Source organism: Arthrobacter sp. AG258, from assembly GCF_004364695.1.
Classification (GTDB): domain Bacteria; phylum Actinomycetota; class Actinomycetes; order Actinomycetales; family Micrococcaceae; genus Arthrobacter.
This window is the reverse complement of record NZ_SOBI01000011.1, coordinates 57,235-114,780: the sequence shown is the minus strand read 5'-3', so window position 1 is coordinate 114,780 and position 57,546 is coordinate 57,235. Positions and strand designations below refer to the sequence as shown.

Annotated in this window: 49 protein-coding genes and 3 tRNA genes (2 of these 52 cut by a window edge); 25 read left to right on the top strand and 27 right to left on the bottom strand. The window is 67.3% G+C overall.

Annotated elements, in window-relative coordinates; genetic code table 11:
- A protein-coding gene (glgP, locus tag DFO47_RS19710) for an alpha-glucan family phosphorylase (RefSeq protein WP_208294438.1) crosses the window boundary here: on the top strand, positions 1 to 1,664 show its 3' portion. The gene continues 955 nt to the left of window position 1, outside the view; 1,664 of the gene's 2,619 nt are visible here — the last part of the coding sequence; its start codon lies off the left edge, out of view; its stop codon occupies positions 1,662 to 1,664.
- A 72-nt stretch (positions 1,665 to 1,736) separates the two neighbouring features.
- Here glgP and DFO47_RS19705 read toward each other — a convergent pair whose 3' ends face one another.
- The 8 genes from DFO47_RS19705 to DFO47_RS19670 all read right to left on the bottom strand — a co-directional run bounded on the left by DFO47_RS19705 (position 1,737) and on the right by DFO47_RS19670 (position 9,271).
- Entirely contained in the window at positions 1,737 to 2,093 is a 357-nt protein-coding gene (locus DFO47_RS19705; protein ID WP_018762304.1) for a barstar family protein, read from the bottom strand.
- Positions 2,094 to 2,100: 7 nt separating this feature from the next.
- Complete coding sequence (locus DFO47_RS19700; protein WP_133832717.1) at positions 2,101 to 2,589, bottom strand: ribonuclease domain-containing protein; 489 nt, start codon at positions 2,587 to 2,589, stop codon at positions 2,101 to 2,103.
- Between the two features lie 32 nt (positions 2,590 to 2,621).
- Entirely contained in the window at positions 2,622 to 4,730 is a 2,109-nt protein-coding gene (glgX, locus tag DFO47_RS19695; protein ID WP_133832716.1) for a glycogen debranching protein GlgX, read from the bottom strand.
- 92 nt (positions 4,731 to 4,822) lie between these two features.
- Positions 4,823 to 5,812, bottom strand: coding sequence for a 23S rRNA (guanosine(2251)-2'-O)-methyltransferase RlmB (gene rlmB, locus DFO47_RS19690; protein WP_109044715.1), 990 nt, complete (start codon positions 5,810 to 5,812; stop codon positions 4,823 to 4,825).
- Positions 5,813 to 5,916: 104 nt separating this feature from the next.
- Positions 5,917 to 7,383, bottom strand: a complete 1,467-nt coding sequence (cysS, locus tag DFO47_RS19685) for a cysteine--tRNA ligase (RefSeq protein ID WP_133832715.1) — start codon at positions 7,381 to 7,383, stop codon at positions 5,917 to 5,919.
- 9 nt (positions 7,384 to 7,392) lie between these two features.
- Complete coding sequence (gene ispF, locus DFO47_RS19680) at positions 7,393 to 7,893, bottom strand: 2-C-methyl-D-erythritol 2,4-cyclodiphosphate synthase (protein WP_026264734.1); 501 nt, start codon at positions 7,891 to 7,893, stop codon at positions 7,393 to 7,395.
- A gap of 8 nt (positions 7,894 to 7,901) precedes the next feature.
- Entirely contained in the window at positions 7,902 to 8,681 is a 780-nt protein-coding gene (gene ispD, locus DFO47_RS19675; RefSeq protein WP_018762310.1) for a 2-C-methyl-D-erythritol 4-phosphate cytidylyltransferase, read from the bottom strand.
- Positions 8,682 to 8,788: 107 nt separating this feature from the next.
- Complete coding sequence (locus tag DFO47_RS19670) at positions 8,789 to 9,271, bottom strand: CarD family transcriptional regulator (RefSeq protein WP_011690592.1); 483 nt, start codon at positions 9,269 to 9,271, stop codon at positions 8,789 to 8,791.
- A gap of 271 nt (positions 9,272 to 9,542) precedes the next feature.
- On the opposite strand from DFO47_RS19670, the gene DFO47_RS19665 reads away from it, so the two are divergent.
- Entirely contained in the window at positions 9,543 to 10,106 is a 564-nt protein-coding gene (locus tag DFO47_RS19665) for a hypothetical protein (protein WP_133832724.1), read from the top strand.
- A 105-nt stretch (positions 10,107 to 10,211) separates the two neighbouring features.
- Here DFO47_RS19665 and DFO47_RS19660 read toward each other — a convergent pair whose 3' ends face one another.
- Together DFO47_RS19660 and DFO47_RS19655 are read right to left on the bottom strand one after the other, a co-directional pair.
- Positions 10,212 to 10,892, bottom strand: a complete 681-nt coding sequence (locus DFO47_RS19660) for a response regulator transcription factor (protein ID WP_026264738.1) — start codon at positions 10,890 to 10,892, stop codon at positions 10,212 to 10,214.
- The gene (locus DFO47_RS19655; RefSeq protein WP_133832723.1) at positions 10,889 to 12,130 is read right to left on the bottom strand and encodes an ATP-binding protein; all 1,242 of its coding nucleotides are present in this window, start codon (positions 12,128 to 12,130) and stop codon (positions 10,889 to 10,891) included. Before DFO47_RS19655 ends, DFO47_RS19660 begins: the two co-directional genes overlap by 4 nt.
- Before the next feature lie 205 nt (positions 12,131 to 12,335).
- Here DFO47_RS19655 and phoU point away from each other — a divergent pair, with 205 nt between their 5' ends.
- Entirely contained in the window at positions 12,336 to 12,998 is a 663-nt protein-coding gene (gene phoU / locus DFO47_RS19650) for a phosphate signaling complex protein PhoU (RefSeq protein WP_026264739.1), read from the top strand.
- 139 nt (positions 12,999 to 13,137) lie between these two features.
- On the opposite strand, the gene DFO47_RS19645 is transcribed toward phoU, so the two are convergent.
- On the bottom strand, positions 13,138 to 13,884 hold the full coding sequence (locus DFO47_RS19645) for a phosphoglyceromutase (RefSeq protein ID WP_018762316.1): 747 nt from the start codon (positions 13,882 to 13,884) through the stop codon (positions 13,138 to 13,140).
- 122 nt (positions 13,885 to 14,006) lie between these two features.
- Between DFO47_RS19645 and DFO47_RS19640 the strand changes: the two genes are divergently transcribed.
- The gene (locus DFO47_RS19640; RefSeq protein ID WP_243835558.1) at positions 14,007 to 14,840 is read left to right on the top strand and encodes a class I SAM-dependent methyltransferase; all 834 of its coding nucleotides are present in this window, start codon (positions 14,007 to 14,009) and stop codon (positions 14,838 to 14,840) included.
- Here the strand turns inward: DFO47_RS19640 and DFO47_RS19635 are convergent.
- Entirely contained in the window at positions 14,825 to 15,178 is a 354-nt protein-coding gene (locus DFO47_RS19635) for a DUF2516 family protein (protein WP_018762318.1), read from the bottom strand. The genes DFO47_RS19640 and DFO47_RS19635 overlap by 16 nt on opposite strands.
- 9 nt (positions 15,179 to 15,187) lie before the next feature.
- Positions 15,188 to 16,378: a PLP-dependent transferase gene (locus DFO47_RS19630; protein WP_018762319.1), complete on the bottom strand. Its 1,191-nt coding sequence runs from the start codon at positions 16,376 to 16,378 to the stop codon at positions 15,188 to 15,190.
- Positions 16,379 to 16,513: 135 nt separating this feature from the next.
- Between DFO47_RS19630 and tmk the strand changes: the two genes are divergently transcribed.
- The 4 genes from tmk to DFO47_RS19610 all read left to right on the top strand — a co-directional run bounded on the left by tmk (position 16,514) and on the right by DFO47_RS19610 (position 20,109).
- Positions 16,514 to 17,206: a dTMP kinase gene (gene tmk, locus DFO47_RS19625; protein WP_133832713.1), complete on the top strand. Its 693-nt coding sequence runs from the start codon at positions 16,514 to 16,516 to the stop codon at positions 17,204 to 17,206.
- Positions 17,203 to 18,366, top strand: a complete 1,164-nt coding sequence (locus tag DFO47_RS19620; RefSeq protein ID WP_133832712.1) for a DNA polymerase III subunit delta' — start codon at positions 17,203 to 17,205, stop codon at positions 18,364 to 18,366. Before tmk ends, DFO47_RS19620 begins: the two co-directional genes overlap by 4 nt.
- The gene (locus tag DFO47_RS19615; protein ID WP_133832711.1) at positions 18,363 to 19,931 is read left to right on the top strand and encodes an alpha/beta hydrolase; all 1,569 of its coding nucleotides are present in this window, start codon (positions 18,363 to 18,365) and stop codon (positions 19,929 to 19,931) included. Before DFO47_RS19620 ends, DFO47_RS19615 begins: the two co-directional genes overlap by 4 nt.
- Before the next feature lie 105 nt (positions 19,932 to 20,036).
- A tRNA-Thr gene (locus DFO47_RS19610) sits at positions 20,037 to 20,109 on the top strand.
- A gap of 479 nt (positions 20,110 to 20,588) precedes the next feature.
- Here the strand turns inward: DFO47_RS19610 and DFO47_RS19605 are convergent.
- Both DFO47_RS19605 and DFO47_RS19600 read right to left on the bottom strand, forming a co-directional pair.
- Entirely contained in the window at positions 20,589 to 21,053 is a 465-nt protein-coding gene (locus DFO47_RS19605) for a hypothetical protein (protein WP_133832710.1), read from the bottom strand.
- A 170-nt stretch (positions 21,054 to 21,223) separates the two neighbouring features.
- Positions 21,224 to 21,952 (bottom strand): PspA/IM30 family protein, encoded by a 729-nt coding sequence (locus tag DFO47_RS19600; RefSeq protein ID WP_133832709.1) that lies wholly within the window; start codon positions 21,950 to 21,952, stop codon positions 21,224 to 21,226.
- Between the two features lie 114 nt (positions 21,953 to 22,066).
- On the opposite strand from DFO47_RS19600, the gene DFO47_RS19595 reads away from it, so the two are divergent.
- The 3 genes from DFO47_RS19595 (at position 22,067) to DFO47_RS19585 (ending at position 24,769) form a co-directional block, all read left to right on the top strand.
- Positions 22,067 to 22,813: a DUF4241 domain-containing protein gene (locus DFO47_RS19595; RefSeq protein ID WP_133832708.1), complete on the top strand. Its 747-nt coding sequence runs from the start codon at positions 22,067 to 22,069 to the stop codon at positions 22,811 to 22,813.
- A gap of 279 nt (positions 22,814 to 23,092) precedes the next feature.
- Entirely contained in the window at positions 23,093 to 24,007 is a 915-nt protein-coding gene (locus tag DFO47_RS19590; RefSeq protein ID WP_109044727.1) for a polysaccharide deacetylase family protein, read from the top strand.
- Positions 24,008 to 24,130: 123 nt separating this feature from the next.
- A complete protein-coding gene (locus DFO47_RS19585; protein ID WP_133832707.1) occupies positions 24,131 to 24,769 on the top strand; it encodes a hypothetical protein in 639 nt (212 codons plus the stop codon).
- Positions 24,770 to 24,785: 16 nt separating this feature from the next.
- Here the strand turns inward: DFO47_RS19585 and DFO47_RS19580 are convergent, their stop codons facing one another.
- Positions 24,786 to 26,027: an NAD(P)/FAD-dependent oxidoreductase gene (locus tag DFO47_RS19580; protein WP_133832706.1), complete on the bottom strand. Its 1,242-nt coding sequence runs from the start codon at positions 26,025 to 26,027 to the stop codon at positions 24,786 to 24,788.
- A gap of 128 nt (positions 26,028 to 26,155) precedes the next feature.
- On the opposite strand from DFO47_RS19580, the gene DFO47_RS19575 reads away from it, so the two are divergent.
- From DFO47_RS19575 to DFO47_RS19560, 4 genes are all read left to right on the top strand, one after another.
- The gene (locus tag DFO47_RS19575) at positions 26,156 to 27,130 is read left to right on the top strand and encodes a hypothetical protein (RefSeq protein WP_133832705.1); all 975 of its coding nucleotides are present in this window, start codon (positions 26,156 to 26,158) and stop codon (positions 27,128 to 27,130) included.
- Between the two features lie 181 nt (positions 27,131 to 27,311).
- The gene (locus tag DFO47_RS19570) at positions 27,312 to 28,712 is read left to right on the top strand and encodes a glutamate decarboxylase (protein ID WP_109044731.1); all 1,401 of its coding nucleotides are present in this window, start codon (positions 27,312 to 27,314) and stop codon (positions 28,710 to 28,712) included.
- Positions 28,713 to 28,730: 18 nt separating this feature from the next.
- A complete protein-coding gene (locus DFO47_RS19565) occupies positions 28,731 to 29,600 on the top strand; it encodes a class II glutamine amidotransferase (RefSeq protein ID WP_133832704.1) in 870 nt (289 codons plus the stop codon).
- A gap of 105 nt (positions 29,601 to 29,705) precedes the next feature.
- Positions 29,706 to 29,891 carry a hypothetical protein gene (locus DFO47_RS19560; RefSeq protein ID WP_133832703.1) on the top strand — a complete coding sequence of 62 codons (186 nt, stop codon included), beginning with the start codon at positions 29,706 to 29,708 and terminating at the stop codon, positions 29,889 to 29,891.
- A 180-nt stretch (positions 29,892 to 30,071) separates the two neighbouring features.
- Here DFO47_RS19560 and DFO47_RS19555 read toward each other — a convergent pair whose 3' ends face one another.
- The 9 genes from DFO47_RS19555 to DFO47_RS19515 form a co-directional block, all read right to left on the bottom strand.
- Complete coding sequence (locus tag DFO47_RS19555; RefSeq protein WP_109044733.1) at positions 30,072 to 30,917, bottom strand: aldo/keto reductase; 846 nt, start codon at positions 30,915 to 30,917, stop codon at positions 30,072 to 30,074.
- Positions 30,918 to 31,037: 120 nt separating this feature from the next.
- Positions 31,038 to 31,478 carry a hypothetical protein gene (locus tag DFO47_RS19550; RefSeq protein ID WP_133832702.1) on the bottom strand — a complete coding sequence of 147 codons (441 nt, stop codon included), beginning with the start codon at positions 31,476 to 31,478 and terminating at the stop codon, positions 31,038 to 31,040.
- Between the two features lie 7 nt (positions 31,479 to 31,485).
- Positions 31,486 to 32,112, bottom strand: a complete 627-nt coding sequence (locus DFO47_RS19545; protein ID WP_133832701.1) for a bacterial proteasome activator family protein — start codon at positions 32,110 to 32,112, stop codon at positions 31,486 to 31,488.
- 78 nt (positions 32,113 to 32,190) lie between these two features.
- Entirely contained in the window at positions 32,191 to 32,394 is a 204-nt protein-coding gene (locus DFO47_RS19540) for a YbdD/YjiX family protein (protein WP_018762371.1), read from the bottom strand.
- The gene (locus DFO47_RS19535) at positions 32,394 to 34,691 is read right to left on the bottom strand and encodes a carbon starvation CstA family protein (RefSeq protein ID WP_133832700.1); all 2,298 of its coding nucleotides are present in this window, start codon (positions 34,689 to 34,691) and stop codon (positions 32,394 to 32,396) included. The genes DFO47_RS19540 and DFO47_RS19535 overlap by 1 nt, the downstream gene beginning before the upstream one ends.
- Before the next feature lie 177 nt (positions 34,692 to 34,868).
- A complete protein-coding gene (locus tag DFO47_RS19530) occupies positions 34,869 to 37,724 on the bottom strand; it encodes an FtsX-like permease family protein (protein WP_133832699.1) in 2,856 nt (951 codons plus the stop codon).
- On the bottom strand, positions 37,724 to 38,461 hold the full coding sequence (locus DFO47_RS19525; protein WP_018762374.1) for an ABC transporter ATP-binding protein: 738 nt from the start codon (positions 38,459 to 38,461) through the stop codon (positions 37,724 to 37,726). Before DFO47_RS19525 ends, DFO47_RS19530 begins: the two co-directional genes overlap by 1 nt.
- Entirely contained in the window at positions 38,458 to 39,063 is a 606-nt protein-coding gene (locus tag DFO47_RS19520) for a PadR family transcriptional regulator (RefSeq protein WP_018762375.1), read from the bottom strand. The genes DFO47_RS19525 and DFO47_RS19520 overlap by 4 nt, the downstream gene beginning before the upstream one ends.
- Positions 39,064 to 39,181: 118 nt before the next feature.
- Positions 39,182 to 40,165: an NAD(P)H-quinone oxidoreductase gene (locus tag DFO47_RS19515; protein ID WP_133832698.1), complete on the bottom strand. Its 984-nt coding sequence runs from the start codon at positions 40,163 to 40,165 to the stop codon at positions 39,182 to 39,184.
- A 109-nt stretch (positions 40,166 to 40,274) separates the two neighbouring features.
- On the opposite strand from DFO47_RS19515, the gene DFO47_RS19510 reads away from it, so the two are divergent.
- Positions 40,275 to 40,362 (top strand) — tRNA-Ser (locus DFO47_RS19510).
- A gap of 421 nt (positions 40,363 to 40,783) precedes the next feature.
- Positions 40,784 to 45,301 carry an ExeM/NucH family extracellular endonuclease gene (locus DFO47_RS19505; RefSeq protein WP_133832697.1) on the top strand — a complete coding sequence of 1,506 codons (4,518 nt, stop codon included), beginning with the start codon at positions 40,784 to 40,786 and terminating at the stop codon, positions 45,299 to 45,301.
- Positions 45,302 to 45,388: 87 nt separating this feature from the next.
- Here DFO47_RS19505 and DFO47_RS19500 read toward each other — a convergent pair whose 3' ends face one another.
- Complete coding sequence (locus tag DFO47_RS19500; protein ID WP_133832696.1) at positions 45,389 to 47,320, bottom strand: FAD/NAD(P)-binding protein; 1,932 nt, start codon at positions 47,318 to 47,320, stop codon at positions 45,389 to 45,391.
- An 84-nt stretch (positions 47,321 to 47,404) separates the two neighbouring features.
- Between DFO47_RS19500 and DFO47_RS19495 the strand changes: the two genes are divergently transcribed.
- From DFO47_RS19495 to DFO47_RS19480, 4 genes are all read left to right on the top strand, one after another.
- The gene (locus tag DFO47_RS19495) at positions 47,405 to 49,654 is read left to right on the top strand and encodes a prolyl oligopeptidase family serine peptidase (RefSeq protein WP_133832695.1); all 2,250 of its coding nucleotides are present in this window, start codon (positions 47,405 to 47,407) and stop codon (positions 49,652 to 49,654) included.
- Entirely contained in the window at positions 49,655 to 50,185 is a 531-nt protein-coding gene (locus DFO47_RS19490; protein WP_133832694.1) for a GNAT family N-acetyltransferase, read from the top strand. It abuts the gene before it with no gap.
- Between the two features lie 135 nt (positions 50,186 to 50,320).
- Positions 50,321 to 50,409 (top strand) — tRNA-Ser (locus DFO47_RS19485).
- A gap of 224 nt (positions 50,410 to 50,633) precedes the next feature.
- On the top strand, positions 50,634 to 52,115 hold the full coding sequence (locus DFO47_RS19480) for an MFS transporter (RefSeq protein WP_133832693.1): 1,482 nt from the start codon (positions 50,634 to 50,636) through the stop codon (positions 52,113 to 52,115).
- On the opposite strand, the gene DFO47_RS19475 is transcribed toward DFO47_RS19480, so the two are convergent.
- The gene (locus DFO47_RS19475) at positions 52,039 to 54,192 is read right to left on the bottom strand and encodes a RecQ family ATP-dependent DNA helicase (protein ID WP_208294439.1); all 2,154 of its coding nucleotides are present in this window, start codon (positions 54,190 to 54,192) and stop codon (positions 52,039 to 52,041) included. The genes DFO47_RS19480 and DFO47_RS19475 overlap by 77 nt on opposite strands.
- 203 nt (positions 54,193 to 54,395) lie before the next feature.
- On the opposite strand from DFO47_RS19475, the gene DFO47_RS19470 reads away from it, so the two are divergent.
- The 4 genes from DFO47_RS19470 to DFO47_RS19455 form a co-directional block, all read left to right on the top strand.
- On the top strand, positions 54,396 to 55,814 hold the full coding sequence (locus DFO47_RS19470; RefSeq protein ID WP_133832691.1) for a phosphomannomutase/phosphoglucomutase: 1,419 nt from the start codon (positions 54,396 to 54,398) through the stop codon (positions 55,812 to 55,814).
- A gap of 6 nt (positions 55,815 to 55,820) precedes the next feature.
- A complete protein-coding gene (locus tag DFO47_RS19465; protein WP_133832690.1) occupies positions 55,821 to 56,318 on the top strand; it encodes a hypothetical protein in 498 nt (165 codons plus the stop codon).
- A 13-nt stretch (positions 56,319 to 56,331) separates the two neighbouring features.
- Positions 56,332 to 56,781, top strand: coding sequence for an Rrf2 family transcriptional regulator (locus DFO47_RS19460; protein WP_018762385.1), 450 nt, complete (start codon positions 56,332 to 56,334; stop codon positions 56,779 to 56,781).
- Between the two features lie 139 nt (positions 56,782 to 56,920).
- Positions 56,921 to 57,546 carry the 5' portion of a globin domain-containing protein gene (locus DFO47_RS19455; protein ID WP_133832689.1) on the top strand. It continues 535 nt past the right edge of the window, so only the first 626 of its 1,161 coding nucleotides appear in the window; the start codon lies at positions 56,921 to 56,923; its stop codon lies beyond the right edge, outside the window.

Here is a 57,546-nt window from a genome sequence, read left to right as displayed (position 1 = left end):
CGGTGTTCACCACCCACACCCCGGTCCCGGCGGGCATTGACAGGTTCGAGATCGCCCAAATCAGCCACTTCTTCCAGGCCGGCCTGGCACCCGCCGTCCCGCTGGACAGGATCCTGGAACTGGGCCGCGAAAACTACGCCGACGGAAACCCCGCCGTCTTCAATATGGCCGTCATGGGCCTCCGCCTTGCCCAGCGCGCCAATGGCGTGGCCAAACTGCACGGCGAAGTGTCCCGCGGGATGTTCTCCGCCCTGTGGCCGGGATTCGACCACTCGGAGGTCCCCATCACCTCCGTCACCAACGGCGTCCACGTCCCCACGTGGGTGGACAGCCGGATCTCCAAGCTGGCACGGGACCAGTTCGGCAGCGAAGCGGAAGCACTGGGCAAATGGGACCTGGCCTACAACGTCAGCGACGCCGACGTATGGGCACTTCGCCGCGAAATGCGGGCGGCACTGGTGGAGGATGTGCGCCGTCGGCTCCGTGCTGCATGGAAGAAGCGCGGCGCGGCCGACGCCGAACTGGGCTGGACGGACAACGTCCTGGACCCGGACATACTCACCATCGGGTTTGCCCGCCGCGTGCCCACGTACAAACGCCTGACCCTGATGCTGCGGGAACCTGCGCGGCTCAAGGCACTCCTGCTGCACAAGGACCACCCCATCCAGTTGGTCATCGCCGGAAAGTCCCACCCGGCCGATGACGCCGGCAAGAAGATGATCCAGGACCTGGTGCGGTTCACTGACGACCCCGAGGTCCGTCACCGCATCGCGTTCCTGCCCAACTACGACATCGCGATGGCCAGGACGCTGTTCCCTGGCTGCGACGTGTGGCTGAACAACCCGCTGCGGCCGTTGGAGGCCTGCGGTACATCGGGCATGAAGGCCGCCCTGAACGGGTCGCTGAACCTGTCCGTCCTGGACGGCTGGTGGGACGAGATGTACGACGGCGAGAACGGCTGGGCAATCCCGACGGCCAACAACGACGCATCCCCGGAAGAGCGGGACGACATCGAGGCCGCTGCCCTGTACGAACTGCTGGAAACCCAGGTGGCGCCGCGCTTCTACGGGAGCACGGTGTCCGATGGTGCGGGGGCGGCCGGCCCCTCCACGACCCGGAGCGAGACAGTTCCCACGCACTGGGTATCCATGATCAAGCACACGCTCTCGCATCTGGGACCCGCGGTCTCCGCCGAGCGGATGCTCCGGGACTACGTCAACATCCTTTACCGCCCGGCGGCTGACGCCGGGCGCAGCGCCACCGCGAATTCATATGCGCAGGCCCGGGCGCTGGCAGCCTGGTCTGCCAAGGTTCGCGGCACCTGGCCGCAGGTCCACGTGGAGCATGTTGATTCGGTGGGCGTTTCGGAGGATCCGCAGATCGGCGACACCCTCCAGGTCAATGCGTACGTGGCGTTGAACGCACTGACTCCGGAAGATGTCTGCGTCGAGGTGGCCTACGGAAGGGCCGAGGAGAATGACACCCTTGCGGACATCACCATGATGGAACTGCAGGTGAAGGAAGACCTGGGCAGCGGCCGCCACCTGTTCAGCGGCTCACTGCTGATCGACCGCTCCGGACCGTTCGGCTACACGGTCCGGGTGCTGCCCCGGCACGAGGCGCTGGCCTCGAAAGCGGAGCTCGGCCTGATCGTCAACGCCTGACCTGGTGTCCGGCCTGCCCCGGCCGGCCGGACACCAGGTGCTTGCGAAGCCCTCGGCTTGGAGCCAGGAGCCTCAGAGCAGGACAGCTGTGACGGCCAGGTCCTTGCCCGCGTACCGTTCTGCGTCCTGCAGGATCTCGCAGATGATCCCGAACGACCGGTCAGCGCGGAACGGGGCCGCAACCTGCCACAGGACTGTCACCGGCGGATTGCCGTTGTCCGTGATGTTGTCCGCGAAGTCGTGCAGCGAATCGTTCAGCGCATCCAGGTTCACACCGTAGTGCTCAGGAAAGTCCAGGACCTCGCCGAAGGTTTCCAGGACGGCGCGTTTGCTGTCGGCCGGCGGGACCACAAGGCTGCGGCGCCCGGCGTCCGCTACCTGCGCCTCCAGCTCTTCGAGGGTCCAGGTGTCGCCGGAAAGAATTTTCATGGGTGCGCTAGCTGCCTTCCGCTATGTACTTGAATGTCGCGTAGTGGTCTCCGGTGTAATACTTCTCCCCGCCGTTGCCTGCCACGATCCGGCGCGCGCCCCGGTCCGGTTCGCCGGGTGTTCGAACCGTGTACTCGCGGTAGTAACCCCGGTCCCGTGCAGGCAGGACGCGCTCAAAGTTGCCGAACACCTGGTCGTCCTGGCTGAACTGGTACGGGCCGCCGGCCCGGATCAGCGCCAGGACGCGGCGTCCTTCCACCGGGAGCGCGGACTCCCGGATTTCCGGCAGGCTGGACGGGTTGGCTCCCCGGTGTGGCGCCGCGCTCTTTCCCGGCGCCGGCGTACCCGGGCCGCCGGGAGCCGTACTCGCTCCGGAGGCCGCGCCCGGCGTCGTGCCTTCCCCTTGGCCGCCCATCAGCCCGGCCCCGCCGAATGCCACCAGCGCCAGCACCACCAGGGCGGTAAGGAGCAAGGGAAGCATGGAGCGGTTGCGCATTGGGGTGTACCTGCCGGCCGGTTGTACTGGGTCTAGGTTCGGTAGATGCTGATGGAGTTGGCCTCGGCAACATCGGTCTCGCCCGAGGCAACCTGGATGCCCTGCCGCTGCTCATGGAGCGGCGATGTGGTCAGGCGCAACTCGAAAAGGCTCGGCGCCGCCCGCCCGAGGTCCGGCAACGTGATTTGTACATCCGTGGCACCGCCGTTCACCACCACCAGCCCGGCGAGGGCGCCGCCGTCATCGCCCAGCAGGAGTTGCAGGACCCGGTGGTGCGGATCGTTCCAGCGTTCAGCGGACATCGGCTGCCCGAATTGGTCGAACCAGTAAAGGTAGGACTGCTCGTCCCGGACGGGGAAATCATGGGGCTGGGCGGCCAGGAATTCCTTGCGCAGCCGGATGTAGCGCTTGGTGCTGCGCAGCATTTCGTGCGCCTCCGGGGTCAAGGTCCAGTCAAGCCAGGTCATGGCGTTGTCCTGGCAGTAGGCGTTGTTGTTGCCCAGTTGCGTCCGGGCCAGCTCGTCACCGGCAGTGATCATGGGGACTCCGAGCGAGACCATCAGCGACGCCATCAGGTTGCGCCGGGACTGCGCGCGCCTGGCCAGGATCAGGCCGTTCTCGGTGGGCCCCTCCACGCCGTGGTTGTAGCTGCGGTTGTCGCCGTGCCCGTCCCTGTTCTCTTCACCGTTGTCCTCGTTGTGCTTCCTGTCGAAGGAGACGAGGTCGTTCATGGTGAAGCCGTCGTGGGCGGTAACGAAATTGACGGATGCCAGCCGTGAGCGGCCGGATGCCTGGAAGAGGCCGGCCGAACCAGAGAGCGAATCGGCGAGTTTGGCCATGGTTCCGCCGTGGCCGCCCGCATCCATGGCTGCCCGGTCCGCCAGCCAGAACGTCCGGACGGCGTCCCGGAAGTGGTCGTTCCAGTCCACCCAGCCTGGCGGGAACCGCCCGGTTTGCCAGCCGCCGTAGCCAATGTCCCACGGCTCGGCAATCAGTTTGACGCCGGAGAGGACGGGATCCGCGGCGATGGCGGTGAGGAACGGGTGGTTGGGGTCGAACTCGTTCCCGGCGTTCCGGCAGAGGGTGACGGCAAGGTCGAACCGGAAACCGTCAACGTGGAACTCGTCCACCCAGTACCGCAGTGAATCGACCGCCAGTTGGACCACATGCGGTTCGCCGAAATTCAAGGTGTTGCCGCACCCGGTGGTGTCCACGTACTTTCCGTGGCTGTCCATCCGGTAGTACGCCTGCTCCCCCAGTCCGCGGAAGCTGATGACCGGACCGTCCTGGGTTCCCTCCGCTGTGTGGTTGTAGACGACGTCGAGGATGACTTCGAGTCCGGCGGCGTGCAGGGCCTTGACCATGCCCTTGAACTCGTCCTGGACAGCCTGCGGGCCCGCTTCCCGGGCGGCACGGGTGGCGTAGCCGGGGTGCAGGGCGAAAAACGCGGCGGTGTTGTAGCCCCAGTAATTGGTGAGCCCCAGGTCCTGCAGGTGCAGCTCGTCGAGGTGGAAGTGCACAGGCAGGAGCTGCACGGCAGTGATGCCCAGGCCGGTGAGGTGCTCCACCACGGCTGGGTGGCCCATGCCGGCGTAGGTGCCCCGTAGGTCCTCAGGCACGTCGGGGTGGAGCTTGCTCTGGCCCTTGACATGGGCTTCATAGAGAATTGTGTTGCGCCACGGCAGGGCCGGACGCTCGTCCGATCCCCAATCGAAATCGGGTGCGGTCCGGACGCTGGCCAGCAGTCCGTCCTGCTCGTCCACCCCCCGGCCGTACGGGTCCAGCAGCAACGGCGGGTTGCCGGCGTCGTCCCCGTTTCCCGAGGCGGAGGCGTGCGGCGGCAGGGGCCGGCGGTCTGAGGACGGGCGGAACCCGTACCGCGAACCAAAGGGCAGGTCCTCGACGATGCCGTGATGGACGCCGCGCGCCACGTTCGGCAGGGTCCGGGACCGCCACTGGCCGCCCGGAGGGCAGTACACGATGTCCAGGCTGGGCACGGCTGGCGCGAAACAGGCAACATTGGCGCGGCCGCCGGCGTGGTGGCGTGTACCGCCGGAATCAACGCGCGGGACACTGACACCGAGGGGAACAGCCGAGGAGGCGTCCATGGTGGATGCGGTGTCGAAAAGCGGCATGACCATCACCTAAATGATAGCCGCCCGGGGCGGTTGACCTGCCCCGTCACCCCGGCACTGCAAGGCAATCGTGCCCCCGCACCGGGGGCGGTGGGCCACTACCCCGCCGCGCGCTGGCGGGAGACCTCGTACAGCGAGATGCCCACGGCCATGGAGGCGTTCAAGGACTCCATGGCGGAGTCGATCGGGATGGAGACAATCTGGTCGCAGTTCTCCCGGACCAGGCGGCTCAGGCCCTTGCCTTCCGAGCCCACCACGATGCACACCGGCTCGGTGGCCAAAGTGAGGTCGGGCAGCGAGACGTCGCCGTCGCCGTCGAGCCCCAGCACGAAGATGCCCATGCCCTTGAACTGCTTCAGGGCGTTGTTCAGGTTGGAGGCGCGGGCAACGGGGACGCGGACCGCCGCACCGGCGCTGGTCTTCCAGGCCGAGGCCGTGACACCGACGGAGCGGCGCTCCGGAACAATGACGCCGTGGCCGCTGAACGCGGAGACGGAACGGATGATCGCTCCGAGGTTCCGGGGGTCGGTGATGCCGTCAAGGGCGACGAAGAGCGGCGCGTTGCTGACGTGCCCCTTCTTCCACTTCTCCACCGTCTCCTCGGCCAGTTCGTACGCGTCCTGGTACTCATACGGCGGAATCTGGAGCACCAGGCCCTGGTGGACGGCGTCGTCGGTCATCCGGTCCAGTTCGGGCTTGCCGGTTTCGAGCAGCGGGATGCCGCGTTCGGCGGCGAGCTTCAGGGACTCCTTGACGCGGTCGTCCATCTCGATGCGGATGGCCACGTGCAGGGCCTTTGCCGGGATGCCCGCGCGGAGCGCTTCGACCACGGAGTTGCGGCCGGTGACCACTTCTTCGGTGGCGCGTCCCTTGGGGCCTGACTTGGCGGCACCGGCGCTTCGTGCACCCGGGCTGCGCTTGGCTGCGGACCGTTCGGCCAGCTGCTTGGCCTTGTGCGCCTTGTGGTACGGACGGTCCTCGGCCTTGGGCGTCGGGCCCTTGCCTTCGAGGGCCTTGCGGCCATGGCCACCGGTTCCGATGGTTGGGCCCTTCTTCGCTTTAACCGATCGGCGACCATTGTTGGCCATGATGTTCCACCCTTGATTGTGCTGACTGAGTCTGCCTACCAGTCTACTGACCGAAGAAAAATCGACGCGCGGGGGCTGCGCGCGTGCTCAGGGGCAGTGGCTGATCAGTCCCGCTTGAGGCTCCAGGTGGCACCGTCCGGGCCATCTTCCACCACGACGCCGGCCTGGTTGAGGGTGTCCCGGATGGCGTCGGAAGCAGCCCAGTCCTTGGCGGCACGGGCAGCGGCACGGGCCGCCAGCTGCGCCTCCACCAGGACGCCCAAGGCGTCGGCCTCCCGGCTGCCCGCCTGCCCGGAACCGGCGACGGCGTTGAGGCCCAGGACGTCGGTCATGGTGACGACGGCGTACATCGCTTTCCGGGCAGCGTCGTCGTCCCCGTCCGCCAGGGCCGTGTTCCCGGCCCGCACGGCCTCGTGCAGCGCCGCCAGGGCACGGGGAACATTCAGGTCGTCGTCCATCGCAGTTGAAAACGCGTCCAGGGCCTCAGCCGGGTCAGCGGAGGCGCCGGCCACAAACCCGAAATCGGCGCCGAAGCGCGCCACGGCCTTCGCCAGGAACCCGTCGATTCGTTCGACGGCGGCAGCGGCTTCCTGGAGGGACGTGGGCCGGTAGTCCAGGATGGAGCGGTAGTGGGCCTGGCCAAGGTAGTAGCGGACAACCCGGGGGGAAGCGAGTTCCAGCATTTCGGTGGGGCTGATGGTGTTCCCAACGGATTTGGACATCTTTTCGCCCTGGTAGGTCACCATGCCGTTGTGCATCCAGAAGTTGGCGAAGCCATGTCCCGCAGCCTGCGACTGGGCCATCTCGTTTTCGTGGTGCGGGAAACGCAGGTCCAGTCCGCCGCCGTGGATGTCGAAGGCAGTTCCCAGGTACTTGGTGACCATGGCGGAGCATTCCAGGTGCCAGCCCGGACGCCCCGCACCCCACGGCGAGGCCCAGCTGGCGGTGGCCGGCTCGCCTTCTTTGGAACCCTTCCACAACGCAAAGTCGCGGGGATCCTTCTTCCCGCGGGGATCGGCGTCGGGCGCTGCCTGCATGTCGTCGATGTTTTGCCGGGTGAGTGCCCCGTAGTTGCCCCAGGAACGGACGTCAAAGTACACGTCGCCTGATTCGTCCAGCGCGGGGTAGGCGTGGCCGCGGTCGATGAGCTGTTGGATCAGGGCGTGCATCTCGGGGATGTGCCCGGTGGCCCGGGGCTCGTACGTGGGGCGGGAGACGCCGAGGGTGTCGTAGGCCGCCAGGAATTCCCGCTCGTAACGGTATGCCAGCGCCCACCACTCCTCCCGCGGCACTTCTCCCGGCTCGGGGATGAAGTCCGGCGCGAATGATGCCTCGGATTTGGCGAGGATCTTGTCGTCAATGTCCGTGACGTTGCGGACCACAGTGACGCGAAGGCCCCGGTATTGCAACCAGCGGGTCAGCTGGTCGAAGGCGATGGCGGAACGGATGTGCCCCACGTGGGGCATTCCCTGCACCGTGGCCCCGCAGTAATAGAGGCTGACCTTGCCCTCAACGATCGGGGTGAAGTTCCGGACTTCGGCGGAGGCGGTGTCATAGAAGCGCAGGGTCACCGCTCCAGACTAGCCGATGGTGCCGCTGGTCCGTGGGTAGACCAAGGCGGTAGCCACCGCGGAGATGCCCTCGCCACGGCCGGTGAATCCCAGGCCGTCGCTGGTGGTGGCAGTGACGCTCACCGGTGCACCGGCGGCCTCTGAGAGGACGTGCTGAGCTTCTTCCCGGCGGGGACCGAACTTCGGCCGGTTGGCCACGAACTGGACGGCGATATTGCCGATCTCGAAACCCGCAGCGCGGACGATGCGCGCCGCTTCGGCGAGCAGCGTCACACCGGACGCGCCGGCGAATTCCGGGCGGTCGGTGCCGAAGTGGGTGCCTAGGTCGCCGATGCCGGCCGCGGAGAACAGCGCATCCGCTGCGGCGTGGGCCACCGGGTCGCCGTCCGAATGGCCGGCCAGTCCGCGTTCGCCGGGCCAGAAGAGTCCGCCGAGCCACAACGGGCGGTCCTTGCCGTGGGCGGCGTATGCATGGACGTCGATACCCACACCGGTCCGCGGCAGGATCATGTCCGCGCTCACCCTTCCACCCACCGGGCGCCAAGGGGACCCTCAAGGAGCCCTTCGGCGAAGATCAGGTCAAGCGGCGTGGTGATCTTCAGCGACTGGGTTGAGCCGCGGACAGCGTAGACCGGCGTCCCCAGCATCTCCACGAGCATGGCGTCATCGGTGACGGCCGCCGACTCCCGCCGGTCCAGGCCCTCGGCGGACCGGTGCGCCTGCACCAGCGTGTCGAGGGTGAATCCCTGGGGTGTCTGAACGGCCCGCAGTTCCTCGCGGCGGGCCGTTCCCGTGACCACCTCCGGTGCGAAAACGCTGTCCCCTCCGGACGTGGCTGCAACGGTCTTGATGGTGTCCACGACGGGGAGAACGGGAATGACGGCAGCAGCGCCGGCGGCAAGGGCTTCCGTTACGCGGTGGAAGACGGACTCGGGCGTCAGCGCCCTGGCGGCATCATGGACCAGGACCGCTTCCGTGCCGTCCATCAGGGCAGCCATACCGGCGCGGACGGAGTCAGCCCGGGTGGCGCCGCCGTCCACAAGGGTGAGGAGGGGGCCGCCGTCGGCCAGTTCGTCCCGGAAACTGCCGCAGAGACGGCGCAGGCCTTCGTCCCCTGCGGGCAGCACCACGCAGACCTGGCTCGCAACACCGGAGGCGACGATGCCCCGCAAGGCATGCATCAGGATCGGTTCGCCTCCGAGCGGGACAGCCGCCTTGGGCATCCCGTAGCCGAGCCGCTGCCCGGAACCGGCGGCCACCACGATGACTCCCGTGACAAGGGGCGTTGATTCACTCATGCGGACTAGCCTACGACGCCGTGGCGGCTGCGCCGTGCCCGGGACGCAGCCCGGTTTCGGGCAAAAAGAAGCCCCGGCGGCACGTTAGTGCTGCCGGGGCTAAATTCTTAGGAAGCCAGGACCTCGTCGAGAACGCTTGCGGCCTTCTCCTCGTCGGTCTTTTCAGCCAGCGCCAACTCTGAAATGAGAATTTGGCGGGCCTTGGCCAGCATTCGCTTTTCGCCTGCGGAAAGGCCCCGGTCGTGATCCCGGCGCCACAGGTCGCGAACGACCTCTGCCACCTTGATGACGTCACCGGAAGCAAGCTTCTCCAGATTTGCCTTGTACCTGCGTGACCAGTTGGTGGGTTCTTCGGTGAACTCGGCACGAAGCACATCAAACACGTGCTCCAGGCCTTCCTTGCCCACTACGTCCCGAACCCCAACAAGGTCCACGTTTTCTGCTGGAACTTCAATGGTCAGATCACCCTGAGCCACCTTGAGCTTGAGATACATCTTCTCTTCGCCCTTGATGGTGCGCATCTTGATTTCTTCAATTTTCGCAGCACCGTGGTGAGGGTAAACTACTGTCTCGCCGACCTCAAATACCATGTGGACATTTCCCCTTTCCCGCAGACCAGTTTATCACGATTCAGGCATATGACCGGCCGGAGAAAGGGCTCCCAACCCCGAAAATACGCGGAAAAACGGCCCAATCGACCTCCTCGACCCCCTTGACGGATGAGGATATTAGTGCATCAGGTGAGCGTTCCCACAGTCGATGTGACGGCCTCGAATCCTCGTTTGACCCCGTTTGCGGATAGGCTATGGCTGCAAAAGACTTCAAATTTCTCGAGGAGTACGTGACGTGCGTTCCACTGCGATGAACCGGGCCCAGCGCGGCAAACTGGCACTGACGGCTGCTGCCCTTGGCGTCAGCCTGCTGACTGCGGGCTGCGGTTACATCACGCCCCAGCAGACCAGCCACCAGTACTCCGCCTCGGACGGCATCCGCGCAGACCTCGGCCCGCTGCAGCTGCGGAACATCCTCATCGTTTCCAGCGGCGAAGACGGACCCGGCCGCCTGATCGGCGCGGTCTACAACTCCTCTTCCAAGGACGTGAAGCTCACGGTCAACGGCGCCAAGGGCTCACAGACCGAAGTTCCGGTGAAGGCGAACTCCTACACGCTGCTGAACGAAAACACCGACCCTGCCATCCTGAGCACCACCGGCGGAAAGCCGGGTTCTCTGGTGGACGTCAAGATCAGCGAGAACGGCACCAACGTCACCAGCACGGTCAAGGTGCCGGTCCTGGATGCCACCTTGAAGGAATACAAGGACTACCTGCCCACCGCGAGCCCGTCGGCTTCGCCGTCGGCGTCCGCCGGCGCCAGCGCAACGGCAACCGCCACGCCAAGCGCAACGGCAACCGCCACCAGCCGCTAGCGGGGAGCCCGCCAAGGCGGGCGCCCGAGACGTACAGCAAAGGGAGGGCCGGTTGGCCCTCCCTTTGCTGTTGCGCTGGCCTGGACAGCCTTGGCCGCCCGGGGCCTAGGGTTCGAACTTGTAACCGAGGCCCCGCACGGTGACCAGGAACCGGGGTGCGGAGGGATCCGGCTCGATCTTGCCGCGGAGGCGTTTGACGTGGACGTCAAGGGTCTTGGTGTCGCCGACGTAGTCCGACCCCCAGACCCGGTCAATCAGCTGCCCCCGGGTGAGGACCCGGCCGGAGTTGCGCAGGAGCATCTCCAGGAGCTCAAACTCCTTCAATGGCAGCAGGACCTGCTCGCCGTCCACGCTCACGACGTGGCGTTCGATGTCCATCCGGACCGGGCCGGCCTGGACCGTTGAAGAAATCAGTTCCTCCGGCTCGCCCTGGCGCCGCAGGACCGCCCTGACCCGGGCCACCAGTTCGCGGGAGGAATAGGGCTTGGTGACGTAGTCGTCCGCGCCGAGCTCCAGGCCCACGACTTTGTCGATCTCCGAGTCCTTGGCCGTCAGCATGATCACTGGAACGCTGGAACGCTGCCTGAGCTGGCGGCATACCTCGGTGCCGGACAGGCCGGGCAGCTGCAGGTCCAGCAGGACAAGGTCGGCGCCGTTGCGGTCGAATTCCGTGATCGCGTCGAGGCCGTTGTCCACCACCTCAACCTCGAATCCTTCCTTGCCCAGCAAATAGGACAAGGGATCGCTGAACGACTCCTCGTCCTCCACTATCAAAATCCTGCTCAAGCGCTAGCTCCTCGTTCTGTTGCGCCGGCGGCGCGGGGTACTTGGGTGGGTGCAGGCCGGCCGGCCGGCTGCCGCGCCGGCGACGGTGCCGGAGCGTCAGGGACCGGACGGTCGCTGTCCTGTCCTTCCATCTCGGGAAGCCGCAGCGTGAAGGTCGATCCTTGGCCCGGCTGGGACCAGAGCGTCACCTCGCCGCCATGGTTTGAGGCCACATGTTTGACGATGCTCAGGCCCAGGCCGGTGCCGCCGGTCTGTCGCGAACGGGCGGCATCGACGCGGTAGAAGCGTTCGAAGACGCGTTCCTGGTCCTCGGGCGTGAGCCCCTCCCCCTGGTCGGTCACGGAGATGGACACCAGGCCCTCCCTGGAACGTACGCCGATTCCCACCCTGGTGTTGGCCGGTGAATAGCGGATGGCGTTGTCGATCAGGTTGCGCAGCGCGGTGACCAAAAGGTCCTGGTCGCCGAAGACCTTGCCCTCGGTGCGGCCGCCCACCACGATGCTGATGTTCTTGCTCTCGGCGGGCAGCTGCGACCGGTCCACGGCCTCGGCGATGACCGCGTTGATGTCCACGGGGCCGCCTTGCTGCGTCACGCTGGCGCCCTGCAGCCGGGACAGCTCGATGATGTCCTGGACCAGTGCGGCGAGGCGGGCTGACTCCTTGTGCATCCGCTTGGCGAACCGGCGGACCGCTTCTTCGTCGTCCGCGGACGACTCGAGGGCCTCGGCCAGCAGGGAGATGGCGCCGACGGGCGTCTTCAGTTCATGCGAGACGTTGGCGACGAAGTCGTTGCGGATCTCTTCCGTGCGGGTGATCTCGGTCCGGTCATCGGCCAGGAGCAGGATGTATTCCTCACCCAGCATGGCGGCCCGGACCTGGACGATGATGGTCCCCTGCCCCAGCGGTCCGCGCGGGAGCTCCAGCTGCTTCTCCAGGATGACGCCATCGCGACGCACACCCGCGGTCATGTCCAGGAGTTCTTTGTGGACCACGGTATGGCCGCGGACCAGGCCGTAGGCGTAGGCTGCCGGGCTGGCACGGACAACGCCATCGACGTCATCCAGGACCACGAAGGCACGTCCGACGACGGCCAGCACCTCCGCCGCCCCGTCCGGCAGCGCAGGTTCCCCGGCGTCGACCTCCAGCAGCTCGCGCTGCTTCTCGCTGACCCGGAACGCCAGCACGCCGAACGTGCCAAGCGCCAGGCCGACGAGGCCTGCAACCAGACCAATGAGCATAGGATCCACAGCTCCACTTTATGCTCTTGCCCGGAGGCCACCGGCGCTTCGAAGCCCTTACCGCGAACGGTTCAACTAACGTTCACCTCCATGGGCATAATCGTTTACCGGGCGATGACAGAGTTAATGGTTAGAGCGCCCCATGGCGACACGATTCCTGCTGCCCTGGAGCGGCCGGCAGGAGTTCCAAGGAAAGGACGCCTACGTGCGTAAGGTTTTTCAGGAAGAGCTCACCCAGGTCGGTGACCAGCTGGTGGAGATCTCCCGGCTGGTCAGCGAAGCCATAGACAAGGCCACCACTTCATTCCAGGTCGCGGACGTGGACCTCGCCCAGGACGTCATCGCGGCGGATGCGCGCATCGACTTCCTGCAGAACAGCCTCGATGAGCGGGCCATCGACATCCTGGCTTTGCAGGGTCCCGTGGCGAGCGACCTGCGCATGATCGTGGGCTCGCTGCGGATGAGTGCCTCACTGGAGCGGATGGGCGACCTCGCGCGCCACATCGCCCAGCTGGCCCGCCTCCGGTACCCGTCCACGGTCATTCCGGAGTCCATGACCGGGACCTTCAACCGCATGGCCGAACTGGACCAGGAGATCGCCGACAAATTGACGGTGCTGCTGGAGAGCCGCGACCTCGAGGTGGCCAGGGACATCCTGAAGGCGAACACCGCCATCAATGACCTGCACCTGAGCGTCTTCAAGGCCATCGCCTCACCCGAGTGGACCGAGTCGCCGGCGACCACCGTGGACGTGGCCCTCGCCAGCCGCTACTTCGAGCGTTTCGCGGACCACGGCGTCTCCGTCGCCCAGAAAGTGACCTACCTGGTCACCGGCGCGTGGCAGCCCAACGCGACTGAACACAGCTAACCAAGCGGATAACGACGGCGGGCTGGTCACCCCAGGTGACCAGCCCGCCGTCGTCGTTTCACATTTGACGCAGCGGTTCTTCGGCCGGAGTGCGTCTAAGGGAGGAACGACCGAGCACCCGGCGAAGAACCGCGAAGTCTTACTTCTTGCCCTGGTTGGCTACGGCCAGGATGGCCTGCTCAGCGGCCTCTGGGTCCAGGTAGGTTCCACCGGGCTTGACCGGCTTGAAGTCATCGTCGAGGTCGTACACCAGCGGAATGCCGGTGGGGATGTTCAGCCCGGCGATGGCCTCGTCACTGATGCCGTCCAGGTGCTTGACCAGCGCACGAAGCGAGTTGCCGTGGGCTGTGACCAGGACGGTCTTGCCTGCCTTGAGGTCTTCCTTGATGTCCGATTCCCAGTAGGGCAGCAGGCGTACCAGGACGTCCTTGAGGCACTCGGTGCGCGGGAGGGCGTCGCCGAGGCCGGCGTAGCGGGGGTCGTGGGCCTGGGAGAACTCGGAGTCGTCATCCAGGGGCGGCGGCGGAGTGTCGTAGGACCGGCGCCATTCCATGAACTGCGCTTCACCGTATTCGGCCAGGGTCTGGGCCTTGTCCTTGCCCTGCAGCGCGCCGTAATGGCGTTCGTTCAGGCGCCAGTCACGCTTGACCGGGATCCAGCCGCGGTCGGCTTTGTCCAGCGCGATGTTGGCGGTGTTAATGGCCCGCTTCAGCAGGGAGGTGTACAGCACATCCGGGAGGATGTTGTTCTCCACCAGCAGCTCACCGCCCCGCGCTGCTTCCGCGCGGCCCTGGTCGTTCAGGTCAACGTCCACCCAGCCGGTGAACAGGTTCTTGGCGTTCCATTCGCTGTGGCCGTGGCGCAGCAGAATCAGCTTGTAAGTCATGATTTTCATCCTAGCCGAGCAGTGTTGCCGGCCGCCCAGCGTTACATGGCCGGGCAGGCTTTTGGACCCGCCTCCACCCCCGCGGGGATAGTGTTGGGGCCGTGGTTCAAAAGGCTGAACGGGTGAATACCCCACAACTTTCCGGCAGGACATCTGCCGGCCGGCAGGGCCGGCCGGTAGGCAACGTCACCCGGGGAACCACCAACCCCAACCGGATGCGGCGGGTGGACCGCTGGCTGACGGGACCGCAGGCGTGGCGGCTGCGGTCCGCGGCCGACCCCCTCGTGGTTGACCTGGGCTACGGCGCCACCCCGGCCACCGCCGTCGAACTCTTTGAGCGCCTTGCCACAGTGCGGGCGGACGTCCGCGTGTCCGGCATCGAAATCGAGCCCGGGCGCGTGCAGGCGGCGATCCCGCTCCAGCGTCCGGGCTTGACCTTCCATGTGGGCGGCTTCGAGCTTCCCGTTCCCGGCCGTCCGGTCCTGGTCCGGGCCTTCAACGTGCTGCGCCAGTACGAGGAAGCGGATGTGCCGGGCATCTGGCGCCTGGTTCAGGACCGGTTGGCACCGGGCGGCCTGTTTATCGACGGCACGTGCGACGAAGTGGGGCGCCGGGTGACGTGGGTTGCGCTTGACCGTGAGCGGCCGCTGTCCTTGAGCATTTCGGTCCGCTTCGGCAGCTTCGACCTGCCCTCGGAGGTGGCCGAGCGCCTGCCGAAGGCCCTCATTCACCGCAATATTCCCGGTGAACGGGTCCACGACTTCCTGCTGGCGCTGGACCGGGCCTGGCTGGAATGCGCCCCCCTTGCCTCGTTCGGGAACAGGCAGCGCTGGGTGGGCATGTGCCGGAGCCTGCGCGACGCCGGGTGGCCGGTCCAGGACGGCCCGGCCAGATGGCGGCTGGGCGAACTAACCGTGGGCTGGGACGCCGTGGAACCTGGCTACCAGGGGCCGTAGGGCCCCGTGTTGCGGCTGCCGCCGCGGCCGGCGTCCTTCACGGCGGGGCGGACATCGGCGAGGTAGACGGAGGCGGCCACGACCGCGGCGAGCCCAAACAGGCCAAGGGTGCTGACGATGCCGCCGCCGGCGCCGAACAGCGAAATCACGCCCACCAGTGTGGCGCCGCCGGTCAGCGCGAGCCAGAAGGCCTTGGTCCGCTTGCCAGTCGCCTCGAACGCGTTGGCGCGGTGCCGGGCACAGTCCACCAGCGCCCACAATTCCAGTCCCAGGGCCACCAGGCCAAGGATAAAGAACACTGCCTGTTCTACAGGCCGAATAATCAGTTCACCGTCCACGAACCCAGCCTAGCCGCCCAGCGTGTCCAGCGCCTGCTTCAGGTCCGCCCAGAGATCCTCCACGTTCTCGACCCCCACGCTGAGGCGAACCAGGTTGTCCGGCACGCTGGCAGGTTCTGCTGCGTGCCTGCGACGGCGTTCGATCAGGGACTCGACGCCGCCCAGTGACGTGGCGGGGAGCCATAATGCGAGGGCCTCCACCACCTTGTCCGCAGCGTCGGCACCGCCCAGGCCGGCGGCCGGCGCCACCTGCACGCAGATGATGGAGCCGAAGCCCTTCATCTGGGCCTGGGCCCGCTCATGGCCGGGGTCCGACGGGAGGCCCGGGAAGCGGACGGATTCAATGGCGGGGTGGGCCGCGAGGCGCTCAGCCAGCAGCATCGCGGAGCTTTGGGACCGCTCCACCCGCAGTGCAAGGGTCCGCAGTCCGCGCAGCGCCAGCCATGCTTCGAAAGGTCCGGCGATGGCGCCGTGGATGATGCGGTGGTGCAGCAAGGCGGACCGGATGTCCGGGTTGGAGGTGACCAGCGCCCCAAGGACGACGTCGGAGTGCCCGGCGAGGTATTTGGTCACCGAGTGGAGCACGACGTCGGACCCGAGCCGGAGGGGCTGCTGCACCAAAGGGGTGGAAAAGGTGTTGTCCGTGACGACGATGGCTCCTGCGGCGTGGGCGGCCTCGGCGACGGCCGCCATGTCAGCGATCCCCAACATCGGGTTGGTGGGACTTTCCAGCCAGAGCATAGCCGCGGCCCGGGCCCCGGGACCGGTGGGCGCCAGGGCAGCTTTGACAGCATCGGTATCAGCGATGTCCACGGTGCGGAGCTCTATGAAGCCCTTCTGGGCAAGTTCGGAGGCCATGACCAGCGAGCCCGAATAGCTGTGGTCCGGCATCACCAGCACTCCCCCGGCCGGGATCAGGGACAACGCCGAGCTGACGGCCGCCAGCCCTGATGCGTACAGCAGGCCCGGCAGCGCGGAGCCTTCCAGCTGGCCCAGCGCCTCTTCGAAGGGATCCCACGTGGGGTTCGAATACCGGCCATAACCCCGGTCCCCGTCGCCCAGCGGACCGGTGCCGAAGTAGGTGGAGGACAAGGTGATGGGAGGGTTGACCGGCTGGTCCCTTTCCCGGGGCGGACGTCCGGCCGCGACCACGACGGTCTCGGGGGAAAGGGACGCGGCCTGGTGCTCGGAAAGACTCATGTTCAACAGCGTACTGTCCGGCCAGGATCCGCCTGAAAGGGGTGCCGCCGTATGGACGCCTTGCGTTCACCGGCCGTCCACACAGGGTGCGGCGGCAGGTCATGAAATGTCGGTCCGGCTCGGTAGGCTTGGGAGGTGAGCAAACAAATGGCGGGCGTGTTCATCGCATTCGAAGGTGGCGATGGCGCCGGCAAGTCGACGCAGGCGGCCCGGCTTGCGGCTGAACTGGAATCACGGGGGTACACCGTGCGCCGCACCCGTGAACCCGGCGGCACCCCCGTCGGCGAAAAGCTGCGTTCGCTGGTCCTGGACCATGGCAACGGCGAGATCGATGCCCATACCGAGGCCCTGATTTTTGCGGCGTCCCGGGCAGCCCACGCCGCCCAGGTCATCCGGCCGGCACTCGGCCGCGGCGAAATCGTGCTGACCGACCGCTACATTGACTCGTCAGTGGCCTACCAGGGGGCGGGCCGCGACCTCGGCCAGGACGCCGTCAAGTCCCTCAACGACTGGGCCACCTCGGGCCTGCAGCCCCACCTCACAGTCCTCCTGGACGTCGACCCGCTGCTTGGCCGCAGCCGCCGCACGGCCGGCCAGGCGGCCGAGGACCGTCTGGAGTCCGAGGCTGATGACTTCCACACCAGGATTCGGAAGGCTTTCCTCGACCTCGCCGCCGGCCGCCCCGGGTCCTACCTGGTCCTGCCCGCGGAACTGCCGGCGGACGAACTCGCGGCGCAAATCCGCGACCGGGTCGACGCACTGCTGGCCGGCCCGGTTACTTCCAATGGGTTGCCTTCCCGGCAGGGGACGGACGGTGGCGGCTCGTGACGGTGTGGGATGACCTCCAGGGCCAAACCGCCGTCGTCGAACAACTGCGCCAGGCGGCAAGCGGCGAAGGCCTGACGCACGCCTGGCTGTTTACCGGGCCGCCGGGCTCCGGTCGCTCCAACGCAGCCAAGGCCTTCGCTGCCGCGCTGAACTGCGCCCAGGAAGACGTGGGCCTGCGGGGCTGCGGCCAGTGCCAGGCCTGCCGCACCATCCTCGGGGAAACCCACTCGGACGTCACCTTCGTCCGCACGGAAAAGGTCACCATCACCATTGATGAGGCCCGCGAACTCGTGGCAACAGCGGGGAACCGGCCGTCCGCGGGGCGTTGGCGGATCATCGTGGTGGAGGATGCCGACCGGATGGCTGAGCGGACCACCAACGTGCTGCTGAAGGCCATCGAGGAACCCACCCCGCGCACCGTATGGATGCTCTGCGCACCGTCCCCGGCCGACGTCCTGGTGACCATTCGGTCCCGCTGCCGCAGTGTTGCCTTGCGGCTGCCGCCTGCCGCGGAAGTTGCAGCCCTGCTGGTACGGCGGGACGGCGTTGATCCTGAGCTCGCCGAACGCGCGGCGCGGGCAGCGCAAAGCCACGTGGGGATCGCCCGCCGGCTGGCCCGGGACCCCGCCGCCCGGGAACGCCGCCTGGAGACGGTGCGGTTCCCGCTCGGGCTCCGTGGCGTCACAGCCGCGGTGATGATGGCGGACAAGCTGGTGAAGATCGCAACCGCAGAGGCCACCAGCTCCAACGAGGAGCGCGACGCCGCGGAAAAAGCAGCCCTCCTGGCAACACTTGGCGCGCCCGAGTCCGGCACGCTCCCCCCGGCGATGCGCAGCCAGGTGAAACAGCTTGAGGACGACCAGAAGCGGCGGGCCAAGCGCTCCATCACGGACTCCTTGGACCGGACCCTCACGGACCTCCTGTCCTTCTACCGGGACGTGTTGATCATCCAGCTGGGGAACGCGGTGGAGCTGGTCAACGTTGAGCTCAGGAGTGAGCTGGAGGAGTTCGCCGCCCGCAGCACTCCGGAAGGCACGCTTGCCCGGATGGATGCCATCAACAAAGCCCGCGAACGCATCACCACCACAAACGTCGCCCCGCTGCTGACCCTCGAGTCCATGGCGGCCAGCCTGATCCAGCCCTCCAAGGAGACCCGATGACTGCCCGCCCCCTGCCCGCACGCCACAGGTCCTTGCTGGCCGCCGTCCGCGCCGCGGGCGCCATGGCCCTGGTCATGGTCCTTGCCTCGTGCAGCCTCCTCAACGGCGGGGACAAGAACCCGCCGGAGGCGGCCACCGCCAAGGCCGACCCCTCGATCGTGGCGTCCGCGCCCGCCGGGCTGGAGAAGTTTTACTCGCAGGAAGTCGTCTGGCAGCCCTGCGAAGGCGAATTCCAGTGCGCCAAGGTGACCGTCCCGATGGACTACGCCAACCCGGCCGGCGACACCATCCAAATCGCTGCCCTGCGGGCCCCCAGCAGCGGCAAGAAAACGGGCAGCCTGCTGGTCAATCCGGGCGGCCCGGGCGCTTCCGGCTATGACTTCGTGAAGGACGCCGCTGCGACACACTTCTCGGCGGCCGTCCGCAATGCGTACGACCTCGTGGGCTTCGATCCCCGCGGCGTCAAGCGTTCCGCTCCCGTGACCTGCATGACCGACGCGGAGCGTGACGCGGCACGCGCCAAGACCTACGCCCTCGAAACCGACACCGGGCTGGCGGCGGCACTGGCGGACAACAAGGCAATCGCTGCCCAGTGCGCGGCGCAAACCGGCCCGGTCCTGGCGCATATCGACACCGTTAGCGCCGCCAAGGACCTGGACGTGCTGCGTGCGGTGGTCAATGACACCAAACTGAATTATCTCGGATACTCGTACGGGACCTTCTTGGGCTCCACCTACGCTTCATTGTTTCCGGACAACGTGGGCCGGATGGTCCTTGACGGCGCCCTCGACCCGTCCATCAGCAATGAGGACCTGACCAGCGGCCAGGCCCGCGCGTTCGAGAAGGCCATCCACACCTACGTCGCCAGCTGCCAGCGGCAGGGCAAGTGCCCGCTGACCGGCGACGTAGACTCCGGCGTGCAACAGATCCGGGACCTCATCGACGCCGTCCAACAGACACCCCGCACCGCCAAGGACGGCCGCCTGGTCAATGCGACGACGTTCGTCAGCGGCCTGATCACCCCGCTCTACAACGACCAGAGCTGGCCTGCCCTCACCCAGGCGCTGGAGGCCGCCATGAACGGGGATGTGAGCCTGGTGCTGCGCCTCGCCGACATCAGCGCCGACCGTGCGACCGACGGCTCGTACACCTCCAATTCCACGTTCGCGTTCAACGCGATCAACTGCCTTGACTACCCCATGGTCTCGGACACCGCCGGCATGCGGGCGGAGGAGAAGCGCCTGGAACAAGACTCCCCCACCTTTGGCTACTTCTTCGCCTACGGCGGGACCAGCTGCGCTGACTGGCCGTACAAGAACGTCCGGACGCCGCAGGCGGTCGAATACTCGGGGAACTCCCCGATCGTGGTCATCGGAACCACGGGCGACCCCGCCACCCCGGTTGATTGGGCTGCCTCCCTGCGCAAACAGCTGGGGAACGCCTCGCTGCTGACGTGGAAGGGCGAGGGGCACACAGCCTACGGCCGGGCCAACAGTTGCCTCGAAGATTCGGTGGACAACTACCTGGTCGGGGGCAAAGTTCCGGCCGACAACACCGTGTGCTGAACGCCTCAGCGGCCTGCACCTGCTCCATTTTGACCGCGGCGCAGAGACTCTATTACAGTTGACTCTTGCATGAAGGGCCCGGTTCAGTCCGGGATTTTGTGCGGTGCTTCCTTAGCTCAGTCGGTAGAGCGTTTCACTCGTAATGAAAAGGTCATCAGTTCGATTCTGATAGGAAGCTCGGGATAAACCCCGGACAGCCCCTGGATTCAGGGGTTTCCGGGGTTTTTCGCTGGTTAACGGGTGACTGTGCCGCACGGGCAGGGCACACCTTTAGCCCACAAGGAGCGCACGGGTGAAGCCATGAGCGAGAACCATGTCTGGCTCTCGCTTAGGCGCAGGGAAAAACGTGCCTCGGAAGGAATCGTCGAAGCCGTCAAGGACCCGGGGCGAGCGGCCACTCCTGTCCGGGGAGTCGGCGCTGCAGCCAGAGTTGATTCCGACATCGAACGTGCCCCCCGTCAGTATCGAACTGACTGCTGGCGTGAGCCATGATGGCATTTCTCCCCCTCTCTTCTCTGTGCAACAGAGAACCAGCGAAAAGTCGTAACTACGAACGACCCGGCGTCGCTATCCTGTCCCTCTGAGCCAGCCGATAGGCATCCGCGGAGACATAGTGCTCGAGGGAAGGATCCTCATCCGACAGCTGGAAGGCCAGTGTCAGGAGAACACCAGGCTTAAGGTGAGCAACAGCATTCCCGTGGAGAAGAGCAAAATACTAAACCCGGTGCCAAGGGATTCCATAGCTTTGATCTGCCGCTGCGCTTCATCCTGCTCGGGTCGGGGGCGGTTGAGCATCGTCATGACGGTCTGGTACTGATATTGCGCTATGTCCCCGCGGAACATAAACCAAATTACAGAGACGAGAAGAAGTACCAGCCCGAACCCGTTGATTTCTGCGGTACCCGGAAACAACTCGGGCACATACATCGCAAGCAAGTAAATGCCCGTGGCTGCCGCCATACACAAGGCAAACTGCAGCAGGCGACGCTTATCAAACGCCTGGCGTGGATCCTTCCAACCGAGGTGGCTTGTCCTGCGCTCAAGCGTGCGCATCCACAGGAAGGTTCCTATGCCTCCGGCAACGAAGAACAAGCCGAAGGTCACCATCAAGAGTTCACGCATGGTCCTGACACTATGCTGATCGCTGAAGCGACCGAGGATCTCCAATCTGGGCGTAAATGCTCCGCGAATGGTCCATTACGGACGCGTCGTCAAGGAAACGAACCGCGGAAAGGCTCGTCCTGAAAGCGAGAACCGGATAACCCGGCTCATGCGCCCACCCTATCGGTGCCCTAGTTGTCGATCGCTTTCCGATCCATGGACTTGAGCGCCGCGAGCCGGGCTTCCACTTCGGTCTGCTCCCCGAGGTCTTCGAGGGAGGCGAACTGTGCATCCAAGGATGATGCAGCGAGCTCCTGCTGGCCGCGGACCGTAGCTTCCTGCCGGCGGATCCTCTCCTCGTAGCGGCCGATCGCCGAAGTTGGGTCCCCCGTGTCCAAGGCTTTGAGGGCGTCGTGGACCTGCGACTGCGCGGCGGCCACCCTTGCCCGGTTGACGAGCTGGTTGCGCTTGGCCGTCAGCTCACTGAGCTTGCCGCGCATCTGGTCCAGGCCCTGTTTGAGCTTGTCAACGACCTCGTTTTGCGCTGCCAGCGCAGGAGCCTGCGCCTGGGCTGTCGCCTCGGCGGACATCTGCCGCTGCAGGGCGAGCCTGGCAAGGGCGTCGAACTTGTCAGCGTCCACACCGTTCCCGGCGGCCCGGAATTCGTCCGCTTTGCGCGACGCGGCGGCCGCCTTGCGGCCCCACGTGCCGGCGTCGTCGACGGCGCGGGCGTAGTCGTCCTCGGCCATCCTGAGATTGCCGATGGTCTGGGCAACAGCTGCCTCGGCCTCACGGATGTTCTCCGAGTAGTCCCGAACCATCTGGTCCAGCATCTTCTGCGGGTCTTCGGCGGAGTCCAGGAGGGCATTCAGGTTGGCCTTCGCGAGCTGCGCGACGCGGGCGAAAATACTCTGCTTCACAGTGTCTTTCTATCGGTACTGGCCGCTGGATTCAACGTAGACGGCCCCGGCGAACGCGGACGCTTCCCTGCGCGTCGTACTGCGCTACCGACAATTACCGGGGAGAATTGCCGGGTGGACGTAACCGACTTCTACGCACTTCAGCGGGGGATGGCTCCTCTGAGTACCGGCCAGCAGGGCATGCTGACCGTTTATGACTTGGGTCTGCTGCGACTGCCATCGGGGATACTGGGCGCCTGCGATCCCTTTGCAAACCTCATGTACCCGCAAAAAATTGCCCTCGTTCCCGGAGACTATCCGGTGCGCGTCACGGTTGCTGACGTTTCACCAGAACAGGACGGTTCGCACCTGCGCGAGGCCTATCTCTCGCTCGTTATCTCGGAGACAGATCCAGTAACCGTCGAAGCGGCCCCGGGCCCGGATGGCCCTCCTCCTCCCGGATACTTCTTCACGGTGCCTGTGGACGCCGGGACAGTAGCATTCGTGGATGCAGATGCCATGCTGCGCTGCATGCCCGACCCATCAACCTGGTACGAGGGGCTGTTCGACTCGAATGACGCCAACTCCTGGTTCAGTCTCATGGACGCGGAAAGACCCTATCCCGCCGGAACGGCCAACATTGTCATGCCGTTGGCGCCAAACGGCGAGAACGTCGTGCTGTCGCACTCCGGCTGGGGTGACGGACACTACTGGCTCCTACAAACCAAGGATGGCGCAGGAAACCTGACGGGTATCCATATCGACCTTGCAGTCGCTGGAAGGTTTGAAGAGGAACCCGACGACAGCGGCATCCTTTCGACTGATCCGCCCGTTCCCCTGCCCGCGAAAAAGAGCTGGTTGAAGCGGCTGTTGGGCCAGTGAGGCTCGGTTTCCCTCCCCGGGCTTTGCCGGTTACCGGCCACATTGGCGCGCAGGCGCACCGCCGCAGTTCCGTTTTCACGGTATGCCAAGGCTGGCGCGGTATCATCCCGTCATGACCCCCTTCGTTCCGGCTGCAGTTCCGTGCGCCGTCGCACAACCGGCGCTGCCTTGCCCCGCCACGTCCAGCGCTCCCCGGTTCAGGGTCAACGGGGATCAGTCATGGGACGGCTTGAAGTCCCTGCGGGGTAACTGACCGTGGAACCACAAGGCGCACGCCACATGAGCCAGGACGGCAAAGGTCCCGGCCGCAGGACCGTACTGCTGGCCGCGGTGCTCACGCTGTCAGCTGCCGTACCGGATCTCCAGCCCGACCGGCGGCGGGCGGCTGACGCTGCAGAAACGGTCACGGAACCGTCAAGCGTTCCCTCACACGCGCCCGCCCGGATTGTCGACGTAAACCCGGACGATTCCTCGCCCCTCCCCGCCTCAATGCCGTCCGTGCCGTCCCGGGCCGACATTGTCGCCGCGTACGGAAAGCACCAGGCCCACTACTGGGGACTGGAAGCGCCCGGCGTCCTGACAAGGCTTCCACCCGCTTCACAGGGCATCTCGCTGACCTTTGACTTTTGCGGCGGACCGGGCGGCAGCGGCTATGACCAGGCGCTGCTGGACACCCTCCGCCAGCGGCACATCCCTGCCACGCTCTTCCTGAACTCGCGGTGGATCACCGCCAACCCCTCAACGGCACGGCAGTTGGCAGCCGACCCGCTGTTCGAACTGGCCAACCACGGAACATCGCACAAGCCGCTGTCCACCACTGGAAACAACGCCTACGGGATCCCCGGGACAAAGAACGCCGGAGAAGTCTATGACGAGGTCATGCCCAACGACCTGTCGCTGGCCGGGATCACCGGCGCCCGTCCCCGCTACTTCCGCCCCGGCACCGCCTACATGGACGACGTCGCCGCAGACATCCTCCATGCCCTGGGTGTCAGGCCTGCAGGCTTCAGCATCAACGGCGACGGCGGCGCCACCTACCCTGCCGCCGTCGTCGCCAAGGAAATCGGCAAGGCCAGGCCGGGGGACGTGGTGATCTGCCACGGCAACCACCCGAACGGCGGAACGGCTGAGGGCGTGGCCCACGCCATCGACAAACTGCTGGCGGCAGGCATGTCCTTCACCCACCTGCCCTGACCACCGCTGCTTCGGACGCTGGCGGCCCCACGGCTCATCCGTTACGTTGGCAGGGACGCCCGCATCCACCGGTCCGGCAGGACCGCGCGGGCAACGGTTGCACGCTGACGTTAGGAACCCCGAATGCCGGAACAGCACGAAGCCCCATCACTCGGCTGGGTCCCGGCCTGGGCCGACCTGCAGGGCCGGTCCGCCGAGCCGGCCGGCGCCGGCTTCATCCTGGACGCTGCCCCCGGTACCCCGGACGAACCGGCGGAGTACGTGGCAAGCTGGCCCGGCCCGGACTGGGAAGAGCTTGCCGGCACGGCGTCGGCCAGGCCCGGGGCGCGGCTGACCCTGATCGTCGCCGCAGCCGCAGCGCAAGCGCCCGCCCCGCCTGGATTCGCCCCCGCCGCCGAGCGGATTCTGCTGCACGCCCCGACAGCCCAGCTGGACACCGGCGTCGACCTGCCCGAGAATTCCCAGGTGGCCCTGGCACCCATGGACAGCTACGACGCCGTCGAAATCACTGTCTTTGACCACCCGGTGGCCAGGGGCCGCGTCCAGGTGCGGGACGAAGCTGCGGCCGTCACCATCCTCGAAGTCCCGGAGGGCCCGGACAAAGAAGTCTTCACGCGGGCCCTGTTCGCGGCCATGGCTGAAGAAGCGTTCCTGCATGGCGCCGCGCACCTGCATATGGTGGTTGAACCGGATGCAGCCGCCGGCTTCCAGGAGTCCGGCTGGACCACCGCGGGCCGCGTCTTGGGTTACGCCACGGCATAACGACGGCGGCGAGCGCCTAGTCCGGCCGTCCCACCACCACCTGCGCCGGGCTGTGCGTGAGGTAACCATTCGCCCACGAGAACAGGGCCCGGATTTTCTGCTGGAATCCGGGCAGCAGGGCGAGGTGCACCGCGAGCCAGGACACGAATGCCAGCGGCCCCTGCAGTTGCAGCCGCCGGCGCCCCAGCTCCGCCACCGCGGCGCCCCGGCCCACCATGGCCATGTATCCCTTATCCCAGTAGCGGAACGGCTCCCGCGTGCCGCCGGTCAGGTCGGCATGGATGTTGCGCGCAGCCCATTTGCCCGATTGCTGGGCCACCGAGCCGAGCTGTGGCAATCTATCGCCGGCGGCATCGGTGATGTTGGCGGAGTCACCCAACACGTAGACGCCTTCGAAGCCGGAAACCGTCAGGTCCGGTTGGACATCCACGCGCCCGCCCCGGCCCTGCGGCAGCCCGGACTCCGCGATGATCCGGCCCGCCTGGAGTCCACCGGCCCACACCACGATCCTGGCAGGAATAACCGTCCCGTCCTTGAGCGTCACACCGTCAGGCCTCACCTCGCCCACGGCCTGGCCCATGTGCAACTGAACGCCGAGCTTGGTCAGTCGGTCCCGCGCGTAAGCCTGGGATTTCTCCGAGAAGGCAGCCAGGACGTTGGGAACCATATCCACCAAATGCACATGGCAGCTTGCGGCCAGCCCCGGAGAAAAATACTTTGGCACGACGTATTTGACGTTCTCGGCCAGTGCCCCCGCGGTCTCCACACCCGTGGGGCCGCCGCCCACCACGATCACGTCGGCCCCGACGGCCGGCTCCCGGTCAGCCTCGTCCAGCACTGCCGTGATGGCCACGCTGAGGCGGGTGGCGTCTGCCACCGAGTACAGCGGGTAGGCGTGTTCGTCAGCGCCCGGCGTGTTGAAGTAATTAGGTACCGCGCCGGTGGCGACCACCAGCGCACGGGCCCGGTAGCTGGATCCATCACGGGTTGTCACCGTGCGGTTGGCAGCATCGATGGCTGTCACCTCCGCAGTGAGGACCCGCACGCTGTTGATGCGCCGGAATTCGGAGCGGAGTGGCCGGGTGACCGCTGAGACGCCGATCTGGGACGCGGCGACCTGGTAGAGCAGCGGCTGGAACTGCTGGTAGTTGTTCGTATCCAGCAGCAGCACCCGGATACCCTTGCGGCCCAACTCCTCGGCTGCCGATTTTCCGGCGAAACCGCCGCCAACCACAATCACCTGGTATGAATCGTCCATTCGAGCAACATACCCCTCCCCGCCTACGAGTAACAGGGACTCCGGGCACGGGCCTCCGGAAGGACGCGGCCGGCCGACCAGCCCGGGAGCGCCCAGGACCTTCAGGAGCCGGCACCTAAGATGGCGGCATGGAAGACGAACCCCTGGCGGACATTGCGGACAGGCTCTATGCCGGGGACCTCGACGGTTTCATTGCGGCCCGGGCTGCCGCGGCCAAGGAGGCGGCGGGGCAGGACAAAGAGTTGGCTACGGCGGTCCGGGCGCTGGCGAAACCGTCCGTGGCCGCGTGGGCGGTTAATATGCTGGCCCGGCAACGGCCTGGCGTCCTGGCTGACCTGGCCGTCCTTGGGGAAAGGATGCGCTCAGCGCAGGAATCGCTGGATGCCGGCGCCCTCCGTGCGCTGGCACGCGAGCGCCGCACCCTGCTGGCTGCCGCCGTCGACACCGCACGGACCGTCGCTGCGGAGCAGGGGCGCCCCATCAGCGGCCCCATGGCCGCGGACGTGGAGGAGACCCTGCGGGCGCTGACCGCAGACGAAGGAGCAGCCGCGGCCGTTGCGAGCGGCCGCCTGCTGAAGGTCCTGACCGCCGATGGCGTCAACCAGGTGGACCTGGCCGGAGCGGTTGCGCTGCCCGGAACACTCCCCGCAGTGCCGTCTTCCCCCAGGCCATCGCCGTCCCCGGCTGCACCGGACACAACGGCAGCAAAGACGCGGACGACGCCGCAACGCACCTCCCAGCCCAAGCCCGCCAAACCCCGCCTTGAGGCCGTGCGCCAAACTCCCCGGCCGGCGTCGCCCCCGGCGCTGGAACGGGCCAAGGCTGCCCATGCCCAGGCCAGGGCCGCCGAGGAAGAAGCCGCCCGGCGTTCAGGGGACCTGCAGGCGGAGGCCGAGGAGGCACGAACCGAGATCGCGGAACTGCGCCAGGAGACCGCCCTGCTCCGGGAGAGGCTTAAGGCCGCCGAGGAACGGCTGGAGATGGTCCGCAGGAAACTGTCCGGCACGGACGCCGAAGCCAAGCAGGCGGCCCGAGCCGCCGACAAGGCGCGCCGTGCCGCCATGCTGGCGCATGAACGCGTGCTGCGCCTGGGCAGCAACTGACCAGGAGGCACCCAGAGCAGTTGCCGGTCATCAAGGGTGGATCACGGCCCCGCCTGCGGAATGGTCTGGTTCGCACCGCTTGGGCGACATGCGCCCGCGGGGACAGCCGCGGCGGGCGTTCCTTTGTAACGTGGACACCAGCCGCACAGCCCGGCGTTCACGAGCTCGAAGGAACCCTGCAATGACAAGGTCACACCGGACACCGAAGCATGAGCCCGAAACAAGCGTTGAGCTGAACCCATTGTTCAGCCGGGCGGGTGAATCCACCCTCTTCCCCCGTTTCACGATGCCCGAGGGCGAATCCCTGCCCTCCACCGCCTACCAGGTGGTCCACGACGAGGCGATGCTGGACGGCAACTCGCGGCTGAACCTGGCAACGTTCGTGGGGACGTGGATGGAACGCGAGGCCTCACAGCTCTACGCGGAAACCTTCGACAAGAACATGATCGACAAGGACGAGTACCCGCAGACGGCGCTCATCGAGACCCGGTGCTGGCGGATGCTTGCGGACCTGTGGAACGCGCCGGATCCGGCGAAGACCGTGGGTACCTCCACCATCGGTTCCTCCGAGGCGTGCATGCTCGGCGGCCTGGCCCTGAAGCGCCGGTGGCAGCATCGTCGGCGCGCAGCCGGACAGCCGACGGACAAACCCAACATCGTGCTCAGTTCAGCCGTCCAGGTGTGCTGGGAAAAGTTCTGCAACTACTGGGAAGTGGAAGCGCGCTTCGTTCCCGTGTCAGCGGAACACCCCAAGCTGGACGGCCATGACCTGGAGCGGTACGTGGACGAGAACACCATTGGGGTGGTGGCCATCATGGGCGTCACGTACACCGGGGCCTACGAGTCCGTGGCGGGAATCTCCGCGGCCCTGGACGCCATCCAGGCAAACCGCGGCCTGGACATCCCCATCCATGTCGACGGTGCATCCGGGGCCATGATCGCGCCCTTCCTGCAGCCGGAGCTTGACTGGGATTTCCGGCTCCCCCGCGTAGCCTCCATCAACACCTCCGGCCACAAATACGGGCTGGTGTATCCGGGCCTCGGCTGGATCGTGTGGCGGGACGAGGAAGCGCTGCCCGAGGACCTCATCTTCCATGTCAGCTACTTGGGCGGGGACATGCCCACCTTCGCCTTGAACTTTTCCCGGCCCGGCGCCCAGGTGCTTCTGCAGTACTACCTGTTCCTTCGGCTTGGCTTCGCCGGCTACAAGTCCGTGCAGGCGACCTCCCGCGACGTCGCGCTCTACCTCTCCCGGGAGATCGGCGCCATGGAAGCTTTCACCCTGTGGAGTGACGGCTCCGACATCCCGGTCTTCGCCTGGCAACTCGCCGAAGGCCACACCAAGAACTGGAACCTCCACCACCTGTCCGAGCGGCTCAGGATGAACGGATGGCTTGTCCCGGCCTACCCGCTGCCCGAGGGACTCAGCGACACCACCGTGCAACGAATCGTGGTCCGCAACGGCTTCACCCGCGACCTCGCCGCCAGCTTCCTGGACGACCTCAAGAAAGAAGTCGCCTACCTGGACGCACTGACTTCGCCCATGCCCTCGGAGGGGCAGACGCCCGCCTTCCACCACTAGCAACCGGGAGCACGAGCCATGTGCCGATTGTTCGGGCTGCATGCCGGTCCGCGGACCGTCCGGGCGACATTTTGGCTGCTGGACGCCCCGGACAGCCTCACTGAACAAAGCCGGCGGGAGCCCGATGGTGCGGGCATCGGGACCTTCGACGCGGATGGCCGGGCCAGGCTGAGCAAACGGCCACTGGCAGCCTGGGAAGACCATGCGTTTGCCCGCGAAGCCCGGGAGCTGCGGAGCACCACGTTCCTGGCCCATGTCAGGTACGCGAGCACCGGTGCACGCACCGTGGCCAACACGCACCCGTTCGTGCAGGATGGGCGGCTCTTCGCCCACAACGGCGCCTTCACCGGCCTCGACCGCCTTGACCGCCACCTCGCCAGACTCGGCGTTGCGGACCTGGTGCGGGGCCAAACGGACAGTGAGCGGCTGTTCGCCCTCATCACGGCGCATGCCCGCACGTCAGGCGGCGACATCGGACAAAGCATCCTCCGGGCCGTCGAGTGGATCTCGGCGGAGTTGCCCGTCTACAGCCTGAACCTCATCCTCACCACTGCCACCGACCTCTGGGCGCTCCGGTACCCGGCCAGCCACGAGTTGTACGTCCTGGAGCGGAATCCGGCCGCCGAACCGGCCCCGGCTGCACCGCTGGATGCCCGAAGCCGGCGGATCCATTCCCGAAGCACCGATCTGTCAGTGTCTCCGCACGTCGTCTTGGCCACCGAACCGATGGACCACAATCCGCGCTGGCGGGCCATGGGGCCCGGAGAGCTGCTCCATGTGGGCCCGTCGCTGGCGGTAACCTCCACTCTCCCGCTCCCGGTGGATCCTGCACACCTGCTGACCCTGGCCGACCTTGAACCAGCAGCTGCAGCGTCCCAAAAGCCGTGATGGCCGCCGGCGCCCAGGCCTGGACGCTCCCCCGGTTTCCGGGCCGGATGGCAACACGCGGGCCGGATTCCAAAGAATGTCAGACCCCGGTTGCACACTGGATTCATGGAGAACCAAGCCGTACAGGAATTTCACGTCACCTACTTCGACGCTGATTGCGGCCGTGCCCGCGCCGAGGTCTTCGACTCCCTGGTGGAAGCCGAGCGTTTTGCCAGCAGGCACTGCACGGGCGAGGACAGCTGGGCCGTGGTGGATGCCGTCACCGTGGAGCACGTCAGAATCGCTGCCTGACCGTCCGGCAGCGGGAACACGCAATGCAGTGATCCCGGGACCGGACCGCCGGCCGCGTTAAAGGCGTCAGCCCATGCGGCCTGGCGGTTGCCGGCAGCATGGGCTGACGTTGGAGTGGCGGGAGTCCACCGGCCGGGTGTGGCCGTGGGCCGCCGTCGCGGGTCTGTGGAACCCGCGGGCTTACTGGAAGTCGGAAACGGCGGGATCCGGTCCGATGCGGCCCTCGCCGCGGTCAGTCCGGTCCAGTGCGTTGATTGCCTCGACGTCGTCGGCGTCCAGGGAGACCTCAAGGGCTGCGAAGTTCTCCTTGATGCGGGACTCGGTCACCGACTTGGGGATGACCACATTGCCGATCGCGAGGTGCCAGGCGATGACAACCTGCGCCGGGGTGGCCTGGTGCTTGGCCGCGATGGACGCCACGGCAGGGTCCTCCAGCAGCTCGCCGCCCTGGCCCAGCGGGGACCACGCCTGGGTCAGGATGCCCTTGTCGGCACCAAACGCCCTCAGCTCACGCTGGCTGAAGTACGGGTGAAGCTCGATCTGGTGAATGGCCGGAACCACTCCGGTTTCGTCGATAAGGCGCTGCAGGCCTTCGGCCGTGAAGTTGGAGACACCGATGGACTTGACCCGGCCGCGCTTTTGCAGTTCGATCAGCGCTTTCCAGGTATCGACGTACTTGTCCTGCTTGGGCTGCATCCAGTGGATGAGGTACAGGTCCAGGGTGTCCAGGCCAAGGCGGTCCATGGACTCCTCGAAGGCGGCGAGGGTCGACTCGTATCCCTGGTCCGCGTTCCACAGCTTGGTGGTAATGAAGATCTGCTCGGGCGAGAGGCCGGAGCTGGCGATGGCGCGGCCCACGCCTGCCTCGTTGCCGTAGATCTTTGCCGTATCGATGTGGCGGAAGCCGGCTTCGAAGGCCTGGCGGACAACCTTTTCAGCCACATCGTCCTCAACCTGCCACACACCGTAGCCGAGCTGGGGGATCGTGTTTCCGTCGTTGAAAGTCAAGGTAGGTGAAAGAGTCATAGGTTCATCCTGCCAAAGCCGCAGGCCCACACGGCCCTTTTTCCCGCCCTGTCAGCCAGACGCGTAACGGCAATATTCGTTCGTCTGACCGGGAATAATTTCGTGCCCAGGGCGGGACTACTAACCGCGGAGCCGGCGTTCGGCGTCGTCAACCTGCTCGTGGACCGCCTCAGCCCGGCGCCGGACGGACGCCGCCCCAACCGGCACCGGCCCCACAGCCAGCCGAAGCATGGCTGCAGCCTCCGCGGTGGTGGCCAGCGAGTTGCCCGCCTTGGACAAGGCGCGGTGCACATCCGCCAGTTCAGCCGGGATGTCCAGGCCATCACTGGGCGAACGGCGCTGGGCCTCCATGCACACTGCCCTGACCCGCTGCAGCAGGGCCGCGAGCTCGTTGGCAATCTCTACCAGTTCGCCGTACAGCTGGTCATCCTCCACCCCTTCGAGCACCTGGTGGAAGCGGTCCAAACCCCGGTGGAAGCGGTCGTGCGCGCGGCGCCACAACCCCTTGCCAAGTTCGGCATCATCTTTGCGCCCCTGCCTGGCGGCGCTGAAAAAGCCCAAGCGCAGCCTACAAGTACTGCCCGGGACCGTGGTCCGGGTCTTCACGCTGGTTGGGCGTGCCCTGCGCCGGCGGCCGTGCCCCGGCCGGCGCCCGCTGGGGCTCCCCGTTTTCACCGATGACGACGCCGGGCGCAATCATGGTGCCCGGCGGCAGCTGGCGAAGCTGCAGCTGTGCCGCAGCGTGTTCCCGGGCAGCGTTCTGTGCCGCGATGGCCGTCTGGATGCCATGGAACAGGCCCTCCAGCCAGCCCACCAGCTGGGCCTGGGCGATCCGGAGTTCAGCATCCGACGGGGTGGCATTGTCGGAGAACGGCAGGTTGATCCTGTCCAGTTCAGCCACCAGTTCGGGGGCGAGGCCGTCCTCGAGTTCCTTGATGGAACGCTTGTGGATGGCTGCCAGCCGGCCCCTCGCGGCGTCGTCCAGGGGTGCGGACTTTACCTCTTCCAGCAGCTGCCTGATCATGGTGCCGATCCGCATCACCTTGGCCGGCTCGTCAACGAGGTCGTGCAGGCTGCTGCGCTGCGGCCTTCCGTCCGTTGCCCGCGGAGCCTGGAACGGCGACGGGTCGTCCTCGACGGGGGTGCCTTCTACCGGGAGGTCCTCAGCTGCCTGAGTGTCATTGGGATCGCTCATGCGTTCATACTCTCATGCGCCATCGGGCCCCGGGACACTCCATGAACGCCTCCGGGGCCTTGTCCGCTGCGGGCTCAATCAGCAGCACCGGCCCTGCGGGTTGCGGTCCTGGCGGTCCGTGCGGTCCCGCCAGAATTCCCGCTCACCCAGGGGTGGTTCCTGGTGCCCGGAGGCCTTGTGGTGCTCCAGGTACTTGGCGTAGGCATCCGCACCCATGACACCACCCAGGTACCGCGCAAACCCGCGGAAGCCATTCGTAACCGCCGTGATTCCGGCGCTCATCAGTGTCCGCCCCGTTCAAGACGGGCGTCGGCGGGCACCTTGTCCCACTCCGCACCCAGCGCGCGCTCGGCCGCTGTCGGTACCAATCCGGCGGGGGCGAACACACGCGAGGGAACCGCAGGGTCTTCGTTGTCCGTGGTGGCAGCCCCGGACGCACGGTCACGGAACGCCTTGACCGTGGCGAGCACCGCCGTGGCGATCACGATGATGCTCAGCACCACGAAGATCACTGACAGCCAGCCCTGGATGGCCGTGTTGCGGACCACAGCTTCCATGGCGGCCACCGTCTTGGCGGTGCCGAACTCGGTCTTGCCATCTGCCAGTGCCTTGCTGAAGGCGGCGTTGTTCGCGAAGTACCCCACGGCCGGAACGGGCGAGAAGATCTTCTGGTAGCTGGCCGTAATGGTGACCACCGCGGCGAAGGCCAACGGCAGGGCAACGATCCAGAGGTACTTGAAGGTGCCGCGTTTGGCGACGATGGCCAGGCAGACAGCCAGCGCAATGGCCGCCAGGAGCTGGTTGGCGATGCCGAACAGCGGGAACAACGTGTTGATGCCGCCGAGCGGATCGGTAACGCCCATCAGCAGCACGGCACCCCACGCGGCGACCATGACGGCGGTGCAGAGCCAGGCACCCGGCCGCCACGAAGCCTCCTTGAATTTGGGGACGAAGTTGCCGACTGAGTCCTGCAGCATGAACCGGGCCACGCGGGTGCCGGCATCCACGGCGGTGAGGATGAAGAGCGCCTCGAACATGATGGCGAAGTGGTACCAGAAGGCCATCATGGCCGTCCCGCCCACGAACTGGTGCATGATGTGCGCCAGCCCCACGGCCAGGGTGGGTGCACCGCCGGTGCGGGAGACGATGCTTTGTTCGCCCACGTTGGCGGCGGTTTCGCTCAGCAGCCCGGGGGTGATGTTCACCCCGCTCAGGCCCAGGCTGTTGACCCAGGCCGCTGCGGTTTCCACGGTGCCGCCGGTTAGTGCCGCGGGTGCATTCATGGCGAAGTAGAGGCCGCGGTCGATCGAGATGGCTGCCACGAGCGCCATGATGGCCACGAAGGATTCCATCAGCATTCCGCCGTAACCGATGTACCGGGTTTGCCGTTCCTTTTCGACCAGTTTGGGGGTGGTGCCGGAGGAGATCAGTGCATGGAAACCGGACAACGCACCGCAGGCGATGGTGACGAACAGGAAGGGGAACAGCGCTCCGGAGAAGACCGGCCCGTTCTCGCGGCCGGCGAACTCGCTGAAGGCAGGGACGGTGATTTCCGGGCGGACCACCACGATGGCCAGCGCGAGCATCACGATCACGCCGATCTTCATGAACGTGGAGAGGTAGTCGCGTGGCGCCAGCAGCAGCCAGACCGGCAGGATCGCGGCGATGAAGCCGTAAATGATGAGGCTCCAGGCGATGGTCACCTTGTCCAGGTGGAACACGGCGGCGCCCCATTCGGTGTGCGCGACCATGCCGCCGCCGATGATGGCGGCCATCAGCAGGACGAAGCCGATGATGGAGACCTCCATGACCTTGCCGGGCCGGAGGTAGCGCAGGTACACGCCCATGAACAGGGCGATGGGGATGGTCATGCCCACGGAGAAGACGCCCCACGGGCTTTCGCCCAGGGCATTGACGACGACGAGTGCCAGGATGGCCACGATGATCACCATGATGAGCAGGGTGGCAATGAGGGCGGCGGTGCCGCCGATGACGCCGAGTTCCTCGCGGGCCATCTGGCCAAGGGACCGGCCGCCGCGGCGCATGGAGAAGAACATCACCAGGTAGTCCTGGACCGCGCCGGCGAAGACGACGCCGACGATGATCCAGATGGTGCCGGGCAGGTAGCCCATCTGGGCCGCGATGACCGGGCCCACCAGCGGCCCGGCGCCTGCGATGGCGGCGAAGTGGTGGCCGAAGAGCACGTTGCGGTCGGTCCGGACGTAGTCCTTGCCGTCGGCCTTGTACTCGGCAGGGGTGGCGCGGCGGTCGTCAGGCTTGGTGATGTAGCGTTCGATCACCTTGGAGTAGAAGCGGTAGCCGATCAGGTAGGTGCAGACGGAGGCGAACACGAACCAGATGGCGTTGACGGTTTCCCCGCGGACCACCGCCAGCATGAACCAGGCGACACCGCCCAGCAGGGCGATCGCCGCCCAGAGCGCGATCTTTCCGGGCGTCCATTTCCGGTCTTCGGCTTCGAGCGTTGCCTGGTCCACGGCGGGCGGGGGAAGGTCCGGGTCCGTCGCCAGCCCGCCCTCCGCCCGGGATCCGTTGTTCCGCTGGTCCGGTATTCCGGCCATGTCTCCTCCTTGAGAGTGTTCCCGCTTCTGCTAACCGGCACCCTACCAAGGCTCCGTCGGGCAGGAACGGCGGTGCACGGCGCGCCTTGGGGCTGTGCGGTGAGCGGCGGCGAACCGGCGACGAACGAGCGGGAAACATGTGCCGGAAACGGGGTGGGCGGCTGCCGGCTCCGGTTCCTAACCCACGCTGCGCCGGGACATGGGCAGCCTGGCACGGGTGAGGGCCCACGCGAGCGCCGCCCCCGTCAACGGCACCGCCGCCATGAGGACGGACAGGTGCAGCCACGGGACTTCGACGGCGGTCCGCAGGTCCGTGGAGAGCGCCAGGAGGACGGCGGGCACGGTTCCAGCCAGTGTTCCCAGCACCGCCCCGACGCCGCTGGTGAACAGTGCTTGGGACCCGGCCAGCGCCTTCCGCAACCGGGGCGCGGCGCCCACCCCGGCCAGCGTGGCATGGTCTGCGCGGGCGTCCGCCATTGAGAGGCCGGTGGTGATCCCCGCAGCGCTGAAGGTGATGAGCGCACTGACGGCGACAATGACCCAGGTGGTCCACTGGCTGCCCTGGGAGATGCCCGGTTCAGCCCGGAAGGTCATGCCCGGCAGCCCGTAGACCGATGCCGCCGCGGCGGACGCCGCATCCGTTTCCGCCTCCGACGGGGCGCCGGCCAACTGGACCAGCAGGGCCGCTGGTTCCGGGTGCAACTCGAGCCGCTGCGCCGTGGCGGGTGACACGATGCCGTAATAGGGGACGGGAACCACCGGCTCGAGCACTGCCGCCGGGAGCGGCGTGCTGCTGACCGTGGACGGGACCGTACCGGGCCCTTGCACCGCCGCCTCATGGGTCCGCACGTCCTGTGCCTGGAGCAGCACGTGTCCGCCGCTGACGAAAACCGGGTTGGTCACCACCATCCCGCCGGCGTTCAGCACGGCCAGGGCCTCCGGAGTGGCGTCCCGGCCGAGCACGGCGCGAATATCCTTTTCGCCGCCCACCAGCACCGTCCCGTCGTAGGACGACCGAAGGGCCATCGAGCCGCGGCACCGCCAATCACCCGGATCCGCCAGCCGCCCCTGCGGCGTTCGCGGACACGCGTTGGCCTCTGGCAGGGCCAGCGAATACTGCAGGCAGTTGGACGAGGACGTCCGGGCCGGCAGCCCGGGGCCGGCCTGGCCGTCCATGCAGGTGCGGGTGCTTTCCGGGGCGGTGATGGGGTGGCTCCATTCCACCGTGCCCAAAGCCCCGGCCACGGCAGCGGAAAGTGCGGACGCGTCCACGTGCACAGGCGGTTGCCTGCTGCCGCCGGCACCCGTCGGCGGATCCACCACCAGGGGAAGCGACGCCTGGTTCTCCAGGCCTCCCCACCAGTGCGATTGCCGCATCCCGGCTTGTTGGCTGGCCGAGAGCACCATGGCGGCGCTGGCCAGCGCCGCTGCTGCAAGTACTGCGGCGACGGCGGGAACGCTCCGTCCCCGGTTCCTGGCCGAGTCCCGTGCCGCCATCCGGAGGGACAGGGTCATCCACTGCGTGCGGGAGGTGAGGCGGAGGACCAGCCAGCCGGTGACCATGACCAGGCCGGCAACGCCAAGCACGGCACCGAGGATCAGGATCGTGACCACCAGGGGCAGCTCCGCGGCCCGCTGGTCGGGATCTGAGGTGGACGTGCCCAGGACCCAGCCGGCCAGCAGGACGACCGCCGCAGCCACCAGGGCCACGGCACCTGCAACAGTGGACCGCCGCGCCGTCGGAGCCGGTGCCCGCCCCGATTTCAACGCGCCAAATACCGCCTGGCGTGACACCTGCCGGGCCGGCACCAGGGCTGCAATAACGCAGGCCACCAGGCCCATGGCCGCGGCGGCCAGGGTCATGGGGACGTCCGGGTGCACGCCCGCCAGCCGGACGGATCCGGCCAGTCGGACCAGATGGACGACGACGGCAGCGGCTCCCAGCCCCACCGCGGCCCCCGCGGCAACAGCGATGCCGCCAAGCCACAGTCCGCCTGCGGTGACTACCGCGCGGATGGTGGGGCTTTCCGCCCCGGATGATGCCAGGAGTGCCAACTCCCGCACCTGCTGCTTGGCTCCCACGGCGAACGCGGCGCCGGCCAGCAGGCCAACTTCCAGGAGTGCGAGCGCGCCCACCAGGCCGAAGGTGGCGTAGACGGCCATCAGTGCCGAGGAGTCGTTGTGGGGCTGCGAACCGGGGACGACGCGCTGTTCGAGGGGCGGCGGGTCCAGGACCACGCTGCGGGACAGCACGGCCACGCCTTTGCTGTTGGCGTCCTTGATGTAGTCCCAGGTCACTGGTTCGGGCCCTACCAGGTAGTACGACACCGACAGATGGGTCCGCGGTCCGGCGGCAAGATTTGAGGGCACCTGGCGGGACTGCAGGTACAGGAAGCTGTTGCCGTCCGAGGCCCCGGCATCGCGAATAGTGCCGACGGGCACGAAGGTTCCTGCCGACGTCGTGATTTCCTGGCCGAAGGCGAGGTGGAAGCGGGCCATGAGCCCGGGTGAGGCGAGGACCTCCGCCGCGCCGTGCGGGGGCCGTCCGTCCAGGAGCGTGAACTTGCCGGCAAAGGCCGGATTGAGTGCGTCCACTTCCCTGCCCTGCAGTGCTACCAGGGCTTCCCCAACCCCGGTGGTCAGCTGCAGCTGGCGCTGTGGCAGGATCTGGTAGCCGGCCGGCAGGACATCGCGGGGGTCGGCCGGCTTGAAGTCCGGGTCGTAGCGGCCGGTGCTGGAGGCCACCATGGCATCGTTGAGCGGGTCCTGGAGCGAATCGGCGCCCGGAACCGGCAGGGCGCTGAACCGGGCCTGCGTTCGGCCAAGTTCGTAGTCAACGATTTCCGCGGGCGTCCGCTGGGCGCTCTGGTAGAGGGTGGCTGCACCGGTCATACCGGCCACCGGCACCATGATCAGCAGGATGATCAGCAGGGACCGCCCCCTGTGGCGGGCAATGTCGCGGCGCGCCAGCCGCAAGGCAACCCGAAGGCTGCTCCGGCGGCCATGGGGCGCCGGAGCCACGTCTAACGGCATCAGAGTCCGGCCTGGGTCAGGAGCATGGTGGGGTCGTGCATGGCGGTGGCCTGGTCGATGATCCGGCCATCTCTGAGGAAGACCACCCTGTCAGCCCAGGCGGCATGCCGCGCTTCATGGGTGACAAGCATGACGGCGGCGCCGGCGTCGGCTCGGGACCGCAGGACCTCCATGACCCCCTGGCCGGTGGTGGAGTCCAGGGCCCCGGTGGGTTCATCGGCCAGGATCAGCCGCCGTTGGCCCACGATGGCCCGGGCAATGGCTACGCGCTGCTGCTGGCCGCCGGACATCTGGTCCATGTACCGGGAAGCGAGCTCTGGTATCCCCACCTGCCGGAGCGCGTCGGCTGCCTGCCGGCGCGCCTTCCTGGCCGATGTCCCGTCCAGTTCCAGGGGCAGTGCCACGTTCTCCTCGGCCGTCAGCGTGGGAACCAGGTTGAAATCCTGGAACACGTACCCCACTGCGCGGCGGCGCAGCCGGGCCAGCTCGTTCAGGCCCAGCCCCGCCAGGGGCGTGGACTCCACGAAGACAGCGCCCGACGTCGGGCGGTCCAGGCCGCCGGCCAGGGCCAGCAGGGAGGACTTGCCGGAGCCCGAGGGGCCCATGACGGCCACGAACTCCCCCGCGCCGATGGTGAGGTCCACATCGCGAAGCGCGGCGACCGCCGTCGCGCCCGCACCGAAGGTCCTGCCGACTTTGGCGAGCTCGAGGACCTGCTGCGGCCCCTGGACGCTCACCGGCGGGCGTCCGCGTTCAGCGGGGAATCTTCCGTGGCCCCGTTGGATGCCTTCCGGGCAGTGGCCGCCGCGGCGGACTGTGCCTGCTGGACCATCCTGGCCTCGCAGAGGTCCAGCCAGCGGACCTCCGCTTCGGTTTGGAAGATCAGCGAGTCAAGTACCAGCAGCCAGGCGGTGTCCGCCGCGCGCTGGTTCGCCGCGGTGTCGCGGCGGGCCTTGGTGTAATCCTGCAAGGCCCTGATGGATGCCACGCGCTGGGCCTGGATGATGGCCTGGACGTCCACGCCGGGCAGCGTCACGGCGAGCGCGAGCTTGATGGCGAGCTCGTTGCGGGGCGGGTTGCTGCGTTCGACGGGCGCGGCGAACCAGCTGCGGACCTCGGCCTGGCCGGCCGGGGTGATGCTGTAGACGACGTGGCCCTCGCCGTCGTCGCCGTCTTTGGCCACCAGCGCATCACGTTCCAGCCGGTCCAGCGTGGTGTACACCTGCCCGATGTTCAAGGGCCAGGTGGCCCCTGTGCGGTTCTCGAACTCGACCCGCAGCTGGTAGCCGTAGCGCGGCTGGTCCTGCAGCAGGGCGAGGAGGCTGTGGCGTATGGACATTGTGCTCCCCCGGGCTGGCATCTACCGGTATGCACGAGCCCCCAAGACTCGTGCATACCGCGTATGGACCACACTAACGGGCAGAGCACGTTCCTGGCAATACTGAGTATCTAGCTCCCTACATGACCAGAAGGACCTTGCCCACATGGTCCCCACTGTCGAAATAGCTGTGGGCCGCGCTGACCTGGTCCAGCGGAAAGGTCTTGGCAACGAGCGGGCGGATCCTGCCATCCACGATCAGCGGCCACACGGCGTCCCGGACGGCACTCATGATGGCCCCCTTCTCCGCCACGGGCCGGGGCCGCAACGCCGTGGCCACCACGGCCGCACGCTTCTTCAACAGCAGCCCCAGGTCCAGCTCCCCCTTGGTGCCGCCCTGCAGGCCGATCACCACCAGCCGGCCGTAGTCGGCCAGGGCATCCACATTCCGGGAAAGGTACTTGGCCCCCACGACGTCCAGGATGACATCGGCACCCTTGCCCTCATTTTGGCGGCGCAGGCTCTCGGGGAAGTCCTCTTCCTTGTAGTTGATGGCGATGTCCGCACCGAGGAACGCCTTGGCGGTGCCCACCTTCTCGTCCGTGCCTGCCGTAGCGGCAACCTTGGCGCCAAACGCCTTGGCCAACTGGATGGCCATGGTGCCGATTCCGCCCGTGGCACCGTGGATCAGGACCGTCTCACCCGGCTGCAACTGCGCTGTCATGATCAGGTTGGAATATACCGTCGCCGCCACCTCGGGCAGCGAGGCCGCAGTGACCAGGTCAACCCCGTCGGGCACGCGCAGCACCTGTTCGGCCGGGACCGCCACCTGCTGGGCGTAACCGCCGCCGGCCAGCAGCGCCACCACCTTGTCCCCCACCGAGAACGGCTTGCTGACGCCGGGGCCGAAACCTGAGATCCGGCCCGATACTTCCAGCCCGGGGATTTCGGAGGCACCGGGAGGCGGCGCGTAGAAGCCGCGGCGCTGCTGCACGTCCGCCCGGTTCAAGCCGGCAGCCACCACATCGATCAGCACTTCGCCCTGGCCGGGTACCGGCGCATCCACGTCGCGGACTTCCAGCACTTCCGGGCCGCCCGGTTCTGAGATGTAGACGGCTTTCATGGACCTCTCCCGTTCCTGATTCAAATCCTGGCTGCAACCAGTGTGCACCGGACTCCTGCCCGCGGCCTGTTTTGTTGCAGGCAAGTGCCTATGAAACACTACTAGCTGAGGAAGGTTGTCCGAGCGGCCGAAGGAGCTGGTCTTGAAAACCAGTGTGCGGTAACCCCGTACCAAGAGTTCGAATCTCTTACCTTCCGCAAGGGAACCCCTGGCAGCCGGCACCGGCCGCCAGGGGTTTTTTGCTTTAAGTCCCCATGCCCGGCCGTGTTGCCGGTACGTAAATTCTTTGAATAAAGCCGCCGCAAACACCTGGACGCAATGCTACTGGCGGGTATCGTTTGTGACTGCCGGCACACCCCCGGGTTGCCGGCGAGCATCACTCCCGCCACCAGCATCTCCGGAACGGGCTTGGGGAAAAGCCCGGGCCGGACGGTGGGGCGCTCCGCTGGGGAACGCCCCACCGAATGCACGCGCCAGCAACCTTGCGTTCATTCAGTGCTGTTGTCATGTGCCTGGACAACCAACAGGCCAGGCACATTCCTGCCCAGTCCAATCCATGAAGCATGGACGCACCCACCGGACCACCCACCCGGTACTCCTCAATGAAAGTAAGAGCGGATGCATCAAACACCCTGGAAGTTAGCGCTCGGCGCAGCATTGTCAGCGGGGCTCATCGCAGCCCCGCTGGCTGCTGTTCCGGCGGCCGCGGAGGTCTCAGCCGCGGCCGGCACATCCCCCGTTGTCATCAACGAGGCCTACCTGAGCGGCGGCAGCAGCGGCGCCGCGTACAAGAACAAATTCGTGGAACTGTACAACAGCTCCAACGCGCCCGTCTCCCTGGACGGCTGGTCGGTACAGTACCGCTCCGCCACCGGAACGGCCGCTCCCAGCGCAGTCGCCGCATTGTCGGGGTCCATTCCCGCCAAGGGCTACTACCTGGTGCAGGGCGGGAGCAACGGCGCCAATGGTGCAGACCTGCCCGCACCGGACCTCGTGGCCGGGGCGCTCAACTTCGGCGGCAGCGGAGGCACCATTGTGCTCGCCAAGCAGCCCACCGCCGTCGGACTTCCCACCGGGTCCGCGGTGGAGCCCGCAGGCGTGGCCGACCTCCTGGGCTACGGCAGCTCCAACACGTTTGAGACCAAGGCCGCCGCGGCACCCGCTTCCAACACCGACGTGAAGAGCCTGAACCGGACCGAAGGCGCGGACAGCAACAGCAATGCCGCTGACTTCACGCTCAGCGCCGCCATCACCCCCACGTCCTCCGGCGGTACCGCACCGGACCCCACACCGGTCCCGGACCCGGTCGACAAAACCATCGCCGAAATCCAGGGCACCGGCGTCGAAAGCCCGCTGGCCGGAGCCGCCGTCACCACCAAGGGCAAGGTCACCGCGGCCTTTCCCACGGGCGGACTGAACGGCTACTACATCCAGACCCCCGGTACGGGCGGCGATCTGAGCGCCACCAACCACTCCGCCTCCGACGGCATCTTCGTCTACTCGCCCGCCACGGTGGGATCGGTCCAGGCCGGAGACTATGTCCAGGTCACGGGCACGGTTGCCGAGTACTACGGAATGACCCAGCTGAATGTCACGGCGGCTGCCGGCCTCACCAAACTGTCCGAGGCCGCACCCGAGGTCAAGCCCACGGTCTTCACGCTTCCGGCCGGCGAGGCCTTCCGCGAGTCGCTGGAAGGCATGCTGCTGGCACCCCAGGGCCCCATGACCGTCAGTGACAACTACAGCCTGAACCAGTACGGCGAGATCGGCCTGGCCGGCGGCACCACCGCGCTGGAACAGCCCACCGCCGTGGCATCCTACGGCTCGGGAGAGTACGCCGCCGTGGTGGCTGACAACGCCGCCCGCGGCATCAAGCTCGACGACGGGTCCAGCACCAACTTCCTCAAGGACGCCACCACCAAGGCCGAAGTGCTGCCCTACCTCACCACCGCCGATCCGGTCCGGGTGGGCTCACCCGTCAGCTTCACCACCAACGTGGTGCTGGGCTACGCCAACAACTCCTGGAAGTTCCAGCCGCTGACCCACCTGACGGAGGCCAACAAGGCCACCGTCCAGCCGGCCCGCTTCGGCGCCACCCGCACCGAGGCCCCCGCGGCCGTGGGCGGCAACCTGAAGCTCGCCTCCTTCAACGTGCTGAACTACTTCCCCACCACCGGTGACCAGATCGCCGGCTGCAAGTTCTACACCGACCGCGCAGGCAACCCCATCACCGTCAGCGGCGGCTGCAACGTCCGCGGCGCCGCCAACGCCGAGAACTTCAAACGCCAGCAGGACAAGATCGTGGCCGCCATCTCCAAGTCCGGCGCCGACGTCGTCACCCTGATGGAGGTGGAGAACTCCGCCCAGTTCGGCAAGAACCGGGACGACGCCCTGGCCAAGCTCGTGGAGGCCCTTAACATCCCCACCCCGGGCATCTGGGACTACGTCCGCACCCCCGCGAACGCACCCCCGCTGGCCGACGAGGACATGATCCGCACCGCGTTCATCTTCAAGAAGGCCGCCGCCGAGCCGGTGGGCGAATCCGTCATCCACAACGACACGGTCGCCTTCGCCAGCGCCCGCAAGCCGCTGGCCCAGGTCTTCAAGCCCGTGGGCGCGCCTGATGACAAGAAGTTCATCGCGATCGCCAACCACTTCAAATCCAAGGGCTCGGCTGCCACTCCGGACGACACCGACAAGGGCCAGGGCAATTCAAACCTCGCCCGCACCGCCCAGGCTCAGTCCCTGCTGGCTTTCTCCGACGAGCTGCAGAAGTCCAAGGCCACCGACAAGGTGTTCCTGATCGGCGACTTCAACTCGTACGGCAAGGAAGACCCGATCAACGTCCTCACCGGCGCAGGGTATGTCAACCAGGACGACAAGGCCAGGAATGCCGACGGCACGGCCAAGCACTCGTACCTCTTCGGCGGCCTGGTGGGCTCCCTGGACCACATCCTCGCCTCCCCGGCGGCCAACGCGGTGGTCACCGGTGCGGACATCTGGAACATCAACTCGGTGGAATCCGTGGCGCTGGAGTACAGCCGCTACAACAACAACGTCACCGACTACTACGCACCAAACCAGTTCCGCGCCAGCGACCACGACCCCGTGGTGGTGGGCCTGGACCTCCCGGCAGCTCCAGCCACCGTTGACCTGAACCTCCTGAACATCAACGACTTCCACGGCAGGATCGATTCCAACACCGTGCAGGTCGCCGGGACCATCGAGAAGCTCCGCGCCGCAGCCGCTCCGGGTGCCACGGCATTCCTGTCGGCCGGGGACAACATCGGCGCCTCGCTGTTCGCGTCCGCGGTCGCCAAGGACCAGCCCACCATCGACGTCTTGAACGCCTTGGAGCTGAAAGCGTCCGCCGTGGGCAACCACGAGTTCGACGGCGGCTGGGCGGACCTGCGCGACCGCGTCATCGCCGGCGGCACCAACGCGAAGTTCCCCTACCTGGGCGCGAACGTCTACAAGAAGGGCACCACCGAACCGGTCCTGCCGGAGTACACGGTGCTGGACCTGAACGGCATCAAGGTTGCCGTGATCGGCACCGTCACCCAGGAAGTCCCCTCCCTGGTGACTCCCGCCGGCATCGCCGACCTCGACTTCGGCGACCCGGTGGACGCCATCAACCGGGTGGCCGCCAGGATCACGGCGGAGAAGCTGGCGGACGTGATCATCGTTGAAGACCACGACGGCGCCGGTTCCGGGGTGGTGGAGGGCGCCACCCTGGAGCAGGAAGTCGCAGCCGGGGGTCCCTTCGCCAAGCTGGTCACCGAAACCTCCCCCGAAGTGGATGCGATCTTTACGGGCCACACCCACAAGGAGTACGCCTGGGACGCCCCGGTGCCGGGCACCGCGGGCAAGACCCGGCCCATCGTGCAGACCGGCAACTACGGTGAGAACGTGGGGCAGATCCAGCTGACCGTGGACACGGCCACCAAGCAGGTGACCGGGTACAAGGCCGGCAACGTCAAGCGCACCACCGACGCCGCAGCAGGCCTGGTGGCCGCCTACCCGCGCGTGGCCGCCGTGGACGCGATCGTGAAGAAGGCCCTCGCGGACGCCTCCGTGGTGGGCAACCAGCCCATCGGCTCGGTCACCAAGGACATCACCACGGCGTTCACCACCGACGCCACCGGTGCTGCCAAGCGCGATGACCGCGGCAGCGAATCCACCCTGGGCAACCTGGTGGCCGATTCCCTGCTCTCTTCCCTGCAGCCGGCCGAGCTTGGCGGCGCGGAGATCGGCGTCGTCAATTCCGGCGGCCTGCGCAACGAGCTGTACTACGCACCGGACGGCACCATCACCTACGCCGAGGCCAACGCGGTCCTGCCGTTCGTGAACAACCTGTGGACCACGTCTTTGACCGGTGCGCAGTTCAAGACGCTGCTCGAACAGCAGTGGCAGACCAACCCGGATGGCACGGTTCCCAGCCGGGCCTACCTGCAGCTGGGCCTGTCAAAGAACGTCAACTACACCTACGATGCCGCCCGCCCGGCCGGTGACCGGATCACGTCCGTGCGGGTGAACGGCGACCTGCTGGACCAGGCCAAGTCCTACCGGGTGGGAACCTTCAGCTTCCTGGCCACCGGTGGCGACAACTTCCGGATCTTCACCGCGGGCACCAACACCCGCGATTCCGGGCTGGTGGACCGGGATGCCTGGATCGGGTACCTCCAGAAGAGCAGCCCGGTGTCCCCGGACTTCGCCCGGCGTTCAGTGGCTGTCACCAACACCACTGCCGCTGAGGTCAAGCCCGGCGGACCGCTCACGCTGACGGTGTCCAGGCTTGACCTGACGTCGCTGGGCAGCCCGGTGAACACGGCACTGGCGGCCTCGTTCACGGACTCCGCCGGCACGGTGACCCAGCTGGGTAAGGTCCCGGTCGCCGCCGGCGCCGCCGCCGTGAACCTTGCCGTGCCGGCCGGCGCTGCAGCGGGGACGGGCACCCTGGTGCTCACCGCCGTCGAATCCGGCACGGTGGTCAGGACTGCGGTCCTGGTTGCGGCGGACACTCCGTCGCAACCGGTCTGCGTCCCGCCGGTCAAGCCCACCCGGCCCGCCGACCTCAAGGGCCAGGCAAACTACGGACAGGCCATGGCCGCGTACCGGGCCTGCCTGCGCGGCTGACACCAGGATGCGCCATCACTTCCGGTTCCCTTCCTACGGTTTGGGGGCCGGAAGTGATGGCGCATCGGTGTTCAAGCCCTGGCCGGGTTATCCCCTGTTGAGGATGGCCGCCGCGATTTCGTCCGCATCGCGGAGGGTGCGCTGGCCGCTGCGGTAGGCGGGGCCGCCCTCCTGGAAAGCTTCGGCGGCGATGGCGGTGCCCCATTGTGCCGACGACAGCTGCAATCCCAGGACGAACAAGCCCTCCGTCACCGACCCGTTGGCCCCCACCGGCCGGTACGGGTGGGGCTCCACGTCCAGTCCGGTGGACTCCACCGGGGCGCCTTCGGCAGTCATCATCAGTTTGGAGCGCACCAGCCCGTCCGCCAGCAGCTGTTCCAAGACCGGGGACTCGTTGGCTGACACCCGGTTGCCGGGGGCCAGCGCTTCCACCATGGTCCGCGCCGTCGCGGGCGGCCCGGAAACCCACGGTGAGGAAGCGGCAAACCGGGCCGCCTTCCGGTCCACGCCGAATTTGGGGTCCGGCCCAACGAAGCTAACCACCCCGGCCCGGGCCAGCGCGGCGAGCTGTTCGGATCGCAATGCCGGCGGCCCGCTGGCCAGGCCTTCCACGAAGGACTCGAACCAGCCGCGCAGTCCGGCCACCCAGGATTCGTCGGTGATGCCGCCGTCGGCCACTGCCGTTTTGAGGACGGCGCGTCCATGGTGCAGGGCGCCGATGGCCATCTTGACCGGATCGTCCTCGCCGAGCGCGGAACGGCGTGCGTCGTCCAGCAGGAATTCCACCACGGCGGCGTCGTGCTCGGCCCGGGAACCAAACGAACGGCCCGCCAGCGGAGCGGCCAGTCCCAGCAGGTCCAGGCGGTGCCTGGGGCCGACGTGGACGGCAAGGACGCTGTCCACGCCGTCCTCCCATTTCACGGCGCTGTGCGCATGCGGCTGCAGGGCTTCCTCGAGCGCGGCAAGGAATGCCGGCGCGTCCGGGACCGCTCCCGGCTGCGAGCGCACCAGCGTGGAGTAGTAGGCCCACAGGGTGTCACGGTGCAGCAAGGGCCACAGGTCGTGGTCGAAGGAGGGCCGGATTCCTGCCTTGGCCAACCGCCCGATCGCGGCCTCGGTGAGGTAGCGCAGCCTGACGGAGGGGGCGTAGTAGCCGTCCAGGGCGGCCTTGGCGCGGTACGGGGTGCCGCGCCGGGAGGCCGCGATGATCAAAGGCTCCTGGCCGGAGGGTTCGTACTCGAGCCGGTTGCCGGTGGAGACGAATTTTCCGCCGCGGCCTTCGGTGAGCTGTCCCATGGTGTCAAAGAAGTTCAGTCCCATGCCGCGGACCAGGACAGGTTCGCCGGCCGGGATCCGGGACCAGTCCACATCCGCGGGCGCGGCGGGCGGAAAGTATTGCAAACCCAGCCGCGCGGCCGAATCCTGGAGGTCGCGCTGTTCCGGGTTCAGGCGGGACGGGATGTGCCCCAGGGCGAGCACCACGGAGTTGGCCCTGATGGTCTCTCCGGTGGCCAGTCCGACGTCGAACATTCCGTCCCCGGCGGGGCGCGCCCACAGCGCGGACGTTTCGTGGAATTCGATGGTGACGCCGTCGGGGGCCTTGGCGAGCACGTCCGCCAGGGTGCTGCGAAGATACCGGCCGTACAGGGCACGGCTGGGGAAGTCCCGCGAACCCAGCACCGCGATTTCGGCCCGCTCGTCATCGGTGAGCGACGGCAGCGGATCCCTCTGCTGCCTCAGCCGCCATTCATCGAATGTGGTACCGGCAACCGGCGCCGGCAGCGACGGGTCCTGGGGAATCAGCGTGGGATAGAACGACTGGGTATTCATCAGGAACAGCCGGGACTGGTCCGGCTGCCAGACATGGCCTGGGCCTGCCGGATACGGGTCCACGACGTCGATTCGCAGCCGCACGGGGCGCCCCGCCGCGGCCGTGTGGGCGAGCAGCCGCTCCAGCACACTGGTGCCCCGGGGGCCGGCGCCGATGATGACGGCCCGGGTGCTCTGCGATAATTCCACGCCATCCAGCGTACGGGCTCAAGGCAACCGGCGCCCCGCACGCTTGACTTGCCAGCCTCGGGGGATGTTGTTTGGATGGGGCGCATGACCACCACAGCAGCTGATCAAGCGTCCGTTCCCGGTCCTGGCCGGGACACCACCGCTACCCCGTCCCCGGGCTCCGCTCCCGAACCAGTCGACGAGAATGTCTGGCTGGAGGACATCTACGGCGAGGAGCAGCTGGCCTGGGTCAAAGAGCAGAACTCCCGCACCGAGGACCTGCTCGAGGGCGCTGACTACACGGATCTGGAAGCGGGCATCCTCGAAGTCCTGGATTCCACCGACCGGATCGCCATGGTGGGCAAGCGCGGCGACTGGTACTACAACTTCTGGAAGGACCGGCAGAACCCCAAGGGCCTCTGGCGCCGCACCACGTGGGAGAGCTACTGCACCGATTCCCCGGAGTGGGACGTCCTGCTGGACATCGATGCACTGGCCAAGGCTGAGGGCGAAGAGTGGGTGTTCCACGGCGCCACGTTCCTGCGTCCGGCCGCGGGCGAGCCCTACCGGCTGGCCCTGCTGGCCCTCTCCCCCGACGGCGGCGACGCGAACCGGTACCGCGAGTTCGACGTCGAAGCACGCGGCTTCGTGGATCCGGCGGAGGGCGGATTCGACCTCCCGACCGCCAAAGGCAACGTGTCCTGGCTGGACGCGGACACCCTGCTGGTTGCCTCCACCGCGGACGGCCTGCCCAGGACGGCGTCCTCGTACGCCCGGACCGCGGTGACCCTCAGGCGCGGCGGTTCCCTGGCCGGCGCCCCACGCCTGTTCGAGGTGCCCGAGGACCACATGATGGCCATCGTGGCGCACGATTCCACCCCTGGCTTTGAGCGCACCTTCGCGGTGGACTACATCGACTTCTTCAACCGCACCAACCTGGTGCTGCGGGGCGACGAGTGGGTGCCGATCGACGTGCCCACGGACGTCAACGTGAGCGTCCACCGCGAATGGTTGCTCTTCCGTCCGCAGCAGGACTGGACCGTGGACGGCACCACGTACCCGTCCGGGGCCCTGCTAGCGGACGGGTTCGAGGACTACCTCGCGGGCAACCGGCAACTCACGGTCCTGTTCACGCCCGATGCCCACACCTCGCTGCAGTCCTGGAGCTGGACCCGCAACTTCCTGCTGCTCAACCTGCTCAGGGACGTTTCCTCCGAGATCCGGGTGCTGGATCCCTCCCGGCCGGCCGACGGCGGCTGGGCGGCCATGCCCCTGGACGCGTGCCCGCCGCTGCACGACGTGAACGCCTACGCCGTGGACGACGAGGACGACGAACCGGCCAACGGCGGCGCAGGCGATGACTTTTGGCTCATCGCCACGGGCTTCACCACCCCCACCACCCTCATGCGTGGCACCCTGGAGCGGAGCGCCCCGGACGGGGCCGCCGACGGAACGCCCGGCGTGGCGAGCCGGCACGCCGCCATCAAGGCCTCGCCGTCGTTCTTCGCTGACGCCGACTATGAGGTGGAGCAGCACTTCGCCGTGTCCGACGACGGCACCCGGGTCCCGTATTTCCAGGTAGCCCCGCGCGGGCTGGCCTTGGACGGGCAGAACCCCACCCAGCTCTCCGGCTACGGCGGGTTTGAGGTCTCCCGGACGCCCGCGTACAGCGGCACGGTCGGCAGGGCCTGGCTGGAGCGGCGGACGGCTTTGTCGGACGGCAGTGACGGGAAGGCGCCGCACTCGCGCGGCGGGGTGTACGTGGTGGCGAACATCCGCGGCGGCGGCGAGTACGGGCCGGCCTGGCACCGTGCCGCACTGAAGGAAAACCGGCACAAGGCCTACCAGGACTTCGCAGCGGTGGCCCGGGACCTGATCTCACGCGGAGTGACCTCTCCGCGGCGGCTCGGTTGCGTGGGCGGCTCCAACGGCGGCCTGCTGGTGGGGAACATGCTCACCCGGTATCCGGAACTTTTCAGGGCGGTCTCCTGCGGTGTGCCGCTGCTGGACATGCGCCGCTACACCAAGCTGTCCGCCGGGCACTCCTGGATCGCCGAATACGGCGACCCGGATGTTCCCGAGCAGTGGGAGTACATCAGGACCTTTTCGCCGTACCACCTGCTCAAGGACGCGGTGGAGTACCCGGAAACCTTCATCTGGACGGCCACCTCGGACGACCGGGTGGGCCCGGTCCAGGCCCGGAAGATGGCCGCCCGGATGCTGGCAATGGGGATCCCGAACGTGTGGTTCCACGAAGCGCTGGAAGGCGGCCACGCCGGCGCCTCCGACAACCGGCAGGCTGCCGCGCTGCAGGCCCGCAGCCAGCATTTCCTCTGGAAGGCGCTGGCGGGCTGAATGGCGGCCGGGGTGGCGGTCCGCAGGGCTGTGGCCGGGGACATCGAGCAGCTGGCCCAGGTACACATCCGCTGCTGGCGGGAAACGTACCGGGGCATGTTGACTGATGCCTTCCTTGCCTCGGTGGATCCCGCAGGCCGGCTTGCCCTGTGGCGGCACCTGCTGGACCGCCCGGACCCCGCCGAGGCGTGGGTGGCCTGCGACGGCGCAACGGTGGTCGGTTTCGCCGGACGGCGGCGGCTGCCCGCCCCGGGTTCCCCCGAGGGGCACCCGCCGCCGGCTTCCGGCGACCTGGAGCTGTGGGGGTTGTATGTGCTGGCCTCGCACCAGCGCCTCGGCCTTGGCGGCCGACTGCTGACCGCTGCGCTGGGCACCCAGGCGGCGAGCCTCTGGGTGGCGGCGGCTAACAGCAATGCCATAGGTTTCTACCGCCGCTTCGGCTTTGAACCTGACGGCGCCGAAGATGTCCTGGCGGACTGGGAGGACCTGCCGGAAATCCGGATGGTCCGCGCCGAGCAACGCCTCCCCTAGGACCTCCCTGCACCGGCATCCCGGGCCCGGCTGCGAGGGGTGGCGCCGTAGCGGCCGGCGGGTTTGCCCGGCCGGGCACCGTTTTGCACTGCATGGCCGGATCTGCGTATCCTTGGTGGGCTAGGAATAGCAATTGGAGACGTGCCAGAGCGGCCGAATGGACTTCACTGCTAATGAAGGGTCGGGGTTAAACTCGACCGGGGGTTCAAATCCCCCCGTCTCCGCGTTTGGCCCCGGTCCCTGGACCGGGGCCTTTTGCGTTTCCGGACCCGGCACCGGGGGCGCCCCGGGCCAGTCCTAAGCCCGTTCGCGTATCAGCACCTTGAGGGGTTGGAGTCGCGAACACGCTTCTGATACGGCGGACGTTACGCCCCGCCCGCTCGGAAAACGCTGTCCGGCAGCCGGACGTGGCGAGCGGTGCCTGCGGGCGCGGTGGCAGGATTGGCCCATGGCGGCACGCAACAACTTACCCCGGCCCGAGGGCACCCGGACGGCATGGAATCCTCGCCTGGCACTCCTGGTGGCGGCGACCTTCTTCATGGAGTTCCTTGACGGAACGGTCCTCACCACCGCCATCCCCAGCATTTCCGCGGACTTCGCCATCGCCGCCGCGGACGTGAACATCACCATGACCGCGTACCTGCTGACCGTCGCCATCGGCATCCCCCTCAGCGGCTGGCTGGCAGAACGGTTTGGTGCCCGCCGGATCTTCTGCCTGGCAATCGCCGTCTTCACCCTGGCGTCGCTCGCCTGCGCCCTCAGCCAGGACCTCACCACCCTGACCTTGAGCCGCATTGCCCAGGGGGCTGGCGGAGCCATGATGGTTCCGGTGGGCACCCTGGTGGTCCTGCGCGGCACACCGAAGTCCGAGTTGCTGCGCGCCACCGCGTTCCTGGTGTGGCCCGGGCTCCTGGCACCGGTCCTCGCGCCGCTGGTGGGCGGAGCGCTCACCACCTACCTGTCCTGGCACTGGATCTTCCTGGTCAACCTTCCGCTCGGTGCCGCCGCGTTCCTGGCTTCGCTCCGGCTGGTCCCGGTAGCGCCGGGCGATCCCGGCCGGCGCTTGGACTGGCCCGGCATGGCACTGACCACTGTCGGGGTCGGAGCGCTCGTGGCCGGCCTGGAACTTGCCAGCAGCCACCCCGAACTGCCCTGGGCCGGGATCAGCGCCGCCGCCGGGGCCGCAGCGCTCACGGGGGCCGTTTTGTGGATGCGGCGCACCCCGCATCCGCTGTTCAACCTGCAAGTCTTCCGCGCCCGCACGTTCCGGGCCATGGCTACCGGCGGTTTCGTGTACCGGGTGACCATCAGCTCGGTCCCCTTCCTGTTGCCGCTGATGTTCCAGACCGGATTCGGATGGACTCCCCTGCATGCCGGAGCACTCGTGGCCGCAGTGTTCATCGGCAACATCGGCATCAAGCCGGCCACCACGCCGTTGATCAGGAAATTTGGCTTCAAGGCGATGCTGGTGTTTGCCTCGCTGGCGTCCGCCCTGACGTTCGCCGCCTGCGCCCTGCTGACGCCTGAGACCCCGGAAGCATTGATGTTCGCACTGCTGGTCTGCAGCGGGGCGTTCCGCTCCATCGGCTTTTCGTCATATGCGTCCGTCCAGTACGCGGACATCCCGCCGGCCCAACTCACCTCCGCCAACACGGTGTCGGCGACCCTGGTGCAGCTTGCGACGGGCTCGGGAATCGCCGTCGCAGCCCTGTTGATCCGGACGTTTGATGGGGTTTCCCTCGGGCACCCGGACGCCGCCGGGCCATTCCGGGCCGCGTTCCTGGCCATGGCCGTCCTGATGCTGGCCAGCACCGCGGACAGCCTCCTGCTGCCGCGGCACGCCGGCGCTGCCGTCAGCCGGCCTGGGCCAAAACCAGGGGAAGCACCGCTCCCGCCCCGGCCTGCCCAAGGGCGCGCCCCGCGACCGTGAGGGTCCACCGGCTGTCCACGAGGTCGTCAATCAGCATGACCGGCTGGCCCTGGACGGACTGCAGCGCGGCCCCAAGTTCCGGCCCCACCACCAGCCGGTCCCACACTCCGGCCAGACGGTACGCACTGTTCCCGCCACGGCCGCCGGTGGGACCGCCGTGCGCCAACTGCAGCTCGCCAAGGTAGGGGATGCGGCCGATATCCGAGATCCCGCGGGCCAGCGAACCCACCAGCTGCGGTTTGCTCCGGGAAGGGATGCTGACGATCGCAGCCGGCCTGCCGGCTCCGCTCCACCCCGGGTTCCGGGCATCCCCGGTGCCCCATTCGCGCAACACCTGCACGCAGGCCTGGAGCATGCCGGGATCCACCGCCCGGTCCTCCGCGCCGGAGGCGAACAGCTCCCGCAAGGCCCCGCCCCAGCCCAGGTCCGTCAGCCGCGCGAGGACCCGCCCGTCCGCAAGGCCTTCCCCGGGCTTGAGCTTGCCCTTCACCGGAACCCCCAGGCGGTCCATGCCGCTGGGCCACTGCAGGCGCGGCTCCAGGACTCCGCCCGCCCTGCTCAGGGTCTGGCCGGCGGCCGCCGTGGCCTCGGCCGCGACGTCGACGGGGAACCATTGGCCTGCGCAGTTGTCGCACCGGCCGCAGGGCCGGGCCGTGTCATCGTCCAGGACCGAGGTGATGTACTCCATCCGGCAGCCCGCGGTGTCCTGGTAGATCACCATGGAGTCCTGCTCGTCCACGCGCGCCTCGGCGATCCGGCTGTAGCGTTCGGCGTCGTAGGTCCAGGGTTGCCCGGTGGCACGCCAGCCGCCGCCCACCCGTTCCACGGCGCCGTCCACGGAAAGCACCTTCAGCAGCAGCTCAAGCGGGGTGCGCCGCAGGTCCACCCTGGCTTCCAGCGCCACCGTTGACAGGGCCGTTCCGGCCTCGGCCAGTGCGGTCAGGACGGCCCCGGCCTTCTCCTCGGACGGCATGGACGCGGTGGCGAAGTATTGCCAGATTTCGCGGTCCTCGGAGCCGGGCAGCAGCAGGACGTCTGCGTTGGCGGCGCCGCGGCCGGCACGTCCCACCTGCTGGTAATAGGCCACGGGTGACGACGGTGCGCCCAGGTGGACAACGAAGCCGAGGTCCGGTTTGTCGAAACCCATACCCAGTGCCGACGTGGCAACCAGCGCCTTGACCTCGTTGTCCTTCAGCAGTTGCTCCGCCCTTTCCCGGTCGGCCGGATCGGTCCGGCCGGTGTAGGCGAGCACGTGGTGCCCGGCCTCGGCCAGCAGCCTGGCGGTGTCCTCCGCTGCGGACACCGTCAGGGTGTAGATGATGCCGCTGCCGGGGAGATCTGCGAGGTGCGTCAGCAGCCAGCCCAGGCGCGCTTTGGAATCAGGAAGTGACAGGACGCCGAGCCGGAGCGAATCGCGGCCCAGGGCGCCGCGGATGGTCAGGACCCCTGCCCCGAGTTGTTCCTCGATATCGTGCACCACCCGCGAATTGGCCGTGGCCGTAGTGGCCAGGACCGGCACGGAATCCGGCAGCCGCGTGATGAGGTCGGCGATGCGGCGGTAGTCGGGGCGGAAGTCGTGGCCCCAGTCGGAGATGCAGTGGGCTTCGTCGATGACCAGCAGGCCGGTCCGACGGAGGAGTTCGGGCAACTGGTTTTCACGGAAGGTGGGATTAGTCAGCCGTTCCGGGGAAACCAGGAGGACGTCCACTTCGTCGGCAGCCAACTGCTCACGGACCGTGTCCCACTCCAGCTGGTTGGCGGAGTTGATGGCCACGGCGCGCACCCCGGCCCTCGCAGCGGCGGCCACCTGGTCGCGCATGAGGGCGAGCAAGGGCGAGACGATCAGCGTGGGCCCGGCGCCCCGGCGCCGCAGCAGCAGGGAAGCCACGAAGTACACCGCAGACTTGCCCCAGCCGGTGCGCTGGACCACCAAAGCCCGCCGCCCGGCGTCGACCAATGCCTCAATGGCTTCAAACTGCCCGTCGTGGAACACCGCATCGGGATGCCCCACCAGGCCGCGAAGGACCTCGAGGGCTTGAGCGTGGGTGGCGGTGCCCGGCGTCCCGGGACCTTCCATGTCTGCAACGGCGGTAGTGGCAACGGTGGACGTGTACTGGTTATCGGCCATTGATTCAGTATCCCAGCAGCCCCTGACACCGGTCACAGGCCGGGACTGCTATGTGGAAAGCTGCGGCCGGTGCACCCGAATGCGCGCAGCTGTTACGAAAGTGCGCCCGGAACCAGCTTGGCTGCGTCCGCCGCCCACGTAAGATAAAGCCCGTGACTAGCGAACAGACAACGACATTTGATCTCTCGGCATCCTTCAAGGCCTACGACGTCCGAGGGATTGTGGGCGAATCGATCACCGCCGAAATCGTCGAAGCCGTGGGGGCCGCGTTCGTGGATGTCCTCAAGCTCGAACGCCAGACCATCGTGGTGGGCGGTGACATGCGCCCCTCCTCCCCCGAGTTCACCAAGGCCTTCGCCAACGGAGCCGCAACCAGGGGCGCCAACGTAGAGCTGCTGGACCTGATTTCCACCGATGAGCTGTACTTCGCCTGCGGTTTCCTCAACCGCGCCGGCGCAACCTTCACCGCCAGCCACAATCCCGCCGCCTACAACGGCATCAAGATGTCCAAGGCCGGTGCCGTCCCGATTTCCTCCGAAACCGGCCTCAAGGAGATCCAGGCCCTCGCGGAGCAGTACCTCAACACCGGGTCCATCCCCGCCGCCGGCACCCGCGGAAGCATCAGCGTCCGCGACGTCCTCAAGGACTACTCCGAGTACCTGCGCAAGCTGGTTGACCTCTCGGCCTCCCGCCCGCTGAAGGTGGTGGTGGACGCCGGCAACGGCATGGCAGGCCTGACCACTCCCGCCGTGCTGGGCGACGCGTTGCTGCACAAACTCCCGTTCGACATTGTTCCGCTCTACTTTGAACTGGATGGATCCTTCCCCAACCACCCCGCCAACCCCCTGGAGCCGGAGAACCTCCGCGACCTCCAGGCGGCGGTCATCAAGCACGGTGCGGACATCGGCCTGGCCTTCGACGGCGACGCAGACCGCTGCTTCGTCATTGACGAGAAGGGCGAGCCCGTGTCCCCGTCCGCCATCACCGGGATGGTGGCGCGCCGCGAGATCGCCCGCGCCAAGGCGCAGGGCGAGGAAAAGCCCACGATCATCCACAACCTCCTGACCTCCCGTGCCGTCGCCGAGCTGGTGGAGCACGACGGCGGACGTGCTGTCCGGACCCGCGTTGGCCACTCGTTCATCAAGGCGGTCATGGCCGAGGAAGGCGCCGTGTTCGGCGGCGAACACTCCGCGCACTTCTACTTCCGCGATTTCTGGAACGCGGACACCGGCATGCTGGCAGCCATGCATGTCCTGGCAGCACTGGGCGAGCAGGACGGCCCGCTGTCCGACCTGGCACGCGAATACGAGCCCTACGTCAGCTCCGGCGAGATCAACTCCGAGGTGGAGGACAAGCCGGCGGCGGTGGAGCGGGTACGCCAGGCTTTCGCGGACGAGGACCTCACCATCGACACCCTGGACGGCAGCACGTTCACGGCCAACGACGGCAGCTACTGGTTCAACCTCCGCCCCTCCAACACCGAACCGTTCCTGCGGCTCAATGCCGAGGCGACGGACCGGGCCACCATGGAGCGCGTCCGCGACCGCGTGCTCTCGCTGGTACGGGCCTAGCAGCGGATGGCAGACCACACCGGGCAGGCAACGGAGGGCCCCGGCGGCCAGGAGAGCTGGCGCGATTCTGTTCCGGAAGCCACGGCAACCGACCTGGAGAACCTCCTGGGCACGGGTGTGAGCGCGGCCCAGGAGCAGCTCCAGCGCAACGGCGGCTTCCTGCCCTTCGCGCTCACGGTCCAAAACGACGGCGAGGTGCGGCTGGTTGCCGTCTCCCCGGCGGAAGCCGGGGAGGACGCGGACGGGGATTTCGACGCCGAGGCCATGATCCAGGACCTCCAGGCGCTCCTGCGGCAGAACCGGGACGACTTCCGCGCCGCCGCCGTCGTGTGCGACATCCTGCTGGTGGAGGAGGATTCCGACGCTATCCACGTGGCCGCGGAGCACCGGGACGGTTCCCTGTTCGCCGCTGTGCTGCCCTATGCCGCCAACCCCAGCACCCAGTCCTGGGATTTTGGCGAACTTGGCGCGGACGCCAGCGAGCCCGCCATCTGGGTGGACTAGACCAGCGGCAGCCGTGAAGATCAACGCCTTCGCCGACGTCAGCCTGCGGGCACTCATGGTGCTCGCAGCGGTCCCGGACGGCACCCTGCTGACCACCCAGAGCATCGCGGACTCGGTAGGGACGCCCTACAACCACGTCAGCAAGGCGATGGCCAAGCTGCGGAGCCTGGGGTTGATCGAGGTTGTCCGGGGCCGCTCCGGCGGGTCCCAGCTCAGCCATGCCGGACGCATCGCCAGCGTGGGGCAGATCCTGCGGCAGCTCGATTCCCGGCTGGATCCGGCCGATTGCGTATCGCCGGCCGGAAATTGTCCACTGATCACCGAATGCCGGCTCCGCAGCGCCCTGGCCCGCGCACGCGAAGCCTTCTACGCTGAGCTCGACTCCGTGGTGATCGCGGATCTTCCCCAGGCCCGCCAGATGGCGCCCGTATTCCAGGTGATCGGCCTCCGCCCGGGCTTGTAGCCCAACGTATCCGGGCATTACCTGCCAGTTTGATTTCCAACTTCTACGCAGTGTAGAACTGAGGCAGAAATACTTGTATTTGAAATACAAGTTTTCATCCGGCCGGACGAAGGCCCCGGCCATAACCTCAGGAGTTCAGATGCTCTCGGACAAGTCCCGCCCCGTCATTGAGGCCACCCTGCCGCTGGTCGGCTCCAGGATCGGATCCATCACCCCGAACTTTTACGCCCGGCTGTTCGCGGCGCACCCCGAACTGATGGATGGCCTGTTCAGCCGCTCCAACCAGCGCTCCGGGAACCAGCAGCAGGCCCTCGCCGGGAGCATCGCAGCCTTCGCCACCCACTTGGTCAACAATCCGGGCACCCTGCCGGAGACGGTCCTTTCCCGCATCGCGCACCGGCACGCCTCCCTGGGCATCACCGAACCGCAGTACCAGGTGGTCTACGAGCACCTCTTCGCGGCCATCGCCGAAGACCTCGCCGAGGTCATCACCCCCGAGATCGCCGAAGCCTGGACCGAGGTGTACTGGCTGATGGCGGACGCCCTGATCAAGCTCGAAAAGGGCCTCTACGCCGCGCAGGCCAACGACAAAATGTGGACGCCCTGGCGGGTGGCAGCCAAGGCACCGGCAGGAACCGGGTCCATGACCTTCACCCTGGAGCCGGCCGACGACACCCCCGTCACCCCCGCCTTGCCCGGCCAGTACATCAGCGTCAAGGTGGCGCTCCCCGACGGACTGCGGCAGGTGCGGCAGTACTCGCTTTC

What these genes read in the sequence shown, in the direction of transcription:
- DFO47_RS19705 (WP_018762304.1), bottom strand. Translation starts at nt 2,093, where the DNA reads ATGAAAATTCTTTCCGGCGACACCTGGACCCTCGAAGAGCTGGAGGCG.
- DFO47_RS19700 (WP_133832717.1), bottom strand. Translation starts at nt 2,589, where the DNA reads ATGCGCAACCGCTCCATGCTTCCCTTGCTCCTTACCGCCCTGGTGGTG.
- glgX (WP_133832716.1), bottom strand. Translation starts at nt 4,730, where the DNA reads ATGGTCATGCCGCTTTTCGACACCGCATCCACCATGGACGCCTCCTCG.
- rlmB (WP_109044715.1), bottom strand. Translation starts at nt 5,812, where the DNA reads ATGGCCAACAATGGTCGCCGATCGGTTAAAGCGAAGAAGGGCCCAACC.
- ispF (WP_026264734.1), bottom strand. Translation starts at nt 7,893, where the DNA reads ATGATCCTGCCGCGGACCGGTGTGGGTATCGACGTCCATGCATACGCC.
- ispD (WP_018762310.1), bottom strand. Translation starts at nt 8,681, where the DNA reads ATGAGTGAATCAACGCCCCTTGTCACGGGAGTCATCGTGGTGGCCGCC.
- DFO47_RS19670 (WP_011690592.1), bottom strand. Translation starts at nt 9,271, where the DNA reads ATGGTATTTGAGGTCGGCGAGACAGTAGTTTACCCTCACCACGGTGCT.
- DFO47_RS19665 (WP_133832724.1), top strand. Translation starts at nt 9,543, where the DNA reads ATGAACCGGGCCCAGCGCGGCAAACTGGCACTGACGGCTGCTGCCCTT.
- DFO47_RS19655 (WP_133832723.1), bottom strand. Translation starts at nt 12,130, where the DNA reads ATGCTCATTGGTCTGGTTGCAGGCCTCGTCGGCCTGGCGCTTGGCACG.
- DFO47_RS19645 (WP_018762316.1), bottom strand. Translation starts at nt 13,884, where the DNA reads ATGACTTACAAGCTGATTCTGCTGCGCCACGGCCACAGCGAATGGAAC.
- DFO47_RS19630 (WP_018762319.1), bottom strand. Translation starts at nt 16,378, where the DNA reads ATGAGTCTTTCCGAGCACCAGGCCGCGTCCCTTTCCCCCGAGACCGTC.
- DFO47_RS19615 (WP_133832711.1), top strand. Translation starts at nt 18,363, where the DNA reads ATGACTGCCCGCCCCCTGCCCGCACGCCACAGGTCCTTGCTGGCCGCC.
- DFO47_RS19605 (WP_133832710.1), bottom strand. Translation starts at nt 21,053, where the DNA reads ATGCGTGAACTCTTGATGGTGACCTTCGGCTTGTTCTTCGTTGCCGGA.
- DFO47_RS19590 (WP_109044727.1), top strand. Translation starts at nt 23,093, where the DNA reads ATGAGCCAGGACGGCAAAGGTCCCGGCCGCAGGACCGTACTGCTGGCC.
- DFO47_RS19585 (WP_133832707.1), top strand. Translation starts at nt 24,131, where the DNA reads ATGCCGGAACAGCACGAAGCCCCATCACTCGGCTGGGTCCCGGCCTGG.
- DFO47_RS19580 (WP_133832706.1), bottom strand. Translation starts at nt 26,027, where the DNA reads ATGGACGATTCATACCAGGTGATTGTGGTTGGCGGCGGTTTCGCCGGA.
- DFO47_RS19575 (WP_133832705.1), top strand. Translation starts at nt 26,156, where the DNA reads ATGGAAGACGAACCCCTGGCGGACATTGCGGACAGGCTCTATGCCGGG.
- DFO47_RS19570 (WP_109044731.1), top strand. Translation starts at nt 27,312, where the DNA reads ATGACAAGGTCACACCGGACACCGAAGCATGAGCCCGAAACAAGCGTT.
- DFO47_RS19565 (WP_133832704.1), top strand. Translation starts at nt 28,731, where the DNA reads ATGTGCCGATTGTTCGGGCTGCATGCCGGTCCGCGGACCGTCCGGGCG.
- DFO47_RS19560 (WP_133832703.1), top strand. Translation starts at nt 29,706, where the DNA reads ATGGAGAACCAAGCCGTACAGGAATTTCACGTCACCTACTTCGACGCT.
- DFO47_RS19555 (WP_109044733.1), bottom strand. Translation starts at nt 30,917, where the DNA reads ATGACTCTTTCACCTACCTTGACTTTCAACGACGGAAACACGATCCCC.
- DFO47_RS19545 (WP_133832701.1), bottom strand. Translation starts at nt 32,112, where the DNA reads ATGAGCGATCCCAATGACACTCAGGCAGCTGAGGACCTCCCGGTAGAA.
- DFO47_RS19540 (WP_018762371.1), bottom strand. Translation starts at nt 32,394, where the DNA reads ATGAGCGCCGGAATCACGGCGGTTACGAATGGCTTCCGCGGGTTTGCG.
- DFO47_RS19535 (WP_133832700.1), bottom strand. Translation starts at nt 34,691, where the DNA reads ATGGCCGGAATACCGGACCAGCGGAACAACGGATCCCGGGCGGAGGGC.
- DFO47_RS19530 (WP_133832699.1), bottom strand. Translation starts at nt 37,724, where the DNA reads ATGCCGTTAGACGTGGCTCCGGCGCCCCATGGCCGCCGGAGCAGCCTT.
- DFO47_RS19520 (WP_018762375.1), bottom strand. Translation starts at nt 39,063, where the DNA reads ATGTCCATACGCCACAGCCTCCTCGCCCTGCTGCAGGACCAGCCGCGC.
- DFO47_RS19515 (WP_133832698.1), bottom strand. Translation starts at nt 40,165, where the DNA reads ATGAAAGCCGTCTACATCTCAGAACCGGGCGGCCCGGAAGTGCTGGAA.
- DFO47_RS19505 (WP_133832697.1), top strand. Translation starts at nt 40,784, where the DNA reads ATGCATCAAACACCCTGGAAGTTAGCGCTCGGCGCAGCATTGTCAGCG.
- DFO47_RS19495 (WP_133832695.1), top strand. Translation starts at nt 47,405, where the DNA reads ATGACCACCACAGCAGCTGATCAAGCGTCCGTTCCCGGTCCTGGCCGG.
- DFO47_RS19490 (WP_133832694.1), top strand. Translation starts at nt 49,655, where the DNA reads ATGGCGGCCGGGGTGGCGGTCCGCAGGGCTGTGGCCGGGGACATCGAG.
- DFO47_RS19480 (WP_133832693.1), top strand. Translation starts at nt 50,634, where the DNA reads ATGGCGGCACGCAACAACTTACCCCGGCCCGAGGGCACCCGGACGGCA.
- DFO47_RS19475 (WP_208294439.1), bottom strand. Translation starts at nt 54,192, where the DNA reads ATGGAAGGTCCCGGGACGCCGGGCACCGCCACCCACGCTCAAGCCCTC.
- DFO47_RS19465 (WP_133832690.1), top strand. Translation starts at nt 55,821, where the DNA reads ATGGCAGACCACACCGGGCAGGCAACGGAGGGCCCCGGCGGCCAGGAG.